48 protein-coding genes and 1 riboswitch (1 of these 49 running past the window's edge) are annotated in these 57,671 nt (G+C 41.4%); of the genes, 28 read left to right on the top strand and 20 right to left on the bottom strand.

Going from position 1 to position 57,671, the window contains the following annotated elements:
- A protein-coding gene (locus BMY70_RS06805) for a GWxTD domain-containing protein (protein ID WP_090334767.1) crosses the window boundary here: on the top strand, positions 1–787 show its 3' portion. It extends 425 nt beyond the left edge of the window; the window shows 787 of its 1,212 coding nt (coding positions 426–1,212); its start codon lies beyond the left edge, outside the window; its stop codon occupies positions 785–787.
- Positions 763–1,545 carry a 23S rRNA (guanosine(2251)-2'-O)-methyltransferase RlmB gene (gene rlmB / locus BMY70_RS06800; protein WP_090333748.1) on the top strand — a complete coding sequence of 261 codons (783 nt, stop codon included), beginning with the start codon at positions 763–765 and terminating at the stop codon, positions 1,543–1,545. The genes BMY70_RS06805 and rlmB overlap by 25 nt, the downstream gene beginning before the upstream one ends.
- Before the next feature lie 81 nt (positions 1,546–1,626).
- Here the strand turns inward: rlmB and mnmA are convergent, their stop codons facing one another.
- The 4 genes from mnmA to BMY70_RS06780 all read right to left on the bottom strand — a co-directional run bounded on the left by mnmA (position 1,627) and on the right by BMY70_RS06780 (position 5,640).
- Complete coding sequence (gene mnmA / locus BMY70_RS06795) at positions 1,627–2,748, bottom strand: tRNA 2-thiouridine(34) synthase MnmA (RefSeq protein ID WP_090333745.1); 1,122 nt, start codon at positions 2,746–2,748, stop codon at positions 1,627–1,629.
- A gap of 129 nt (positions 2,749–2,877) precedes the next feature.
- A complete protein-coding gene (locus tag BMY70_RS06790; protein WP_090333742.1) occupies positions 2,878–3,921 on the bottom strand; it encodes a hypothetical protein in 1,044 nt (347 codons plus the stop codon).
- Positions 3,922–4,022: 101 nt separating this feature from the next.
- The gene (gene fdhA / locus BMY70_RS06785; RefSeq protein ID WP_090333740.1) at positions 4,023–5,213 is read right to left on the bottom strand and encodes a formaldehyde dehydrogenase, glutathione-independent; all 1,191 of its coding nucleotides are present in this window, start codon (positions 5,211–5,213) and stop codon (positions 4,023–4,025) included.
- Positions 5,214–5,238: 25 nt separating this feature from the next.
- Positions 5,239–5,640 (bottom strand): GlcG/HbpS family heme-binding protein, encoded by a 402-nt coding sequence (locus BMY70_RS06780; protein WP_090333737.1) that lies wholly within the window; start codon positions 5,638–5,640, stop codon positions 5,239–5,241.
- A 230-nt stretch (positions 5,641–5,870) separates the two neighbouring features.
- Between BMY70_RS06780 and mobA the strand changes: the two genes are divergently transcribed.
- The 5 genes from mobA to BMY70_RS06755 all read left to right on the top strand — a co-directional run bounded on the left by mobA (position 5,871) and on the right by BMY70_RS06755 (position 10,921).
- The gene (mobA, locus tag BMY70_RS06775) at positions 5,871–6,473 is read left to right on the top strand and encodes a molybdenum cofactor guanylyltransferase (RefSeq protein WP_090333735.1); all 603 of its coding nucleotides are present in this window, start codon (positions 5,871–5,873) and stop codon (positions 6,471–6,473) included.
- An 11-nt stretch (positions 6,474–6,484) separates the two neighbouring features.
- Entirely contained in the window at positions 6,485–7,315 is an 831-nt protein-coding gene (gene fdhD / locus BMY70_RS06770) for a formate dehydrogenase accessory sulfurtransferase FdhD (RefSeq protein ID WP_090333731.1), read from the top strand.
- Positions 7,316–7,321: 6 nt separating this feature from the next.
- Positions 7,322–7,690 (top strand): DUF7009 family protein, encoded by a 369-nt coding sequence (locus BMY70_RS06765; protein WP_090333726.1) that lies wholly within the window; start codon positions 7,322–7,324, stop codon positions 7,688–7,690.
- A gap of 2 nt (positions 7,691–7,692) precedes the next feature.
- Positions 7,693–10,011 (top strand): FdhF/YdeP family oxidoreductase, encoded by a 2,319-nt coding sequence (locus BMY70_RS06760; RefSeq protein ID WP_090333724.1) that lies wholly within the window; start codon positions 7,693–7,695, stop codon positions 10,009–10,011.
- A gap of 139 nt (positions 10,012–10,150) precedes the next feature.
- Entirely contained in the window at positions 10,151–10,921 is a 771-nt protein-coding gene (locus tag BMY70_RS06755; protein ID WP_090333721.1) for a glycerophosphodiester phosphodiesterase, read from the top strand.
- Here BMY70_RS06755 and BMY70_RS06750 read toward each other — a convergent pair whose 3' ends face one another.
- The 3 genes from BMY70_RS06750 to BMY70_RS06740 all read right to left on the bottom strand — a co-directional run bounded on the left by BMY70_RS06750 (position 10,922) and on the right by BMY70_RS06740 (position 13,390).
- On the bottom strand, positions 10,922–11,398 hold the full coding sequence (locus tag BMY70_RS06750) for a hypothetical protein (protein WP_090333719.1): 477 nt from the start codon (positions 11,396–11,398) through the stop codon (positions 10,922–10,924). It abuts the gene before it with no gap.
- Between the two features lie 232 nt (positions 11,399–11,630).
- The gene (locus BMY70_RS06745; protein WP_090333716.1) at positions 11,631–12,395 is read right to left on the bottom strand and encodes an SDR family NAD(P)-dependent oxidoreductase; all 765 of its coding nucleotides are present in this window, start codon (positions 12,393–12,395) and stop codon (positions 11,631–11,633) included.
- Between the two features lie 92 nt (positions 12,396–12,487).
- Entirely contained in the window at positions 12,488–13,390 is a 903-nt protein-coding gene (locus BMY70_RS06740) for a helix-turn-helix domain-containing protein (protein WP_090333714.1), read from the bottom strand.
- 231 nt (positions 13,391–13,621) lie between these two features.
- Here BMY70_RS06740 and BMY70_RS06735 point away from each other — a divergent pair, with 231 nt between their 5' ends.
- Positions 13,622–14,602: an HD domain-containing protein gene (locus BMY70_RS06735; protein ID WP_090333712.1), complete on the top strand. Its 981-nt coding sequence runs from the start codon at positions 13,622–13,624 to the stop codon at positions 14,600–14,602.
- Positions 14,603–14,986: 384 nt separating this feature from the next.
- Here BMY70_RS06735 and BMY70_RS06730 read toward each other — a convergent pair whose 3' ends face one another.
- The 3 genes from BMY70_RS06730 to BMY70_RS06720 form a co-directional block, all read right to left on the bottom strand.
- Complete coding sequence (locus tag BMY70_RS06730; protein ID WP_090333709.1) at positions 14,987–15,712, bottom strand: M48 family metalloprotease; 726 nt, start codon at positions 15,710–15,712, stop codon at positions 14,987–14,989.
- A 113-nt stretch (positions 15,713–15,825) separates the two neighbouring features.
- Entirely contained in the window at positions 15,826–16,878 is a 1,053-nt protein-coding gene (locus tag BMY70_RS06725) for a homoserine O-acetyltransferase family protein (RefSeq protein ID WP_090333706.1), read from the bottom strand.
- 84 nt (positions 16,879–16,962) lie between these two features.
- Positions 16,963–18,267, bottom strand: coding sequence for an O-acetylhomoserine aminocarboxypropyltransferase/cysteine synthase family protein (locus BMY70_RS06720; protein ID WP_090333703.1), 1,305 nt, complete (start codon positions 18,265–18,267; stop codon positions 16,963–16,965).
- A 189-nt stretch (positions 18,268–18,456) separates the two neighbouring features.
- Positions 18,457–18,566: riboswitch (SAM riboswitch) on the bottom strand.
- Between the two features lie 201 nt (positions 18,567–18,767).
- Here BMY70_RS06720 and BMY70_RS06715 point away from each other — a divergent pair.
- The 4 genes from BMY70_RS06715 (at position 18,768) to BMY70_RS06700 (ending at position 21,691) form a co-directional block, all read left to right on the top strand.
- Complete coding sequence (locus BMY70_RS06715) at positions 18,768–19,088, top strand: DciA family protein (RefSeq protein ID WP_090334766.1); 321 nt, start codon at positions 18,768–18,770, stop codon at positions 19,086–19,088.
- A gap of 51 nt (positions 19,089–19,139) precedes the next feature.
- The gene (locus tag BMY70_RS06710; protein WP_090333700.1) at positions 19,140–20,075 is read left to right on the top strand and encodes a S66 peptidase family protein; all 936 of its coding nucleotides are present in this window, start codon (positions 19,140–19,142) and stop codon (positions 20,073–20,075) included.
- Between the two features lie 12 nt (positions 20,076–20,087).
- Positions 20,088–20,888: an SDR family oxidoreductase gene (locus BMY70_RS06705; RefSeq protein ID WP_090333695.1), complete on the top strand. Its 801-nt coding sequence runs from the start codon at positions 20,088–20,090 to the stop codon at positions 20,886–20,888.
- A gap of 395 nt (positions 20,889–21,283) precedes the next feature.
- A complete protein-coding gene (locus BMY70_RS06700) occupies positions 21,284–21,691 on the top strand; it encodes a VOC family protein (RefSeq protein ID WP_090333692.1) in 408 nt (135 codons plus the stop codon).
- A gap of 38 nt (positions 21,692–21,729) precedes the next feature.
- Here the strand turns inward: BMY70_RS06700 and BMY70_RS06695 are convergent, their stop codons facing one another.
- From BMY70_RS06695 to BMY70_RS06670, 6 genes are all read right to left on the bottom strand, one after another.
- Positions 21,730–22,269: a hypothetical protein gene (locus BMY70_RS06695; protein ID WP_090333689.1), complete on the bottom strand. Its 540-nt coding sequence runs from the start codon at positions 22,267–22,269 to the stop codon at positions 21,730–21,732.
- Between the two features lie 49 nt (positions 22,270–22,318).
- On the bottom strand, positions 22,319–23,626 hold the full coding sequence (locus tag BMY70_RS06690; RefSeq protein WP_090333687.1) for an amidohydrolase: 1,308 nt from the start codon (positions 23,624–23,626) through the stop codon (positions 22,319–22,321).
- Between the two features lie 180 nt (positions 23,627–23,806).
- Positions 23,807–24,289 (bottom strand): lipid-binding protein, encoded by a 483-nt coding sequence (locus BMY70_RS06685; RefSeq protein ID WP_090333685.1) that lies wholly within the window; start codon positions 24,287–24,289, stop codon positions 23,807–23,809.
- Positions 24,290–24,312: 23 nt separating this feature from the next.
- The gene (locus BMY70_RS06680; RefSeq protein WP_090333682.1) at positions 24,313–24,948 is read right to left on the bottom strand and encodes an immunoglobulin-like domain-containing protein; all 636 of its coding nucleotides are present in this window, start codon (positions 24,946–24,948) and stop codon (positions 24,313–24,315) included.
- A 22-nt stretch (positions 24,949–24,970) separates the two neighbouring features.
- A complete protein-coding gene (locus BMY70_RS06675) occupies positions 24,971–26,458 on the bottom strand; it encodes a SusD/RagB family nutrient-binding outer membrane lipoprotein (protein ID WP_090333678.1) in 1,488 nt (495 codons plus the stop codon).
- A gap of 12 nt (positions 26,459–26,470) precedes the next feature.
- Positions 26,471–29,671 carry a SusC/RagA family TonB-linked outer membrane protein gene (locus BMY70_RS06670; RefSeq protein WP_090333675.1) on the bottom strand — a complete coding sequence of 1,067 codons (3,201 nt, stop codon included), beginning with the start codon at positions 29,669–29,671 and terminating at the stop codon, positions 26,471–26,473.
- Positions 29,672–30,226: 555 nt separating this feature from the next.
- Here BMY70_RS06670 and BMY70_RS06665 point away from each other — a divergent pair.
- From BMY70_RS06665 to BMY70_RS06650, 4 genes are all read left to right on the top strand, one after another.
- Positions 30,227–33,520: a SusC/RagA family TonB-linked outer membrane protein gene (locus BMY70_RS06665; RefSeq protein WP_090333672.1), complete on the top strand. Its 3,294-nt coding sequence runs from the start codon at positions 30,227–30,229 to the stop codon at positions 33,518–33,520.
- An 11-nt stretch (positions 33,521–33,531) separates the two neighbouring features.
- A complete protein-coding gene (locus BMY70_RS06660) occupies positions 33,532–34,968 on the top strand; it encodes a SusD/RagB family nutrient-binding outer membrane lipoprotein (protein WP_090333669.1) in 1,437 nt (478 codons plus the stop codon).
- A gap of 678 nt (positions 34,969–35,646) precedes the next feature.
- Positions 35,647–38,784 carry a SusC/RagA family TonB-linked outer membrane protein gene (locus BMY70_RS06655; RefSeq protein ID WP_090333666.1) on the top strand — a complete coding sequence of 1,046 codons (3,138 nt, stop codon included), beginning with the start codon at positions 35,647–35,649 and terminating at the stop codon, positions 38,782–38,784.
- A gap of 20 nt (positions 38,785–38,804) precedes the next feature.
- Positions 38,805–40,406, top strand: coding sequence for a RagB/SusD family nutrient uptake outer membrane protein (locus BMY70_RS06650; RefSeq protein ID WP_229209507.1), 1,602 nt, complete (start codon positions 38,805–38,807; stop codon positions 40,404–40,406).
- 72 nt (positions 40,407–40,478) lie between these two features.
- On the opposite strand, the gene BMY70_RS06645 is transcribed toward BMY70_RS06650, so the two are convergent.
- Positions 40,479–40,889 (bottom strand): putative quinol monooxygenase, encoded by a 411-nt coding sequence (locus BMY70_RS06645; protein ID WP_090333663.1) that lies wholly within the window; start codon positions 40,887–40,889, stop codon positions 40,479–40,481.
- A gap of 252 nt (positions 40,890–41,141) precedes the next feature.
- Between BMY70_RS06645 and BMY70_RS06640 the strand changes: the two genes are divergently transcribed.
- On the top strand, positions 41,142–42,386 hold the full coding sequence (locus BMY70_RS06640; protein ID WP_090333660.1) for a pyridoxal phosphate-dependent aminotransferase: 1,245 nt from the start codon (positions 41,142–41,144) through the stop codon (positions 42,384–42,386).
- A 161-nt stretch (positions 42,387–42,547) separates the two neighbouring features.
- Positions 42,548–43,342: a queuosine precursor transporter gene (locus tag BMY70_RS06635; protein ID WP_090333657.1), complete on the top strand. Its 795-nt coding sequence runs from the start codon at positions 42,548–42,550 to the stop codon at positions 43,340–43,342.
- Positions 43,343–43,476: 134 nt separating this feature from the next.
- On the opposite strand, the gene BMY70_RS06630 is transcribed toward BMY70_RS06635, so the two are convergent.
- Entirely contained in the window at positions 43,477–44,232 is a 756-nt protein-coding gene (locus tag BMY70_RS06630; RefSeq protein ID WP_090333655.1) for a TrmH family RNA methyltransferase, read from the bottom strand.
- Here BMY70_RS06630 and tamL point away from each other — a divergent pair.
- The 7 genes from tamL to BMY70_RS06595 all read left to right on the top strand — a co-directional run bounded on the left by tamL (position 44,232) and on the right by BMY70_RS06595 (position 52,151).
- On the top strand, positions 44,232–46,697 hold the full coding sequence (gene tamL, locus BMY70_RS06625; protein ID WP_445438681.1) for a translocation and assembly module lipoprotein TamL: 2,466 nt from the start codon (positions 44,232–44,234) through the stop codon (positions 46,695–46,697). The two genes, BMY70_RS06630 and tamL, sit on opposite strands and share 1 nt — an antisense overlap.
- Before the next feature lie 162 nt (positions 46,698–46,859).
- Positions 46,860–48,317: a tRNA (N6-isopentenyl adenosine(37)-C2)-methylthiotransferase MiaB gene (gene miaB, locus BMY70_RS06620; protein WP_090333653.1), complete on the top strand. Its 1,458-nt coding sequence runs from the start codon at positions 46,860–46,862 to the stop codon at positions 48,315–48,317.
- Between the two features lie 69 nt (positions 48,318–48,386).
- Complete coding sequence (locus tag BMY70_RS06615; protein ID WP_090333650.1) at positions 48,387–49,682, top strand: sigma-54 interaction domain-containing protein; 1,296 nt, start codon at positions 48,387–48,389, stop codon at positions 49,680–49,682.
- Between the two features lie 29 nt (positions 49,683–49,711).
- Positions 49,712–50,272 carry an LptE family protein gene (locus BMY70_RS06610; RefSeq protein ID WP_090333648.1) on the top strand — a complete coding sequence of 187 codons (561 nt, stop codon included), beginning with the start codon at positions 49,712–49,714 and terminating at the stop codon, positions 50,270–50,272.
- Between the two features lie 60 nt (positions 50,273–50,332).
- Positions 50,333–51,010 (top strand): DUF8458 domain-containing protein, encoded by a 678-nt coding sequence (locus BMY70_RS06605; RefSeq protein WP_090333647.1) that lies wholly within the window; start codon positions 50,333–50,335, stop codon positions 51,008–51,010.
- 52 nt (positions 51,011–51,062) lie between these two features.
- Positions 51,063–51,473 carry a preprotein translocase subunit SecG gene (gene secG, locus BMY70_RS06600; protein WP_090333644.1) on the top strand — a complete coding sequence of 137 codons (411 nt, stop codon included), beginning with the start codon at positions 51,063–51,065 and terminating at the stop codon, positions 51,471–51,473.
- Between the two features lie 96 nt (positions 51,474–51,569).
- The gene (locus tag BMY70_RS06595) at positions 51,570–52,151 is read left to right on the top strand and encodes an LOG family protein (protein WP_090333641.1); all 582 of its coding nucleotides are present in this window, start codon (positions 51,570–51,572) and stop codon (positions 52,149–52,151) included.
- Between the two features lie 57 nt (positions 52,152–52,208).
- On the opposite strand, the gene BMY70_RS06590 is transcribed toward BMY70_RS06595, so the two are convergent.
- Entirely contained in the window at positions 52,209–52,916 is a 708-nt protein-coding gene (locus BMY70_RS06590) for a hypothetical protein (RefSeq protein ID WP_090334763.1), read from the bottom strand.
- 232 nt (positions 52,917–53,148) lie between these two features.
- Here BMY70_RS06590 and BMY70_RS06585 point away from each other — a divergent pair, with 232 nt between their 5' ends.
- Both BMY70_RS06585 and groL read left to right on the top strand, forming a co-directional pair.
- Positions 53,149–53,445 (top strand): co-chaperone GroES, encoded by a 297-nt coding sequence (locus tag BMY70_RS06585; RefSeq protein WP_090333639.1) that lies wholly within the window; start codon positions 53,149–53,151, stop codon positions 53,443–53,445.
- A gap of 53 nt (positions 53,446–53,498) precedes the next feature.
- Entirely contained in the window at positions 53,499–55,130 is a 1,632-nt protein-coding gene (groL, locus tag BMY70_RS06580; RefSeq protein ID WP_090333636.1) for a chaperonin GroEL, read from the top strand.
- A gap of 329 nt (positions 55,131–55,459) precedes the next feature.
- Here the strand turns inward: groL and BMY70_RS06575 are convergent, their stop codons facing one another.
- Positions 55,460–56,122, bottom strand: a complete 663-nt coding sequence (locus BMY70_RS06575) for an ABC transporter ATP-binding protein (RefSeq protein WP_090333633.1) — start codon at positions 56,120–56,122, stop codon at positions 55,460–55,462.
- Positions 56,123–56,210: 88 nt separating this feature from the next.
- Between BMY70_RS06575 and sucC the strand changes: the two genes are divergently transcribed.
- Entirely contained in the window at positions 56,211–57,434 is a 1,224-nt protein-coding gene (gene sucC / locus BMY70_RS06570; RefSeq protein ID WP_090333631.1) for an ADP-forming succinate--CoA ligase subunit beta, read from the top strand.
- The last annotated feature ends 237 nt before the right edge of the window (positions 57,435–57,671 follow it).

The following is a 57,671-nucleotide window of genomic DNA, read 5'->3' as shown; positions in this document are numbered from 1 at the left end:
TGAATTGTATGGAATTTATACGGATGCCAGCGCTGAACCTCTGCAAAAACACTACATTAACGTCGCTACGCCTTTTACGGTTAAGAGACTAACGCAGGAACCAGGAAAACTGCACGTGTTTTATTACGGACATAGTTTCGAGCCGGCTGGTTCACCAATGAACACAGCACCGAAAAGCGGGGTTTCTAAATCGTTAACTATTGATAGTACTTTTACTATTAATACAAACGAAAAAATTCAATTTACAAAAGAAGGTTTATACAACATTTTCGCAGATACCACACAGTCGGAAGGACTCGGACTGCTAGTAGTAAACGAAAGATTTCCAAAGCTGACCAAACCTGAACTGTTGCTCGAACCATTAGTTTACATGAGCACCAATACGGAAATCAGCGAAATCAAAAAAACAGAAGAATTCAAAAAATCGCTTGATAAATACTGGTTGACATTAATGAACGGAAATGCACCGTTGGCCCAACAGTCCATCCGTTCTTTTTATAACCGTGTTGAAGAAGCGAACCAATTGTTCACCAGCTACAAAGAAGGCTGGAAAACAGATAAAGGAATGATCTTCATCGTTCTCGGCCCGCCGGACAAAGTGCAGCGCAGCAAAGACCGGGAGGTATGGACTTATGATCAACGTGCTAATGCACAGAATGTTAATTTTACTTTTAATCGCAGAACAAATCAATTTGTAGATGACCATTATGAGCTTGTTCGCTACGCCGAATATCAGCCAATCTGGTACCCTATAGTAGAAGCATGGAGAAACGGAACTATACGCTAAGAAAGCCCGCCCCTCGTCCGTCACAAGCCGACATGGTTTTTGGTACACAGTCTGTACTGGAAACATTACGTTCAGGCAAAGAGATCGAACGTTTATTTATTCAAAGAGAGTTAGGTCTTAATGAAATTGAAAAAACAGCTAAGGAGCTAGGAATTCCTTATCAGCGTGTTCCAATAGAAAAATTAAACCGCGTTACCAGAAAAAATCATCAGGGCGTGATTGCCTTCGTATCGCCTATTCAGTATATGCCTTTGCATAATGTGCTGACTCAGGTGTATGAAGATGGAAAAACACCTTTATTATTGTTGCTTGACCGCGTAACAGACGTTCGTAATTTTGGAGCAATTGCACGTACTGCCGAATGCGCAGGAGTTCAGGCGCTGATCGTACCGACAAAAGGCGGTGCACAAATCAATGCCGATGCAATGAAAACTTCGTCAGGAGCTTTGAATTTCCTGCCTGTCTGTCGCGAACCAAATCTTTACGAAACATTATTATATCTGCGTAACAGCGGTCTGCAAATCGTTGCCTGTACAGAAAAAACAGACAAATCGCTTTACGATATTGACTTTTCGATTCCGACCGTTATTATTATGGGATCAGAAGAAGATGGAATTTCCAAGGAGTTTATTCAACTGGCCGATAGCGGAGCAAGAATTCCATTAAATGGACAAGTTGAATCTCTAAACGTTTCTGTGGCAAGCTCGGTTGTCTTATATGAAGCTGTAAGACAAAGAGTTACTGCGAAAGTTTCGTAATAATATTAATTAATGAACCCATAAAAAAGACGTCAATCTCTGAAGATGACGTCTTTTTTTTTATAAACAGCGATTAATGTTTCACTGGAATAATTCTTTATCCTGACGGAAGTTTTTCATAATCCAGCCACCACCCACGACGTCATCACCTTCGTAAAAAACAGCTGCCTGTCCTGGAGCAATACCATTTACGCCATCGTGGAAATGAACTTTTACTTTCCCTGGCTCATCAGGAAGTAATAAAGCCGGTGTTCCTTCATGTTTGTAACGCACTTTGGTAATAGTTTCCAATGGCTTTGTAATCCCGTCATATTTTTGCCAGTTCAATTTACCGACATACATTCCGTCACGGAACAAGTCTGGCAAATCTCCCAAAACCACTTCGTTCGTATCTTTTCTAACTTCGGTAACAAAAACAGGGCGACCTAATGCTATCCCTAAACCTTTACGCTGACCAACAGTATAAAATGGATAACCTTCATGTTTTCCGACGACCGTACCGTCTTCATATACGAAATTACCACCGGCAACTTCCGCTTCTAACCCTGGAATACGGCGTTTCAGAAACCCGCGGTAATCGTTATCAGGCACAAAACAGATCTCATAGCTTTCTGCTTTATTGACCAAATCAATAAACCCACGTTCACGAGCCATTTCACGAATTTCTGATTTATGTAAATATCCAAGCGGAAGTTTTGTCCGGCTCAGACTTTCCTGAGAAACGCCCCAAAGAACGTAACTCTGATCCTTCCAGCTATCAATTCCTTTTGAAACATAGTGACGGCCATCGTTAAACTGCATATTTGCATAGTGTCCTGTGGCAATAAATTCACAATCCAGACGGTCCGCTCGTTTTAAAAGTGCGTCCCATTTTATATGCGTATTGCACAAAACACATGGATTTGGCGTACGGCCTTCCAGATATTCTCCTGTGAAATGGTCGATCACATAATCGCCAAATTCTGCACGGATATCTAATATATAATGCGGAAATCCTAGTTCGACAGCGATACTTCTTGCGTCATTGATAGAGTCCAGCGAACAGCAGCCTGTCTCCTTTTTGGTTCCCCCGCTGCTTGCGTAGTCCCAGGTTTTCATGGTCATTCCGATGACCTCATAACCTTGTTCATGTAACATGACTGCTGCCAGAGAGCTGTCGATGCCGCCACTCATGGCGACTAAAATTCGTCCGTGTTTACTCATTGCGGGAATCTGCGAAGGTTGAACGCCTTCCGATTTTGATTAGTTTGAAAATTTCAAACAGAGAAAATTATCTGATTGGTTCCGCAAAGATAGGGAAATAAAGTTTAACGATTAACCCTGGACAATTAATCAAAGCCTAACCTGCCGAATCACATTTTTTACATTCAGCTCGATAATATCTGTCATTGTCAAACATTTGTAATAATCCGGATTGTTATGATACTGGGCAAGTCCTGCACGCAATTCCAGAATTTTATCGGATGTGGAAATATTATCTTTCTTAGAAACATCACGTAGTGCAGCAAGTCGATGGCGCTCGCTTCTCACCTGGTGAACGATGGAAGATTGTTCCTCTTGCTGATATTGCAGCACTGTTTTATCCGTCAAATGTTCCATAGCCAATTTCACATACGGAAGGTTTTCTTTGAAATACTGAGGCATATACACTTTCAGATTGCCTTCATAGAATTGCTGATCAAAATCAATCGCCCTCAAACGGAACTGAAAATCGTCAAAATCCGGCGTGATTTGCATGACGAAATTATATGCACGCATATCCCCCAAAAGTGTGATCATGCAGCGTTCGTTAAACTTCACAAATTCTTTGGCAATACGTTTCGGATTATAATCAGTGTGATCTAAACGTGTTTTTGAAAAAACATCGCCTGGAATTCCTGCGATATGCTCTTCTATTAAAGAATTGCCATCAACAAGATAATTCACCTGGTTCGGCGAAAAAATTTCTTCCAGCTCCAATCCATAGATTCTGGACGCATCAGCCCGTTTTACATAAAAATAATCATAAATGTCATTCAATCTATTTACGATTTTGATACGAAACGGATTCGAATTACCGAACGTGCAATATTCGATTTTGTCAATATATTTATGTTCAACAATTCTAAGATTCCCGGAAGCTTTCAGCATCGCATATGCCCTCTTTAAGCCATTATGCAACCTTTCGATATCATGTGGCGGATAGAGCGGACTTTGCCAAAGTGTATCTTTTCCGTTTTTATCAATCACCGGAAAAGATTCGTAGAAATTTAAAAGGTCATTATAACCCACCGGAAGGCGGGCTTCGCGCTGATAGGAACGCAAATATTTCCTTAATTCAACACTGACCGGATAAATCGGCTTTTTCCTCGAAATCTTTACGTCGCTCTTCTCCATAGATGCAATTTAGAAAATATCGTACGGTTTTTAGAATAAAGCCAAAACAAGAAAAGCCTCCGGACTGGAAGCTTTTCTTGTTTTAGCGCAACGGTTTACTATCAGTTCATGATCATTCCATGCGGATCGATCACAAATTTCTTAGCCGCACCTTTATCAAAATCGCGATAACCTCTCGGGGCATCCTGCAATGTGATCACCTCCACATTCACCGCCTTTGCAATTTTAATTTTATCATATAAAATCGCGTTCATCAGCTGTCTGTGATATTTCATAACCGGACATTGTCCTGTATAAAAAGAGTGAGATTTGGCCCATCCCAGGCCAATCCGGATACTCAAACTACCTTCCTGAGCCGCTTTGTCTTTCGCTCCCGGGTCTCCTGTTACATACAAACCGGGAATCCCGATTGCTCCTCCGGCTCTTGTAACCGCCATGGCTGTATTCAAAACCGTCGCCGGACGTTCCTCAACCGCGTGTGAACCGTGGCCACGTGCTTCAAATCCCACACAGTCTACAAAACAATCAACCTCCGGAACACCAACAATGGCCTCAATTGCCTGTTCCAAGGGCGTGTCTTTTGATAAATCAATGATCTCACAGCCAAAACTTTTAGCCTGATCAAGTCTTTCCTGAATCATATCTCCGACGATCACTACAGCCGCTCCCAGCAAATGACATGAAGCCGCACAAGCCAACCCTACAGGTCCGGCACCGGCCACATATACGATAGAACCGGGGCCAACTCCGGCTGTAACCGCTCCGTGAAATCCCGTTGGGAAAATATCTGACAATAAAGTTAGGTCTTTGATATATGCCATTCCCTGATCTTTGTCCGGAAATTTTAACAGATTAAAGTCGGCATACGGAACCATCACATATTCTGCCTGTCCGCCTACCCAACCGCCCATATCTACATATCCATAGGCAGCCCCCGGACGTGATGGGTTTACGTTAAGACAGATTCCCGTTTGTCCGACTTTGCAATTGCGGCATCTGCCGCAGGCAATATTAAACGGTACCGAAACCAGATCCCCGACCTTTATAAATTCAACATCACGGCCAGCTTCAAGTACAATTCCTGTTATTTCATGCCCAAGTACCAATCCGGCGGGAGCAGTCGTTCGTCCCCGGACCATATGTTGATCGCTACCGCAAATATTTGTTGAAACAATTTTCAGAATTACACCATGTTCACATTTCCTGTCGCCCAGAGCCAGTTTCGGATATTCAATTTCCTGAACTTCCACTTCGCCCGGTTTGATATAAGCCACTCCATGATTTTGACACATAAGAATCGGTTTAAAGGTTAAGAAATTATTTTACGGATTCGGCTCCGCTTTGAGCAACGAGATGGTCATTTTCAACAGTGCTGCCCGAAACACCAATGGCACCAATTATGTTTCCGCTCGCATCTTCGATACAAACGCCTCCGGGAAATGTGATTAATCCTCCGTTTGAATGTTCAATATTGTAGAGAGAACCGCCAGGCTGGGACAGTTTCCCAATTTCTCCCGTGTTCATGTTGAAATAGCGGGCCGTTTTAGCTTTTCTTTGCGCTATATCGATGGATCCAAGCCAGGCCTCATCCATATGGACAAAAGCGATAAGATTAGCTCCGGCATCGACCACAGCGATATTCATTAACGTGTTAATTTCTTTTGCTTTGGTTTTTGCCGCATTTATTGCAGTTTCCGCCTGTTCAAGTGTAATGTTCATAATCTTTGTTATTTATAAAGTTATCTAATAATTATTAAACTTAACGTCATGCCTGTTAATTAATTTTGAATTATATATTTATAAAATATAATTAAAACAAAATCGACTCAAAAAGTCGTATCTGTGGCATATCGTTAGTATGACCTAATCTGTTAACTATATAATAATCTGCGAATGAGGTAAATTTTCATTTTGCAGACCTTTCACTCCTGTAAAAAATTGAATAAAACATGAAGAAGGAACTGTATGGACTTGTCGTTTGCGGGGGCAATAGTTCCCGGATGGGAACTGACAAAAGCCTCATCAATTATCACGGAAAACCGCAGCGCTATTATGTTTATGAAATGCTGGAATGGGTTTGCGACAAAGTTTTCATTTCGTGTAACCGCGGACAAGCGACGAGCATAATTGCACCATACCAAATGCTGGCAGACCAGCCCGAGCTTGAAAATGTCGGCCCGATGGCAGCACTGCTTACTGCTTTTTCAACTTATCCGGATAAGGATTTTCTGGTTGTAGGTTGTGACTATCCTCTGGTTACAACAAAAGATCTGAAAGAATTTGAAAAAGGTTTAGACCGTGAGCAGATAGCATCTGCTTTTTATAATGAGGAGAATAATATGTACGAACCGCTGCTGGCTTATTATTCGGAAAAATCCGGAATTGAAATTCAGCGTATGTATCGTGAGAACCAATATTCTCTGCAGCACTTTTTAAAGGAAAATAATGCACAAAAACATAATCCGGCGAGGCCAAAAAATGTGATCAGTATTGATACGCCGGAAGACTTTGAAATTGCCAAAGAAAAAATCAGATTAAAAAATCAGTTATAAGTATCCGTTTCATGCAAAAAAGTGCAGCCAGAGAGATCAGAATAAAAAAAATAAGTAACGCAAACGTGTCCGATGAAGATGATCTGATCGCGGTTGAAGAACCATTGGAAATTCAGGTTCAGTACCAATCCGATGAGAAGCAGATTAGGAAAAGCATATCCGTTACCATGAGAACTCCGGGTAATGATGAGGAGCTGGCAACTGGCTTTTTATTCACGGAAGGTATTCTTCATGACCGAAATCAGATCAGTAAAGTTGGTACCGATATTTTCGACGAAAATAAAGTTCTGGTCACGTTGACCGAACATGAAGTTCCAAAATTACAAACGTCTGAGCGAAATTTCTATACAACTTCCAGCTGTGGTGTTTGTGGAAAATCCAGCATCGATGCGATCAAAACGGTATCTCCTTTTGCGAATCTGCCTGACGATCTTTTGGTACCTGCCGGCTTATTTTACAACTTACAAAACGAGTTAAAAAAACAACAGGAAGTATTTCAAAACACGGGAGGGCTTCACGCTTCGGGCTTATTTGACCTGCATGGAAATATCATTTTATTAAGAGAAGATGTTGGCCGGCATAATGCTTTGGATAAGGCAATCGGTGCTTCATTTTTACAAGATCAGTTACCTTTGAACCAAATAATCCTGCTGCTTAGCGGAAGGGCAAGTTTCGAGCTGATCCAAAAAGCGAGTATGGCCGGAATTAAAATTGTTGCCGCAATCGGTGCGCCCTCTAGCCTTGCATTACAGCTTGCAGAAGAATTTAATATAACCCTAATTGGTTTTTTGGGCAAAGAAAGATTTAATATTTATTCTGGAAGCCACCGGATCAAGATTTGATTAATTATGAAAATACGAATTCAAGGAAATTCCATACGTATCAGACTTTCAAAATCTGAGGTCAATCAGTTAGTAAAGGAAGGTGTTGTAGAAGAAAAAACATCGTTTCTTAATTCGTCCTTTGGTTACTGCCTGAAAAGTATCGCCGGTATCACCGAACTGTCTGCGTCTTACGAAGCGGACCAAATTATCATGTTTGTACCGGAAGAATTACTGGAAAGCTGGCCGACAAATAGCGTCGTTGGTTTCGAAGCGCATATGCCGATCAGCGAAACAGATTCGTTATATCTTCTACTGGAAAAAGATTTTAAATGCCTAGATAATACTTCCGAAGACCAGTCGGACAACTTCGAAAATCCGAATAAAACCTGTTAGTTATGAGCAACGAAAATTCATCAAAACCAGAAGCCGAAAATCCGGAAGAATTTACCGGATTGAAACGCGGAAAGATCAAAACCATAGCAGCAGGGATTCCGGCGGTCGTTTCCAGCATGGAAAAAGTAGTTGGCGAAGCCGGTTTTGCGAGGGGAATGAAAGCGCTTTGGAGCCTCAACAAAAAAGGCGGATTCGATTGTCCGAGCTGCGCCTGGCCGGATCCGGACGATGAGCGTTCCGGCGTAGCGGAATATTGTGAGAACGGCGCAAGGGCGGTCGCAGAAGAAGCTACGGCAAAAAAATTAACGGCCGCGTTTTTCACAGAAAATTCCGTTCAGGATTTAGCCAGGCTTTCAGATTATGAAATCGGGAGTAAAGGCCGGGTTGCACAGCCCATGTATTTGCCAAAAGGAGCAACGCATTATCAGGAAATCTCATGGGATGATGCCTTTGAAAAAATTGCAGCAACCTTAAAAAGTCTGCCCTCGCCAGACGAAGCGATTTTTTACACTTCCGGCCGGACCAGTAATGAAGCGGCTTTTCTATATCAGCTTTTAGTCAGACAATACGGAACCAACAACCTGCCTGATTGCAGCAATATGTGTCATGAAAGCAGTGGCGTTGCATTGGGAGAATCCTTAGGAATTGGTAAAGGTTCGGTAACATTGGCTGATTTTTATGAGGCCGAGGCCATTATCATTTTAGGACAGAATCCTGGCACGAACCACCCCAGAATGCTTACCGCGCTGCAAAAAGCAAAAAGGAACGGTGCGAAAATTATTTCTGCAAATCCGTTGCCTGAGACCGGACTGATGGGTTTCAGCAATCCGCAAACAGTTAAGGGAGTTCTAGATATTGATACCGATCTGACTGATCTTTTTTTACATATCAGGATCAACGGCGACATGGCTTTGCTGAAGGCGATACAGATTTTATTAATTCAGGAAGACGATAAAAATCCGGGATCAGTTCTAGACCTGGATTTTATAGAAAAAAATACGCTCGGAGTTTCGGAGTTTAAACAGCATTTGCAACAACAAAATCTGGATGAGCTTGTCAAAATCTCGGGGATTCCGCTTGAAGAAATTCAGAAAACAGTTGAGATTTTAAAACATAAAAAAAGGATCATTGTTTGCTGGGCCATGGGTCTGACGCAGCACAAAAATGCGGTTGATACAATAAAGGAAGTTGTCAACCTGCTGTTATTGAAAGGCAGTATCGGAAAGCCGGGTGCAGGAACTTGCCCTGTCAGAGGCCATAGTAATGTTCAGGGCGACAGAACAATGGGAATTTTCGAAAAACCTCCAGTCGCTTTACTGGAAAAAATCGAAGCGAATTTCCTTTTTTCTCCACCAAAAGAACACGGATTTGATGTGGTCAACAGTATCAAAGCCATGCACGCCGGCAAGGCAAAGGTATTTTTTGCTATGGGAGGAAATTTCCTGTCCGCGACACCAGATACAAATTACACGGCTGAAGCATTGAGACAATGCAGATTGACTGTTCATGTTTCTACAAAATTAAATCGTAGTCATTTGGTTCATGGCGAAGAAGCCATCATTCTGCCTTGTCTTGGAAGAAGCGATATGGATATGGTCAAAGGTGAAAACCAGTTTGTTTCCTGCGAAAATTCGATGGGCGTGATTCAGTCTTCCAAAGGAGTTTTACAGCCAATTTCCGATGATTTACTAAGCGAACCGCTGATAGTCTGCAAGCTTGCGAAAGCACTTTTCGGCGAAAGTAGCGTGGTTGACTGGAATAAATTCACCGAACATTATGATTTTATTCGTGACGCGATAGAGAAAACCATTCCCGGATTTGATGATTATAACATCAGAGTAAGAATTCCGGGCGGTTTTTATCTGCCAAATTGTAATCGAGAAGGTAGCTTTAATACGGAATCAAAAAAAGCCCATTTTAACATAGCGGAAGTCACAACGATGCCTATGGAAAAGGATGAACTGATGATGATGACAATTCGCAGTCACGATCAGTTTAACACGACCGTTTATGGTTTAAATGATCGATACCGAGGAATTTATAATGAAAGACGGGTTATTTTAATGAATGAAAAAGATATAGCAGACCGCGGATTACAGGATGGAGACGTAGTGGATCTGATTAATAATCATGATGGAATTGAGCGCGTCGCAAATAAATTTATCGTCATAAAATACCCAGTCCCACAAGGTTGCTCTGCCACTTATTTTCCGGAAACGAATGTATTGGTTCCCGTAACAAGCGTTGCAGATAAAAGTAACACGCCAACTTCGAAACAAGTTATTCTGAAAGTAAAAAAGCATGAAGTAGCTTCCGTTTAGGTATTAAAAAACCATAATTCTTAACACAGGCCTAACATGCCGGATTAATAAATACAGTACTTTCGCCGCTTGCTTTATCTGACAACAAGATAGATGAACGAAAAAACAGTTTTGTATTAAAAATGTAATCTTCTTTGTAATGAAAAAAAATATTCTTGTTTTTACGGCGCTGGTTCTTTGCCTGATTTCCTTTCAAGGTATGTCTCAAAATAAATCAAAAGTTATCGCACACAGAGGTGCGTGGAAAAATACTGGTGCTACTGAAAATTCAATTGCAGCGATGGAGCACGCTATCAAGTTAGGCTGTTATGGAAGTGAATTTGATGTACATATGTCTGCCGATTCAGTTCTTTTCGTAAATCACGATCACACGATCAAAGGAACCGATATTGAAAAAGCGACTTCACAGGAATTGTCGCAGATTAAACTCGAAAATGGAGAAACCTTGCCGACACTTGAAGCGTATCTGAAAGCGGGCGCTAAACAGAAAAAAACACGCCTGATTCTTGAAATCAAAACTTCACGTATCAGCAAGGAACGCTCTCTGGCTCTGGCAGCAAAATGTGTTGAAATGGTGAAAGCGCTGAAAGTTGAGAAAATCACAGATTACATCGCTTTCGATTTTGACGTTTGTTTAAAAGTTAAAGAAATAGCTCCTAAGACGCACGTTGAATACCTGAATGGAGATAAAACACCAGCGGAAATTCTTGCGGCAGGTCTGTCAGGAATCGATTATCACTATTCGGTTTACAAAAAGAATGAGACTTACATTGATGATATGCACAAGGAAAAACTGACCACCAACGTTTGGACGGTTAACGACAAATCCACAATGCAGTGGTTCATTGACAAAAAAGTCGATTTTATCACCACCAACGAACCTGAACAATTGTTTGAGCTTTTGAAATAATTAATACTGTGTTGAACGGGTATAATAAAAATGAGCAATCAGTGCAATGGGAAGTCCCACACCGATAATAATAATGCTCATTCCGATCATTGTCGCACCTGGGTCCATAGGCAGCATACCTGAAAAAGCGATCGGAAGTACGATCAGGTTCATGACCATCCAGATAAAAATGCCGTAAACAATACCACTAATTACGCCGTGCGCCCGCAAAAATTCCAGCCGCGGGTAAACAAGGAAATAAAAAAGGGTGAAGAGCAGTGAAATAAGAAAGTGAAACACGATACCAAGTGCGGCCATTTTAATTCCTCCGGCATAAGCAGCTTCTCCAAAAGCGCCGCTGGCAACAGACTGAAGGATTTGAACAGCTGTAATTTTATCCAGTAAAACTGAATAAACGATGATGGCTAAAACCAGGTCCAGGAGGCCCGCCAGAAAAGCCGCCAGAACAATTGTGGGAAATGGTGAACGGTCATACATAACGCTGGAAATGTTACTGATATTTGCTTTTAAGATACACAGTATTTCGCTCTTTTAAAAATAAATATTTTCAATTTTATATTGATTTAATCACATATATCGATTGTGATATAATTAAGCATAAAAAAATAATAACAAACATAAGTATCTGATATATAATAAACTAAAACAGGTCTGAACGAAATCTACAAGAGATTCTGTTCAGACCTGTTTTAGTTTTAGAGCTTTCTACTTACAGGTTCATCCCACCTGACGCCTCAATGCGCTGAGCGGTGATCCAGCTAGCTTCTTTACTGCATAAAAATGCGACGATTCCTCCGATATCTTCCGGCAGACCAACACGTCCCAGGGCTGTGATCGAATTGATATGATCTTCCATTCCTTCATGTGAAGCAAAAGCACGTTTTGTAAAATCGGTGTGAATGATACCGGGTGCCACCACGTTCGCCGTGATTCCACGACCACCCAATTCTTTTGCCAGATATCTTGTAAATATTTCAATAGCACCTTTCATGGATGCATAGGCCGCATAACCTGGCGTTGAGAACCGGGCCAGACCAGTCGAGAGATTAATTATTCTTCCTCCGTCCGCCAGAAACGGAAGCGCCTTTTGGGTTAGAAAATAAACGCCTTTAAAATGTATATTAAATAACTCATCGAAATCTTCTTCGCTTGTATCTTTAAAGGCAGAATATCGGTCAATCCCTGCATTGTTTACAAGAAAATCGAAGTTACCACGATTCCATTTTTCTTTTAACAAAGTGGCAATGATTTTAAAGAATTCATCGAAAGACTTAGTATCTGCGACGTCAAGTTGAATAGCCGCAGCCTTTTGCCCAAGTTTTTCAATTTCTGAAACGACTTCTTTCGCTTCGCTTTCGTTGCTTCGATATACCACGATTACGTCGTTTCCTTTTTGCGCCAGGCTCAATGCCATGTTTCTTCCCAGACCGCGGCTTCCACCTGTTACCAATGCAATTTTATTCGTTGATTCCATTTTGTTTCTATTTTTGATTTTGATGAAACAAAGGTACCGCAGATTAAAAACAGCTCTTTACGGATTTCAAATCAGGAATTGCAAAATTCAAATCAACCTCTGAAAGTTTTTGGGGTGAGGCTTGTATGCTTTTTAAATAGGTTATTAAAATGCGCAGGTTCTTCAAATCCGAGGCAGTAAGCAATTTCCGAAATATTCCAGTCTGTATGTTTAAGAAGGATTTTGGCTTCCTGCACAATTCTCTCCAGAATAAGTGCCGTGGTAGTTTTTCCGGTCAGTTCTTTCAGTACTTTATTGAGATAGTTCACATGTATCGATAACTGATCCGCATAGTCTTTAGCTGACCGTAATCTCAATTTCTGGTGTGGTGGTTCCAGAGGAAATTGTCTTTCCAGCAGTTCCATAAACAACGAAGAAACGCGCCGGGTCGCGTTTGTCTCAATGTGAAGCCCGGATACTGGCTGCAACTTTTGTCCGGTATGGATCAGCTCTATGATATAATTTCGAATCAGGTCATACTTAAAAGCGTAGTCCGACTCTAACTCTTTCATCATTTTGCCAAATATCATTTTCACCTCCTCGATCTTTTCTGAATTTAAAAAAAAGATCGGATTGCCACCAGGTTGAAATACGGGAAAATCTGAAATGGGCAAACCAGTATAACTTTGTCTAAAAAAATCTTCTGAGAAAATGCAGAAAATACCAGCCTGCTTGTCTGTCAGCGGATGGTAATTGTAAGGAATTTGAGGAGTAGCGAACAACAGGGCATTATCTTCAATTTCAATAACTTTGTCAGCATATTCTGCTCTGCTTTTACCAATTATCAAACTGATCTTATAGTATGATCTTCGGTTATAGGGCATTTTACCTTTGGATATTTTAACGATTTCCTCCGTTCTAAAAATGTTAAAATGCCCTATTTCTTTCTGTATTCTTTCCGGAATCAGTAAAGAAGCATCTTTATAAAAATCCTGTACGGTAATAATTTCTGACATGATTAAACTAATACGCAACTTCCCAAATTCAATAAGACTGTGCCCGCAGATTCATGAAATTCCTCTCTGGCATACTCTCAAAGATAGAAAGTCCCGCTAAGCCATCCAAGTTCCCTGACGGCTTCAAAAACTAAATCTTAATAAGTTTAATTTATTTGGTCTTTCAATAATGTCACAAATCAGTTTTTATCTTTATCGCGCTTATTTGGAATTTCAATTTGTATTTACTGTATGTATTATCAAGATACTGTGTACGGCCAAATTAATATTGGCGATCCTGTGTTAATTGAGCTGATGGAGACAAAGGCTATGAGGCGGCTTCATAATATTTTGCAACATGGCATAACAGGCTTCCTGGGAATTACCCATCCGGTCACCCGTTTTGAACATTCGGTGGGAACAATGATTCTGGCACGGCACTTCAAAGCATCCCTTCAGGAGCAGATTGCGGCCCTACTTCATGATGTAAGCCATACGGCTTTTTCGCATGTCACCGACCATGTATTTGGCACACCTACCGGAGAAAGTTACCATGAAGTGATGAAAGAAAGTTATCTAAAAAACTCTGATATCCCAAAAACGCTGGCTAATCATGGATTCGACTGGCGTGACTTTATTGACGATACAAAATATCCCATATTGGAACAGTCTGCACCCGCATTATGTGCAGATCGTATCGACTATTTTTTTCGTGACAGTCTTTCATTGGGTATACTATCGCATGAAGAAGTTGAATACATTCTATCTCATCTACTGATAGTTAATAACCAAATTGTTGCAGACGACATCATTGCTGCCCGGGTTCTTGCCGACAGGTACATGTCGGCAGATGAAAAGAGCTGGTCTGATCTGCAGGCAATAGGGTTATACGAACTAATGGCCCGAATAATTCGGAGAGGTGTGGATATCAATTTAATAAGCGAAATGGATGTGTGGCAAACGGATATTGAACTATGGAATCAATTAAACAAAACAACCGATAGTTATCTAAAGCGGCAGATTTCGAAATTATCAGCTGCGCTTCGTTTTGAAGAAAACCTGATAGATCCATTGTTTGAAGTTACACCAAGGATCCGGACTATTGACCCTATGGTTTTGGTACATGGCCAGTTAATTCCCTTATCTTCATCGGATCCCGCCTACAAAAGTCTGCGAGATGATTATCTTAGAAGAAAACAAAAAACGCTATCCTTGCGGATTGTTCGTTGTTGATTTGCATGAACGTGTAATATCAAGAAATCAAAACTGGAAAGTTTAGCGACACCCTTTGAACGTTTTTCTATCGGGCTGACTTAAAGTTGTCAACTAATTTTGTTTTAAGTTAACAAGACACAAAAACATGCCAACACAAAGATATTCACGATCTTTCGCAAATAATCGTGAGGAAAAATTCATATCAAAAAGTGACCAGATCAGCGGTCAGTTAAACTAACAAACAGTTTGTATGGGACTCGCTGGTGAAAATCAGTCCCCTCGACTGTCCTTGGAAAATCCGCAGAACACTGAGTGCTTTGCAGTAACAGTACCGATCTACTATTTTGTGGCAGCCGCCGCATTTCCTTTTTATGGAGAAATGAATTTTAATTTCTCTTTTTTTTAAAGTCCTGAATGTTTTTCGAGAAACAATTTTAACTCTTTGTCAGTATCTTCTTCAATAAAAAATTTCTTTGAAAAAGAACCCTGGTTAAATCCGGCTTGGGTTGCATAACCAATGCCAAGATGATTCGCCTCATTTTCTTCCTGACCATCATAATGCAGTTTAATAAAATCAGACAAATATTTTGAAATTAATCTGGGCGGAAGCTCACTAATTACAATAGTATCCGGATTTACGATGCCAACGAAAATGCTGGTTTTAAACAACTTCTCCGAAGCATGTCGACCAATAACATGTCCTATCTGGTGACTTAAAATTGCGGCGATCTCGTCATTTGTTTTGAGTTTTTTATACAGACCTGATGTCAAAAATATTTGTCCGCCTGGAAGTGCAAAAGCATCAACGGTATGAGAATCGGCCAGAACGTGAAAATCAAACTGATATGGAGACCTGGCAATAGCAGAAGATGAAACAAGTTTTTTGCCTATTGTTTTGACTTTCTTATCCGCATCACCGTTCTGATATATCCCACCAAACCGGATCGCCAGTTCTGGTGCCCATTCAATCCCCAGTGATACTTCCTGATCTGGCGTCATGATAATGTGCTGCATTTCACCAGTAACCGGATTAGGCTGCGCCTTTCTTGAAGAGAGCAAATACGTCACCACGGCAGTCAACATTACGACACTTATAATCAATGCTTTATGAATGCGTTTGAAAGTCATTTTAAATCTATTTTTTCATAAAACTTGCTGACCTTCGGCAGTCTAATTTATCTTTAAAGTAAAAAGTCCTGCGTGATGAACACAGGACTTTTCGAAAGTTTAAATGTTATTAGCTAGCCAATTTTAGCAATTTGCAATTGACCATTTGTCTCCTGCCAGGCGCGGATAACCTGTGTCAACTGTTTGTATTCGATCAGAAACCCATCATGGCCATACAGGGAATCAATTTCCTGAAAAACTGCGTCAGGGATATGTCTTGCCAAAAATTGCTGTTCGGTAAGCGGAAACAGTAAATCAGACTTTATGCCTAAAACCAGCGTTTTTGCTTTAACCAAACCAAGCGCATGTACAATTCCTCCGCGGTTTCTTCCGACGTTATGCGAATCCATAATCTTGGAAAGAATCCAGTAAGAATATGCGTTAAATCTTTTTACAAATTTATCGCCCTGGTACTGCTGATAAGACGACGCACGGAAATCGTCGATCTGGTCAGGATTGTCACGGGCCTGTGTAAAATTGTAGGTATCGTAGTTTCGGTAAGAAAGCAGAGCCATCGAACGTGCCGCGCGCATGCCCATTTTCCCGGAATCTTCGGTATTATCACCCCAGGTCTGATCTGCCTCAATCGCCATCCGCTGTGATTCATTGAAAGCTACGCCCCATGGAGAATGCAACGCATTCGAAGCGATCAGAATAAGTTCCTGGAAAAGATCAGGCACTTCAACAGCCCACTCCAACGCTTGCTGCCCCCCCAGAGACCCTCCGATACAAAGCTTGATCTTGCTGATATTTAACTCCTGACGAAGAATTTCCAAAGTGCCGACAACGTCTTTTACAGTAATTGTCGGAAAATCACGAAAATAAGGTTTCTGTGTTATGGGATTAGTAGAAAGCGGTCCTGTTGAACCATACGCCGATCCCAGAACGTTCACACAGATAATAAAATCTTTCTCTGAATTTAAATATTTACCCTCTCCTACCAAGCCATCCCACCATTCAGCAGCGTTGGAGTTTCCGGTTAATGCATGACATATCCAGACAATATTATCATCTTCCGGATTTCGGGTACCGTAGGTGGTGTACGATAATTCGAAACCAGGCAGTTCACGTCCCAACTCTAATGGATAAGCGTAGGGATATCTAAAAATCTTTTGTTCCGCTTGCATACGTGCCAGAGCACAAAGTTTAAATTCTACAACTATTTAAAAGTTATGAAATGAATTTTGACCACTCACTTCATAACAGATTCACTACTTCACAGCTTCAAAAGCCTGTTGAAGGTCTGCTTTAATATCATCAATATGTTCAATTCCGACGGACAACCGGAGTAAGCCCGGCGCTACGCCAGCACTTACCTGCGCCGCTTCCGAAAGCTGCGAATGGGTAGTACTTGCCGGATGGATTATCAAAGTTTTTGAGTCCCCGACGTTTGCCAGGTGACTCGTCAGTTTCAATGAATTTACAAAACGGTCTGCCGCTTCTTTTCCTGCTTTTAATTTAAAAGAGAGAACAGAGCCAGCGCCTCTTGTCAGATATTTGTCGGCAAGCGTCTTGTATTTATTACTAGCCAGACCAGGATAATTTACGTATTCCACATCATCATGCGCTTCCAGCCAGCTTGCAACAGCCAGTGCATTTTCACTCTGACGCTCGACCCGTAAAGTCAGCGTTTCCAGTCCCTGCAACAACAGGAAGGAGTTGAATGGACTTTGAGACGGGCCCCAGTCGCGCAAACCTTCGACACGCGCACGAATGATAAACTGGATATTTCCAAACGGACCATTTTTACCAAAAACATCATTGAAAACCAATCCGTGATAACTTCCCGACGGTTCTGTAAACTGAGGATATTTGCCATTTCCCCAGTCAAAAGTTCCTGCATCGATAATCACGCCGCCCATGGTCGTACCGTGGCCGCCAATCCATTTTGTCGCTGATTCAACGATGACATGCGCACCCCATTTGATTGGCTGGCAAATGGCTCCGCCTGCACCAAAAGTATTATCGACAATAAATGGCAGGTCATATTTTGCTGCCAAGGCTGAAAAAGCTTCAAAATCCGGAATGCTGTAACTTGGATTACCTATTGTTTCCAGATAAATCGCTTTTGTTTTATCATCAATTAATTTTTCAAAACTTGAAACATCATCGCCGTCTGCAAAACGCGCTTCAACCCCTATCCCTTTGAACGAGTTTTTGAACTGGTTATAACTACCTCCATATAGAAACGAGGTAGTAACAAAATTGTCACCGACTGTGGTAATATTATTTATGGCAAGAAACTGCGCTGCATGGCCGGATGCAACACCCAAAGCTGCCACACCGCCTTCCAGTGCAGCAAGTCTCTTTTCGAAAACATCCGTCGTCGGATTCATGATCCGGGTATAGATGTTTCCAAATTCCTTCAGAGCAAAAAGATTTGCTCCGTGTTCAGAGCTATCGAAAGTATACGAAGTCGTTTGATAAATGGGAACAGCACGCGAATGTGTTACCGGATCAGGCTCCTGACCTGCGTGAAGCTGTAGTGTTTCGAACTGATAAGCTGTGTTTGACATAACTGTTTGTAAGGTTTATTTGTGCGGCAAATATTTAGTAATGGCAATATTCAGTAGAAACCGACATCGTTCTGGTGGTAAAACGGCATACGGAAATTGTGTTGAAAAGCTTTTGCTAATCAAAACCAGATATGAGGATAAAGCCCTCCGGCTAGCGGAATTTTCTTGTAGTAAGTTCATGCGCGTTTGATTTTATATCTCCTAAAACAGCTTAGGTGGGAATTAGCACCTTTCTCCGACGCAGGAGTAGGTTGCCAGAGGTTCGTAGAGCCCATTCTCTCGCCTCTTCTTTATAAATCAACCGCTGAAAAGTGAAAGCGAATTGACTTGATGCTGCAATAATAAGCCCGGAAGCCCGGAAAAGCAAATATCGACTCTAAAATTTACTGGGAACAAAAAATCAAATTAAGACATTCCGGCTCTTTTTGCGGTTTCCAAAATTTTAACTTCCGGCGTTCGCCCCTTTGTTCTATCTTTGTGGAAAGTATCTTTTTATGGCCATACATTATCGTTTCGACAAAGAAAAATCTTCCAGAAAACCTGGGATTACTCCGCTGAAAGAAGCGATTGACCAGATGCTCGACCGTTATAAGCTCAGAAGCCGATTTGACCAGTCGTATGTTGTGGCGCATTGGGATAAAATTATGGGATCGGCCATCGCTTCCAGAACAAAAAATATTTACATTAAGGACCGGATCCTGTTTCTACAGATCGAATCTGCGCCTTTAAGAAACGAACTTGTTCGTGCAAAATCCAAGATTATCGAACTGATTAACAGGGAAATGAAATCTGATCTTGTCGAAGATGTTGTGTTTATTTAGTAACAAATCAGCAAAACTGCTTCTGCCCATCGTCACTGCTTTAAATATTTTATGCCCACCATTCAAATTCCGCCCTTTTTACAGCCAGGTGATAAAATAGGGATTGTTGCTCCAGCAAGTTGTATCCGTTACGATGATTTACTGCCTGGAATCAGCCTGCTGCAAGATCAATGGAAATTAAAAGTCGTTGAAGGAAAAACGCTGAAATCTTCTTTCAATCAGTTTTCAGCAAGTGACGCAGACCGGCTTGAAGACATGCAAATGATGCTTGACGATCCGTCCATCAAGGCAGTTATTGCGGCGCGTGGCGGCTATGGCTGTTCACGGATTATTGATAAAATCGATTTTACCAATTTCCTGAAATCTCCGAAATGGATTGTTGGTTTTAGTGATCTGACTGTCGTCCTTTCACAATTATATCAACTGGGTTATGCCGGAATTCATGCGCCTATGGTGAAATCCATGACATTGGAAGGCGCCGAAAAAGCAGCGGAATCTTTGCGGCAAATACTATTCGGCGAACTTCCGGGCTATTCAGTCGCTCCTCACGGATTTAATACAACCGGGAGTGCCGTAGCAGAAATGGTCGGCGGTAATCTTTGTTTACTTGCGCATATGCTTGGCTCGCAAACGGAAATTGATACCGAAGGGAAGATTTTGTTTATTGAAGATGTAAATGAATATCTCTACAATCTGGACCGGCTGATGATCCAGATGAAACGGGCCGGGAAGCTGAGTCATTTGGCGGGACTGATCGTTGGGCAGTTTACCGATATGCGGGATAATTCTAGTCCATCATTTGGAAAAACGGCTTATGAAATTATTAAGGACCACGTTGCAGAATATGATTATCCTGTTTCCTTCGACTTTCCGGTTGGTCATGTGGCTGACAACCGCGCGATTGGTATTGGATTCAATGCTTATCTCGATGTAAATAAAGATGGTGTGGAGCTACACTTTTTATCCTCCGCTCCCACGATTATATAAACAATATTCAGAATGGATACTTTCCAAAATAAAGTAGTTTGGATCACCGGCGCCTCTTCCGGAATCGGAGAAGCGATTGCAATGGCTTTTGCGAAGGAAGGCGCGAAACTGGTTTTAACCGCAAGAAGAAAAGAGGAACTGGAACGTGTGAAACAACGTACCGGCCTGCCGGATTCTTCGGTTATGATAGTTCCTCTGGATGTGACTGAATTTGATAAGGCAAACGATGCTGCAGCGCAAATTATCGCAAAGTTCCAGCGTATCGATATCATGGTTCACAATGCAGGTGTAAGTCAGCGTTCATATATAAAAGATACCGATCTGGATGTTTACAGAAAATTGATGGATATCAATTTTTACAGTACTGTTGCTCTGACAAAGGCAGTTCTGCCTTATATGACCAAGCAGAAAAGTGGTCATTTTATTATTATCAGCAGTGTAGCGGGCAAAATAGGAACCATTATGCGTTCGGGTTATAACGCTTCAAAACATGCCTTGCATGGTTTCTACGATTCTTTGCGCGCGGAAACTTATAACGACAATATTAAAGTAACGACTGTATGTCCCGGTTATATCAAAACCAATGTTTCCTTAAATGCGCTCGATGAAAAAGGCGGAAAATTTGGCAAAATGGATAGCAACCAGGAAAATGGTATCGCTCCCGAAGAATGCGCCAGACAAATTCTGAATGCTGTAAAAAAAGATAAGAAGGAAATTTATATTGGTGGTTTTAAAGAAGTTGCAGCGATTTACCTGAAAAGATTTTTGCCGGATTTGTTGTTTGATCAGGTACGGAAGAATATTCCGGAATGACGATTGAAGTTTATTGAAGGGGAATCCATAGCACAAGGATACTCATTTTCCAACCCTTGTCTGTTTCTGTAAAGCTTTCATTATTGATTGTTTGCAGGGAACAAGCGAGGGTTATTTTATTCGACGCAACGACAAGCATATACTAATTACCAGACATTTAAACCAAGGTATCATTGTTGTCGATATATCAAAGATCGAATTTTGAAAGCAAATCACAATGAAGTTAGTGCTTATGTATCAGGAGCGTCGGTTTTTTCAATAGCAAAGATCGAATTTTGAAACTGGATTTAATCTAATAAATCTTTTTTTCTTCATAAAATTCTGCTACGGAAACTTGAAATTTCAGTAGTAATGTCCGACATTAGAATTGTTGAACAATCTAAATATTGATAAAGATGGCAAAACAAATTTTCATTAATCTGGCTGTAACAGACCTCAACCGCTCCATGGAATTTTATACCAAAATGGGTTTTGGCAATAATCCGCAATTTTCAGATGAAACAGGAAAATGTATGGTCTGGAGTGACCAGATTTTCCTGATGTTACTAACGCATGAGAAATTCACATCTTTTACTACCAAGCCGATTGCAGATACAAAATCTGGTGTTGCCGGACTATTTTCACTGTCACTGGATAGCGTAGATGAGGTAAACAAAATCACAGAAGCGGCACTGGCTGCTGGCGGCATAGAGCCTGTGGAAATAAGAGATTACGGTTTTATGCAGCAGCGAACCGTAGAGGATTTTGACGGACATACCTGGGAATTGTTTTATATGGATCTATCCAAGTTCCCGACAGAGTAAAAAGGTTTTGAGATCGTTTAACATAACAGTCAATCACATTATTCCTCGGCCACTTCGATTAAGCGCTTGCCTGAAATCGAATTAAAATACCATTTCTCGTCATATATAGACGAAAACAATATTCTGTACTCAATATTTCCTTTATCAATTTCATTCCGGAGCGACTGAGCTCCCGGGCCGGAAAGTTTGATCCAGTTAAATTGTTCACCGGGCGAAATCACGCGCCCTTTCCATAAACTGGAAAAAACGCGTGACGTCGTCGTGTCATTTGTAATTAATGCCCTGATCAGGGCATTTTCATTTTCTACTTTTTTCTTCTTATACCAGATGTCCAGTTTCTCAATTTTTGCCAGTCCAACACCTTTATTACTCACTTCCAATGTGTATTCAGGTGTTGAATCTTCCGAAAAATTAGTTATTGAAACCATCAGATAGGGTAATGCAGCCGCATAATGTTCTATTCTTTGCAGATAAACCTGGTAAAGAGTAATACCTATGGCGCAAAAGCTGGAAACGACAGCCAGAATGCTGAGAGAAGTTTCCAGACTGAGAGGAAATTTTCGGTTTCGGGAAGCCATGTTCGTGAATTGCGGACAAAATCAAGATTTAACCTAATCTTACAATAATTTACTTCTTTGTTTTCTTCTCCATATAATCAACCGTTAACCGGCTCAGCGAACGAACGCCGAGAACCATTCCGCTGTCATCAATAAAGAAATCAGGTGTGTGATGCGCAGAGGCAGTTAATGGGTCTTTTCCTTTTGGCATCCCACCAAGGAAGAAGAAAAATCCAGGTACTTTTTGCTGGTAATAGGAGAAGTCTTCGGCACCGGTTACGGCCGCTATTAACTGAACATTTTCCTTTCCCGCCACATTTTGCAGCGTTCCGATCATTTCTTCGGTTAACGGAACATCGTTAAAAGTTACCGGGTATAACGTGTTGATATTCACATCTGCTTTCGCGCCTGCACTTTCAGCAATATTTGTCGCGATTTCCGTCACACGCTTGTGTACCTGCGCGTGCATATCCTCATCAAAAGTCCTTATTGTCCCGATCATCTTTACTTGCTCAGGAATAATATTCTGGCGAATCCCTCCATTAATTGCGCCAATTGTCACAACTGCCGGTGCTTTGGTGATATCAAGATTTCGGGCGACAATCGTTTGTAAACCCATAACGATCTGGGAAGATGTAACTATCGGATCAACTCCCGACCATGGATATGCGCCATGCGTTTGTTTCCCTTTTACATCAATACTGAAAAAGTCGACCGCAGCCATTGTAGCGCCCGGTTTATAAGATATTTTACCAACCTCGGTTTGCGAATTGATATGCAGACCAAAAATGGCATCTACTTTCGGATTTTCCAGCACGCCTTCTTTCACCATTAATTTTGCGCCACCCTCCTCGCCTTCCGGCGCTCCTTCTTCCGCTGGCTGGAAAATAAATTTCACAGTACCTATAAGATCCCCTTTGATAGATGACAAAACTTCTGCAACGCCCATCAAAATCGAGATATGCGTATCATGACCGCAGGCATGCATCACCCCCACTTTTTGTCCGTTATAGTCCGTTGTTACTGTTGATTTGAAAGGCACCTCCACTCTTTCCGTTACAGGCAAGCCGTCCATATCAGCCCGAAGTGCAACAACCGGACCTGGTTTTCCACCTTTCAGTATCCCGACAACACCGGTTTTTGCGACACCTGTCTGCACTTCTATTCCCAAACTTTTCAAATGTTTCGCAATTTTTTCAGCCGTCTTGAATTCACGGTTTCCAAGCTCAGGATTCTGATGAAAATCACGTCTCCATTCGACAATTTTGGGTTCCAAAGACTGTGCTTTCTGATCTATTTTAACAGAAACAGCAGATTGAGCAAAGACAAAGACAGGCGAAAATCCAAGAGACAGTAACAGTAAAAGTCGTTTCTTCATGAGGCGATTGACGTAAGGTTTTAAAAAACTTTACCAAAATAGTGAAATAAACTGCTTGTTAGCTGTTTTAAAAACAGTCTTCGCACAATTTACCACAACAAAAAAGAGGCAACATCTAGCGATGTGCCCCTTTTAGAATTATTCAAATATTTAGTGAGCCTTTGACATCATCAATTAAAATCAATGCTCATCTTCACGGAAACCTGTTCGACGGTAACCAGCATATTCGTATTGAGTACCGGCATCATCAGAGAATTCAAATTTTACATAAATGGAATCCGTCTTGTTGCCGCCAGTAGTCGTCGCCGCACCTTTTAATATCTTACCTTCAATAACTGATACTTTAATATCCGGGTCATAGGAGTTAGCAAGATTGGGTGCCGCTGTGAAAGTCATCGAGCCAAGGTTTACTTTTGTCACAACTTTTGCCGGCCAGAACCCGTGATCATCAAATAGGAGGTCGGTATCATTGTTTGCAGCAGTATTTGAAGTAGTTACAAGATTAAATCCTTGGCCCTGATCTTTACCGTCCACAAGTAAATTGATCCACCATTCACCGGCCATAGCCTGCAATTTTGTTCCTTCGATATCAGGTTCACTACCGGCATCGCACGAGAGCAATCCAAACACCAGAAAAATCGATATATATTTAAAGTATTTCATATTCAAAAGATATGTAGTTGATGTTACTGTTTAATAAATGTACGAACGGCAGTACCGTAACCTGGATTGATTACTACCCAGCTATACTGAGTGCCCTCAACGATAGTTCCATTCGTTGCTGAGAAGGAATTGCCGGGCGTTAATTGAAAAGGAACGCCTAATTTACCTTTTGCATAGTGGTAGAAATAAACCCCCAAGCCTGGATTAGTTGTAGCAACACCACCAATATTATCCGTGTAATACAGATTACCGGAAACTTTTGACACATTTGAAATACCATTTTCACCGGCATTTCTTCTGTAAGCCCCGGAAATATCAGTTCCTGCAACAGCTGGATCGATAACCCCAACATATCGGTAATCCGTAGAGGCATAACCGTCTTTATTGACAGCATCATACTGAATTACATATACACCTGCTTTCGTTTCGTCAACAGCCCCCGTCACTTTTGTCGTAATTACCTCGCCATTTTCTTTTGACTCTACACCAGGATCTGTAAACTTTGTACCGACAGGAACCTGAGTCCACTGATCTCCTTTCAAAGTAATTACCGGATAATAAGTAATATCCGATAGCCCTTCGGTAACCTTATCAGGTTCACAAGCAAAAAGCAATCCCGTCAGGACTGATATTGCTATATATTTTATTCCTTTTATCATGATCTTTTTTAAAATTTAATGATTACTTCATCCACCAGATTTTGTCAGTAACTTTTGCAAGAGCCGGCGTATTTCCAGGGTTAACATCACGGGAAGCCGAAGTGTAAAGAATTCTTTTCGGGAAGACTTTTCCTGTAACACCATTGATCGCATAAGTCCATTGTCCTGGCACATAGTCTTCATCTGTTGTAGCAACTGGCGAGTTCTCAGGGTAACCCGTACGAGCCTGATCCCAGAATGACTCATATCCCTGTTTGTACATCGCTACCCATTTCTGGATCATAATGGCTTTTAATTTTGCTTCTGTATTTCCTGCCGTAGGGAAGGCGTAAACCCCACCGGCGGCGATTTTAGAAGCATCAAAGGTTACATTGAATTTGGCATATGCATCAGCAACTCCTTTATCATAAAAAGCTTTTGCCTGTGCGTCGTTACCTGAACGCAAATGCGCTTCTGCAAGCATGAAATCGACTTCATCAAGACTGAAAAAGAAGAACGGGTCCGTAGCAGATAATTTCGTAACACTCGGAACGTTAGGTCCAACTACGGATGTACTTACGTCATAATTTCCCTGCGCAAGTCCAAATTGTCCGGAGCTTCCTGGCGTAAAATAAGCATTCAAACGAGCCTGATCATTGTTCGCTTCAAGATACGACTGCAAAGTTTTGCTTAAACGAAGGTTTGTGCCAGTGTTCAGCTGACGTACGTTGCTTTCATACAATGGATTACTACGGCTTGGTTCATCAACAAATGATGTTACCGAAGCAGGCGTTGTAAGAAATTCTGTATTCGCAGCTAACATAGCTTTAATTGCAGCCAAAGCGGCAGCTGAATTAGGACTGCTTGTCTGACGCAGATACAATTTTAATTTCAGCGTATTGGCAAAACGTTTCCATTGAGCAATCTGCTCAGCTCCACTCAATTTACCAAAAACAAGATCTGAAGAAACCTGTGTTGAAGTTCCATTATTAAAGTCAAGTGCCAGAGCTGCATCCAGTCTTTTGATAAGTTCTGCATAAACCGCAGGACCATCATCATACTTTGGAGTTTTGGTCACTTCGATCTGCAAAGCTTCACTCAAAGGTATTTTATCAAACCAGTCGGCCAGAATTTGAAAACCATAAGTTTGCCCTGCCACAGCCTGAAGGACCATATTGTTGTTCCCCGCTTCGGCTGCTTTACGTTTTACATCTTCAAAGTCATTCAAACCGCCTGCATACATTTCTGTCCAGGCGTTGTTATAATCCGCCGGCTGCAAATCGTAGGAATCGATCGTTTTATACTGCGTGCTCACGTTTGCCTGTGTCCAGTGCTGCGACCACATACCGCCGATGATTGCAAAACTTCCTCCTGTAACAGCCATCACCGATGCCTGGGCTACAGGCAATACATACTGAGGAGCAACATTGGTCGGATTATTCGGATCTTCGTTTACATCCAGCCAGTTCTCGCAAGAACCGAGTGAAAGCGCACTAAGTAGTAATAAACTATTTTTTAATATACTTTTCATTTTCGGATCTAATTAGAATGATAAGTTTAACTGAACACCGTAGCTCGCAGTTGAAGGGCCGGCAGCAAATTCACCATAAAGGTTTTTCAGGTTTGTACCAAATGTGTTTGCCTCAGGATCCACATAATGGTTTTTCTTAGGCGTCCACATAACCAGGTTACGACCGAATATCCCAAGAGAAGCCACTCGGATCGGCATTTTTGCCAGGAAGCTTTTTGGTACAGTATAGTTCAGTGCTACATTTCTCAGTTTAAAGAAAGTTTTCGGCAACACGTGGTTGTACTGGTAAGCATTGTTTACGCCATAATAAGTTGCCATATCTGATCTTGAAATCGGCGTAGTGTTTTCAGCAAGACTTCCATCAGCTGCCTGAACAACAGATCCAGGAATGATGAAAGGCTCCCTGTCGTTATACTGCGATTCGTAAGCGTTACCATTGAAATAATTCAAACGCGCTGTGTAAGAATAGAACACGCCACCTTTACGATAATCCGCATTCGCGCTTAATCTGAATCCTTTATAAGTCACGTAGGTACCGATACCCATTGTAAAGTCAGGGTTGATAGATCCTCTGTAATGTTCATTTGGATCAACAAGCGGCAAACCGGTTTCAGGGTTTACAATTGTCGCCCCCGTTTCTTTGTCACGCAAAACATCAGGAGAATATATCGCGCCAAGAGGTTTGTTAACAACAGCTCTTAGTTTCACATCATAACTGCTATTCAACAAAATGTTGGTACTATCTGAAAGACCAAGTGCCTCCACTTTGTTATTGATCTTGTTATAATTGAATGTTACACCCCACTCTACTTTATCCGTGCGAACCGGAACAAGTGTTAACATTGCCTCGATACCTTTATTACGAACTTGACCAAGGTTTACAGTCTGGTTCTGATAACCTGTTGCTGGTTCAAGGTTCAGGTTGATGATCTGGTTTTTAGTAACCTTGTCATAATAACTCGCTTCAATGCCGACACGTCTTCCGAAGAATCCAAGTTCAACCCCAGCTTCATATTCGTTTGAAATTTCAGGTTTCAGATCAAGGTTTCCGGGATTGTTAGCTACTTCGTAGGCATTGATACCGCCAAATGGGAAATCAATTGTTCCAAAACTTCCCGTGCTCACACTTCCCGAAGCATATACAGGAAGAATCTGATAAGGATCCGCATCGTTACCGGCAGAAGCGGCAGCAAACCGAACTTTGACGAATGGAATTTGAGCTGGCATTTTAAATACATCCGAAAGTACCGCACTGATACTTGCACTTGGATAGAAGTAAGAATTCTTTCCTTTTGGCAAAGTACTGGTCCAGTCATTTCTTGCACCAACGGTCAGGTATAACCAGTTGTCAAAACCAAAAGTCGCGGTTCCGTAAAGACCAACCAGTCTGCGTGTACTTTCTGTTGTGAAGGTTGTTGGTGTTACAGAACTGTTTTTCAGGTTATAAAATCCGGGCAAGTCAAGATTTGTTACGCTTGCGTATTGTGTAAATGCCGTACGCTGGTTGATGTTATGACCAATAAATGCCTGAACATCAATACGGCTTCCAAGGTTGCTGTTGAAATTCAAAAGAAGATCACTGTTAAACTGGCGATTTCCTCTCGCGATCTGTGAAACACTACCGAACACGTCGTTTGCGCTGCTGTTAGGAGAACCAGGCGTAATTTTACCAACATTACCCCAGTCTTTCTGGAATGCGTCAGAATAGTCACCACCCACTCTCCATAAAACGTTCAGATTTTTCAGAAGATCATATTTGAACTCCAGGTTACCGAAAATACGGTCCTCAGCGTAATCATTTCCCTGATTGTAAAGCGTCCAGTACGGATTTTGTGCATAAGGTGTAAAATAGTTATCCAGACTATAAAATTTATTGAAAGGATTATTCGGGTCGTTATATCCTTTTGAATCCACGATCGAGTGATCTCTTGGAATCTGAATAATTTCCTGCCAGAGTACTTTACCTGCACCGGCATCATTTCCCTGTCCTGTTGCAACTGCTTTCTGATCTTTATGAACATAGTTCATATTCGCATTTGCAGAGAATTTTTTAAGTTTTAAACCACCGTTCAAACCAACCGTATGTCTTTGGTAAGAGTCTGCATTGGTTGGAATAACTCCGTCTGCATCTGCATAAGAATAAGAAATACGATAATTCGCGGCATCCGTTCCACCGGCAACGGCTAAACTGCTGTTCCACTCGTACCCACGATCAAGAAAATCTCTCAGGTTGTCTTTTTGCGCAGAGAAAGGTTTCAGCAACTGGGAATTGTCAACAACGTTCCCCCAAAGCCTTGTCTGTCCATCCATTTTTGGTCCCCATGAACCGTTTTCGATCGGATCAAATAATCCGCTCCATCCTTGTCCGTAAGTGTTTTGCAAATGCGGCACACGCAAAACCTGAGATTGAGCGAATGAGCTTGAAAAGTCAACAGTTGTCTGCCCTGATTTTCCCTTTTTCGTCGTAATCAGGATCGCTCCGTTGGCAGCACGGCTACCGTATAATGCCGAAGCCGAGATACCTTTTAGCACGGTTATACTCTCAATTTCATTCGGGTTAATATCATTCATCTGGTTCCCGAAGTCCATAGACCGGTTGAAGTCGTCATTTCCGTTGGCAGCATTTGACGAAGATGTATTTCCACGGTTATTCATCGGAACACCATCGACAACATACAAAGGCTGATTGTTTCCCGTTACCGAGTTGAACCCGCGAATGTTCAAAACCGTTGACGCACCCGGCGCGCCGGAGGCAGTAGAAACCGAAAGACCTGGTACCCGTGCATTCAAGGCGTCCAGCGCACTTGTATTTCTTCCCTCTGTAATAGAAAGGTTAGAAACGGTCGCTGTGCTATATCCGATGGATTTTCTTTCTCTTGAAATCCCCAGTGCAGTAACCACAACTTCTCCAAGCTGCTGAGAATCCGAGACAAGCTTGATATCAATATTGGTTTGATTTCCCAGAACAATATTTTGGGTAACATATCCTACAAAAGAATACACAAGCGTAGCTCCCTGGTCAGCTGCAATTGAGTATTTCCCATCCAGACTGGTTGTAACTCCTCTGGTTGTTCCTTTAATGGAAATGTTGACACCGGGTAATGTTGAACCGTCATCCGCAGTGACGGTACCCGTCACTTCACGATCCTGAGCATAAACCTGCACGCTCAAAAGCAGCAAGCTCCCCAGAAATGATAGTAAAAACTTTCTCATAAAATGATTTAAAGTTTGATTATAAGTATAACAATTGTAGTAGATGTTACAAAACTAATAGTTGTTTTAATAATAACAATGGCTTTTCTTCTACAAACCAGAATATAATTTGGCACATGGTAGATAACAAGACAATGATTGTAGGTAAAATGGATGATATAGAGACAAAAATAAACCTGTAAACGTAGATTATATAAGTTTTACGTTTTGTATCAAATACAAACGAAAATTGTAACGATTAAGGCAGATCGTTTGATAAATGGTAATGATTAACCGAAAACACTCAATTACGTACAATGTAAAACGTGTTAGAATTTTATTAGAAATTTATTAATAAAATAGTAACATAGAAGGTCAAAAAATGTCAATCGGTGACATTTTATCGATTATAAATAATTCTGGATTATACTTAACTTTTATAATAATATTTACCGATTTTCCACTTAATACCAAACTTTATTTTGATAATTAGCAAATAGACGTTGCAATCATTAAAACAATAATTACTTTTGCAACATTAAATTTTCTTAATAAACCTAACTTAATTATTAACGTATGAGGAAGATTCTATCGTCACTATTGGGATGCTTGTTGCTATTAGGTACGCAAGTTTATGCCCAAGATCGTTCCCTGACTGGTAAGGTCACAGCAGAAGATGGATCCGTTCTACCTGGGGTAAATATCGCTGTTAAAGGTACCAACAGAGGATCAACAACGGATGCCAAAGGGGAATATTCCCTATCTGTCTCGCAAGGCTCTACACTTGTATTCAGTTTCATCGGCTTCCAGACTCAGGAAGCAGTAGTAGGATCACAATCTGTATTAAATGTTTCTCTTAAAAATGATGTCAGCCAGCTTCAGGAGGTGGTAGTTACTGCACTTGGCCAGGAGAAAAAAAGAAATGAACTTGTTTATGCTGCACAACAGGTATCCGCTGAACAGCTTACTCAGACCCGTAATCCTAACTTGATGAATGCACTGTCCGGTAAATTGGCCGGGGTGGATATTAAGGTTAGTAACACGATGGGTGGATCGACGAACGTGGTTATACGCGGTTTCAAATCGATCACTGGTAACAACCAGGCTCTTTGGGTAATTGACGGCGTACCGGTTTCTAACGCAAACAACAACACAACCACTCAGCAGACAGGCGGAGCAGGTGTCGATTATGGTAATGCTGCATCGGATATTAACCCGGACAACATTGCATCGATCAACGTACTTAAAGGTGCTGCTGCCTCTGCACTTTACGGTTCACGCGCCTCAAATGGTGTGATCATGGTTACAACGAAAAAAGGAAGAAAAAACAGTTTCGACGTAACGGTGAACAGCGGTGTTACCTGGGGAAAAATTGACAAGTCAACTTTCGCAAGATATCAGACTGAATATGGTCAAGGATATGTAAGCACTTTCAAACAGGCTAACCTTGGTGCTGGTTTAGGAGATGTGGCTCCTTATGACGTTGATGCTTCTTTCGGACCGAAATTTGACGGACGTCCTGTTTATCAGTGGGACGCTATCGATAAGTTCTCTCCTAACTTTGGAAAACAAACTCCCTGGGTTAAGGCAGAAAACGGTCCTGCAAGTTTTTATGAAACAGCGGTCACTTCAAACCAAAGCATTGCTTTGAGCGGTGGCGGTGATGCTTCTACTTTTAAAATCGGTTACACAAGAAGCGACGAAACTGGTGTTCTGCCAAACAGTTCATTGAAAAAGAACCTTTTCAACTTCGGTGGTTCATATGACCTGAACAAAAAACTGACTGTTGCTGCTACGGTTAACTTTTCTAATATTAAAGGTAACGGAAGAAATAACACAGGTTACAACGGTAAAAACCCAAACCAGGGTTTCAGACAATGGTGGCCGCTAAGTGTTGACATTGCTCAGCAAAAAGAAGCTTATTTCAGAAATCAGCAAAACGTAACATGGAACTGGGCTAACATTCAGGGAACTAACCCGATTTTTGCTGATAACCCATATTACACACGTTACAAAAACTTCTCAAACGATACACGTGATCACTACCAGGGAAGTGCATCTGCGACTTATAAAATCGCGAGCTGGGTTGATTTCACAGGTAGATTCTCATACGATGGAACAATTGATGCTCAGGAAGAACGTATTTCTGTAGGTAGTGCTGCCGTTCCTTCATATATAAGATTTGACCGTAATTTCCACGAAACAAACCTTGACCTTTTATTTAATTTCCGCAAAGAAATTACAAAAGGTATCAGCTTTACAGGTTTATTAGGTAGCAACATGCGTAGATCTTACGAATCTTCAATGAGAGCTTCTACAAATGGTGGTTTGGCTGTTCCTAACCTTTACTCTCTGTCAAACTCTGTCAGCGCTATTGAGGCTCCGACTGAGATCGTTAGAAAAATCGGTGTGGATGGTATTTTTGCAAATGCATCTTTCGACTACAAAGGACTTGTTAACCTTGACCTTGCTGCAAGACAGGATAAGTCTACGACGCTTCCAAAAAGTTCAAACACATATTTCTACCCATCGGTTGGAGCAAACTTCGTATTCTCTGAACTGCCAATGTTAAAAAACAACTGGTTAACACTTGGTAAATTGAGAGCTAACTATGCAGAAGTGGGTAATGATGCTCCATGGGGAAGTATTTATGATGTTTACGACAAGCCAACAGGTATTGGAACAGTTCCTTATTTCTCTCTTCCTAATACTAAAAACAACGCAAACCTTAAATCTGAAAGAACAAAGAGTTACGAAATTGGTATCGAAGCCGCATTCCTTAACGACCGTTTAGGATTCGATGTTACCGGATATAAAACAAGTACATTGGATCAAATTCTTCCGGTGTCTGTAACTTCTGCAACTGGTTTCACTGCACGTTATGTAAACTCTGGTGAAATGCAGAATAAAGGTATCGAGGTATCTGCTTACATCACTCCGATAAAAACAGAAGATTTCTCATGGACAATGAACGTTAACTATACCCGCAACCGCAACAAAGTTGTGAGCCTTTACGGTGATGTGACGAACGTTCAGATTGCGTCTCTTCAAGGTGGTGTAACGATTAACGCTGCTCTCGAAACAAATGCAGATGGAAAAGTAATCGGCGGTCTTCCTTTTGGTGTGATCAGAGGTACGAACTTCACATACATGAACGGTCAGAAAGTGGTTGGTACAAATGGTATCTACAAACCGTCTGCAAGCTCAGGTGAAATTATCGGTAACCCAAACCCGGATTGGTTAGGTGGTGTGACAAACACATTGAAATATAAATCGATCGCACTTAGCTTCCTTGTTGACATTCGTCAGGGTGGAAATATCTTCTCACTTGATCAATGGTATGGTGAAGGATCAGGTCTGTACCCGATCACAGCAGGTTTGAATGAACTTGGAATTCCTAAGAGAGATGATGTTTACCAAAGAGGTTCTGACGGAAAGTATTTGCTTGATGCTGCCGGTAAAAAAATCCAGGCTGCTAACCCGGGTGGAGTTTTATTCCCAGGTGTTCAGGCTGACGGATCTCCAAACACAGTAAGAGCCGAAAACATTGACGGTAACAGTTTATCGGCATATGGTTATACATCGAATGCTCCCCGCGCAATGTATGTATATGATGCGAGCTATGTAAAATTGAGAGAAGCTTCTATTTCTTATTCTTTACCACAAGCACTTGTTAACAAAACACGCGCCTTCAAAGAAATCAGCGTATCAGTAATCGGCCGTAACCTTTGGATCATTCACAAAAACATGAAGTATTCAGATCCAGAAGATGGTTTGAGCTCTGGTACTTCAAATGGTGCAGGTGGATACCAAAGTGGTGCATATCCAACGGTAAGAAGTTATGGTTTCAATGTTAAATTCCGTTTCTAGAAAATATAAATATGAAAAAGTCACTAATTGTTTTTCTATCATTCCTGCTGCTGACCGGATGCGTTGACAGCCTGGACGATTACAACGTTGATACAAAGAAAGCCCCGACTGTTACGGCTGTTACGTTGTTTTCTAATTCACTAAAAGGTCTTATCGATGCATTGGTAACGCCTAACGTAAACAATAATAACTATCGATTGTATGTTCAGCAATGGGCTGAAACGACATATCTTGATGAACAGCGCTATAACCTTACGGCTCGCGCAATTCCTCAGGCTTTATGGCAGAGTCTTTACCGTGACGTAATTTCAGATCTTACGGAAGCTAAAAAGATTTTGAACGCAAACACACTTTTGTCTGCGGAATCGAAAAATAACCAGCTTGCACAAATTGAAATTGTTGAAGTATTGGCTTGGTCTGTTTTGGTGAACACTTTTGGTGACATTCCTTATACTCAGGCAATGGATCCATTAAATCCGCTTCCAAAATTTGACGATGCAAAAACGGTTTATTATTCTCTTTTAGATCGTCTTGATGCCGCACTCTTACTTCTTAACACAACAGGTACAGGATTTGGTGCAGGCGATTTGATCTACAAAGGCGACATCGCCAAATGGAGAAAATTCGGTAACTCTTTGAAATTGAGACTTGCACTTGTTATTGCTGACAGTGATGCCGCAAAAGCAAAAACATTGATTGCAGCAGCAGCACCAAACGTATTTACTGCAAATGCTGACAAAGCGGCTTTCCCTTATGTTGCAACACCACCAAACTATAACCCGGTTGCTCAAAATCTTAACCCTACGTATTCTACACGCCAGGATTATGTGATCACAAGCGTATTTATTGACCCAATGAATGAGCTGAATGACCCAAGAAGACAGCAGTGGTTTACGACAGTAGGCGGTGTTTATAAAGGCGGTGCTTACGGATTCGCCAACACCTATGCAGATTTTTCAAAAGTTGGAACAAAAATCGTAGATCCAACACTGGAAGGTATTTTCATGGATTATTCAGAAGTTGAATTCAGCCTTGCAGAAGCTATTGAAAGAGGTTTAATCACAGGAGATGCAGCAGACCACTACAACAAAGCAATCACGGCGTCTATTACTTATTGGGGAGGTTCTGCTACGGACGCTGCAACTTACATCGCTCAGCCAAAAGTAGCTTATGCAACAGCGACTGGCGATTACAAACAAAAAATCGGTTTCCAAAAATGGTTCGCTCTTTACAACAGAGGATGGGAATCTTGGGTTGAATGGAGAAGATTGGATTATCCAAAACTTCTTCCTCCAACCGGTGGAAGTGCACCGGCTGGCTTACAGATTCCAGTTCGTATTATCTACCCGATCGTGGAACAAACACTTAATCCAACAAATTTGAAAACAGCTTCTGCTGCTATCGGCGGAGACTTGGCTTCTACCAAACTTTGGTGGGATAAATTTTAGCCAGTAACATTCTTATTGAAAATTCAAGCGGGCAAACCTTGGTTTGCCCGCTTTTTTTATTGGGTATTTTTCACTCTCACATGCTAATTCCAGATTCGAACTATCGTTTCGATGATTGGAAATTTTTAAAAATGTCTGTCGTATTTCACATTTTTTAAAAAAAATTCAGAATTTTTTCTAACCAAAGTTTTTTGATACAAATAACCTAACATCCTAAAATATCTAATTAGAAAATCATTAGTACAAAGAGAGAGTATTATTAATTGTTACACTAAAAATATTCAATACAAGTATAAACGCACGTTGCATAATTTACAGATATTACCCAAAAACCTCCGACTTTTTACAAATATTGCGCACATTTTTTAGGTAAATTCTAAAAATTGTGGTCTTCACTGAAATTACGTACAATACTATACCGTTAGTACGTAACTATTAAAATGAGATTAAAAGATTTAAGATTTGTAACCCAAATATTACCAAAGCATCAAACAGATAAATATTGTGATCACATGAATTATTAAAAATAAATCTGTACTTTTTTAATAATAATTCAGGTATAATGCCATTAAACCAAACTTTATTTTGGCATTCACCAAAAACACGTTGTTTTAATTAAAACAATAATTACTTTTGCAACATTAAATTTCTATTAAAAACCTAACTATTTATTTCTTGATGAAGAAATCAATACTCTCAATTATGATGGTATTTTGGGCTGGTATTATACTGGCTCAGAGTAAAGTCGTTACCGGAAAGGTAACTGCCGAAGAAGATGGATCAACCATCCCCGGCGCCAGCGTTTTAGTGAAGGGAACCTCTGTAGGAACACAGACTTCTGTGGACGGAACCTATCAGATTGAAGTTCCTAATGGCAGCACTACCCTAATCTTCAGCTTCGTAGGATTGCTTTCACAAGAAGTTACGATCGGAAATCAAAGTGTTGTCGACATCCGAATGAAGTCTGATGTAAAAGCACTTGGCGAGGTTGTTGTGACAGGTTATGGTACTCAGCAAAGAAGAGACGTGACAGGTTCTGTTGGAACAATTAAGGGAGACGGACTTAAAAACATCGCCGTTCCAAGTTTCGACCGTTTCTTGCAAGGACAGGTTGCAGGTGTGCAGGCTTCGGTTCCAAGCGGTATCCTTGGCCAGGCTGCTAAAATCAGAATTCGTGGTGTAAACTCGATCTCAAACAATTCCGACCCTCTTTATGTAGTGGACGGATTGCCTTATATCACAGGAGATCAGGGAGCAAACACGGTCAATAACCCGCTTGGAGATATTAACCCGAACGATATTGAAAGTGTTGAAGTGCTGAAAGATGGTTCAGCGACTGCGATTTATGGTTCAAGAGCAGCAAACGGTGTGGTTTTGATCACAACAAAAAGAGGGAAACTGGGAAGCGCCCGTATCACCTATGATGGCTGGCTTGCGTCTTCAAAACCATCGAAGAAATTTGATCTTTTGAATGCTGACGAATTCATTGCAATCACCAATGAAAAACTCACCAATGCTGCTTTGCCAACCGCTGCATTCCCTACATTGAATCCGGATACGCAACAGCCATATAACACAGACTGGCAGGATGTAATTCTTAGAAGCGGATTTCAGCAAAACCATGCTTTGTCGTTCAGCGGAGCAACGCCGCAGACAAACTACTATTTCTCATTAGGTTATGCTGACCTGGAAGGAAATATCGTTGGTAACAACCAGACGAAATATAATTTCCGTGCAAAACTTGATCAGAAAGCATTTAATGACAAGGTAACGTTCGGAATGAATACATTTGTTACGCATACGACAAACACTGGTTTGAACACCGGAACAAACGCTTTGTCAGGAAACGTAGCCGGCGCGATTTACGCATTCCCGAACGTTCCTTCAAAATGGCCTGATGGAAGTTATAACCTTAGTGCGGATGGCGCAAGCTTGGGACAAGGATCAAACCTGCGTCCTCTTTACGGTAACTACACCAACCAGGCATATGTTTTAGATAAAAACATTTATAAAAACCAACAGCTTAACCTTACTGGTAACGCTTTTGTAGATGTTGAAATCGTTAAAGGACTGAACGCAAAATCTTTTATCGGTATCAACTACCTGAACGGTGAAGATTATTTGTACTACGATCCTGGACATGGAGATGGTAAAAACGTTAATGGTAGAATTTATCAGTATAACCTTCCATCTTTCCGTTACAACTGGCAGAATACGATCAGCTATAACAATACATTCGGAGCCCATAAAATTGGTTTCGTAGGAGGTCATGAAATTCAGAAAACAAGATCAAGATATTTCTTTGCACATGGTACGAACTTGTCGAACTCGTATTTTGGTAGCAATGAAAATATCATCAGCAATACCTTGACCAACCAGTTCATTGGTGGTACTGCGTCTGAAAGAGCATTCCAGTCTTTCTTCGCAAGGGCGAACTACTCGTTACTTGATCGTTACTTAATCAGTGCAACAGTTCGTCATGACTTGATTTCTTCTCTGCCGCATAACAATCAGGGAGCAACGCTTCCGGGTGTTTCTTTGGGATGGAGAATTTCGGAAGAAGGTTTCTTCAAAAACAGCCCGGCGCTAGGTTTCGTAAGTGAACTTAAACTTCGTGGGGGATGGGCAAAAGTTGGTAACGTAGAAATTGGAAACTATCCATATGCAGGTACTTTCGGCGCAGCACAATATGGTGATTTGAGCGGTATCCGCTTTAATCAGGCAGGAAATGGTCTTCTTGGTTTTGAAACAAGTAAAAAATTAAACTTCGGTCTGGACCTTTCGCTTTGGGCTAACAAACTTAGCTTCTCCGCGGAATACTTCCGTAACGACATCGATAACCTGATTCTTCAATCTCCTACGCCTCCTTCATTGGGTGTGCCGGGTAACACGATTGCACAGAACATCGGTAAAATGTACAACAAAGGATGGGAATTCAGCATCAACAGCACAAATATCCAGACTGATAATTTCTCATGGAGAACCAGTGCAAACGTTTCTTTCGTACAAAACAAGGTACAAAGACTTGTGGCAAACACGCCAATCAACAGTACTTACAACACAACAAGAGAAGGTGAATCTATCGGATCTTTCTTTGGATATGAATACTATGGTGTAAACGCTGCAAACGGTAATCCGATCTATGAAAAAGCAAACGGAACCTACGTTCAGCAAGTAACGGCTGCAAACCGTTGGGCAGTATATGACCCTGCCAACCCATCGAACGATTCTGAAGCCGGCGAGGCTTTGACTTTTGCAGACAAGAGAATTTTGGGTAGATCCAACCCGACTTGGTATGGTGGTTTGAACAACCAGGTGTCTTTCAGAAACTTTGATTTCACGTTGTTCTTAACATTCTCAGGAGGAAATAAAATCTATAACGTAACGAGACAAGAGCAATTGAACAACCAGCTGTTTGCCAACGCCGGTCGCGAATTGCTTGACCGCTGGACAACTCCGGGACAGGTTACTGAGGTTCCAAGACTATATTTTAACTCCGATGCACGCGCAAATCAGATCGGTAACGCTACATCAAGATTCCTTGAAAACGGTAATTTCATACGTGCTCAGAATATCAGCCTTGGTTACACAATCCCTTCTTTCCTGAAGGATAAAATCAAAGCGACGAATTTGAGAATCTATGCACAGGTTCAGAACGCGTTCCTTATCACAAAATACAAAGGGTTAGATCCTGAGCTAAGTTTTGTGTCTGCTTCCGCAACAGCAAACGCAGACAATAACAACCAAACAGGTCTTGATAACCGTACAAACCCGGTTCCACGCGTGTTCACTGTTGGTCTTAACCTTGGTTTTTAATAAAAACATTCAATACAGCAATGAGAAAAAACGATAAATTACAATATAAAATAACGAGGAGATCTGCGATCGCCATGTTGGGGATGATGGCAATTCTTCCTGCCTGCAGCGATTTCACCAAACTTGAACCACTGGCTGCTTTGTCGGAAACAGCTGCGTTTACAACACCGGCAACAATAGAACTTGCTACAAATGGTGTATACTGGGCTGCTTCGGTAGGACAGTATGAAGGAGCAGCGGGTCGCGGGTACCCTTTTGGGGCGGCAGCGATCGAACAAGGCGAAATGCGCGGCGAAGATATGTTGAACATTCAGGCGTTCTACGATATCACATACCGTGGACTTTACAGTCCGACAACTGCTAACAATAAGAATCACTGGGAGCAGCTTTATGCATTGATCAATCAGGCAAATATTCTTATCGATGGTGTAAAAACTGCGGGAGCAAACGGGATCGTAAGCGCAGAGCTGGCAGCACAATATGAAGCGGAAGGCCGTTTCTTACGTGCGCTTGCACATCATGAATTGCTGATTCATTTTTGCCGTCCTTTTGCCGACGGAGCTGGATCTCAGCCTGGCGTTCCTTACAGAGAGAAACCAATTATTTCAACAGGAGCGGTTCAGGAAGGACTGGCTCAAGGAAGAGGAACCGTTGCAGAAGCTTACACGAAAGTTCTTGCTGACCTTGATTTTGCAGAACAAAGTTTACCTGCAACACGTGCTGCCAATGCTATTTCACGTGCAACAAAAGGTGCTGCAATTGCTTTGAAAACGAGAATCAAACTGCATCAGCAAGATTGGAAAGGTGTAATAGCAGAAGGAGCCAAATTAGGAACTGACGGAACAGGCGCAACATTTACAAGCCCAATCGGAGCTTATGTTCTCGAAGCTGCACCTGAAACTCCCTTCGTAAACTACAAAGCAAACAAAGAATCTATTTTCTCGATTGCTAACAGCGCTCAGTCGAATGGTGGTGTCAACGGTGCTTTGGCAAGTATGTTTGGACCAACTTCTCTTGCAGGACGTGATCTTGTTGCAACAAGCCCTAATCTATACAATGCACCTTTCTGGGTTGACGGTGATTTGAGAAGAACAAGACTCCAGACAAAACAAGCAACCGGGAGTTATCCATTTGCATATAACTACAAATACCGCGAGTATGGCGTTTTCGGAGACTGGGCACCTGTTTTACGTTATGCAGAAGTTTTGTTAAATGTTGCTGAAGCGTCTTCAAGAGATGGAAACCCAACAAAAGCTTTGGCTCTTCTGAACGCAGTCCGTAACAGGTCTGTACCAGCGGCGGCACAATTTACAGCCGCACCGGCTGACCTCACGCTGGCAATTCTTCAGGAACGCCGAATTGAGCTGGCTGGTGAAGGACGCAGATGGCCGGATATCCACCGTTTATCGCAGGACCCTGTTTATAAAGTTTCAAATGGTATCCCAGCGAAAGTGGAGGTGACACAAGTAAAAACAACAAGTTACGATATCGCGACACGTCCGATAATCGCTGGCTCAGTTGCTGAAATCCCGTATTCCGATTTCCGCTTCCTATGGCCAATTCCATTCTCTGAAATTTCTGCAAATGAAACGTTGAGAACGCAGCAAAATCCTGGTTATTAACCTAACTAAGTATATAAATTAGAAAAGGCTATCTTTCAATTTTGAAGGGCAGCCTTTCTTGTTAAATATTAATTATTTTATTTTCATTCCGGGTAAAAGCGGCACAGAATCAACTAGTTCAAGAGATTTTACCATATCTTTTGTGCCATTTTTGTATTTCAGAAATTGTTTGGTTTGGATATGCGACTTGTAAGCAGCCGAATCTGCATAAATTTCCAATATTGTGATATGATTTGGCTTGGCTCTTTCAGAGACCGCATATAAAGTCAACACCCCGGGTTCAAGACGGACCGACTCTTCGATCTCCTCTTTAAGAAACCCATTGTAATCCTCTAACTGAACCGGATCAACGATGATTTTGGCAATTCTCACCATCTGGTTTTTAGTTTGACTGAAAGCTTGTTCAGTTGACAACATCATTAAAATGCCACTCGCCAGTAACCCTATCTGCCGAAAGCCTTTATTTAAATTTTTCACTTTCATTATACTTAGTTGATCATGTTCGTAAATATTTACCTGGTTTTAACAAATCAATATACATATTTTTCCAGGTCTCCTGGGTGAAAAATTGCTTTTTTAAATTGCTGTCTACCTCTTTAAAAACACCGAAAAAATTATCTTACACAAGGGAAAAAGTTTGACTAGAAAATAATTGTAATTGATCAATGAAAGAAGAATTGATGATAAAAGCTGATTTTTCTTAACTTTGGTTTATAATATGATCTTATTAAACGCATGGAATTCTTAAAAAGTCAGCGCCTCAACAATCTCAAATACGAAATTCGTGGGGCTACTTACCAGAAAGCGTTAGAATTGGAAAGCCAGGGCTTCAAAATTCATAACCTTAATATTGGTAATCCTGCACCATTCGGCTTCGATTCGCCGGATGAAATTGTTCACGATATCATTATGAATATCCGCAATGCGCAGGGGTATGCTGACTCCCGAGGTTTATTTTCCGCGCGTAAAGCCGTCATGCATTACACGCAAACGATTGGCATACAAGATGTTGAGATCAATGATATTTTTATCGGTAACGGCGTCAGTGAACTGATTCTCTTGTCCATGCAGGCACTGCTGAATCCTGGCGACGAAATTCTTGTTCCATCTCCTGACTATCCGCTCTGGACAGCCTCGATCGCTTTGAGCGGTGGCAAACCGGTGCATTATGTATGCGACGAAGAATCTGACTGGAACCCGGACCTGGAAGATATGGAGAGCAAAATCACTTCCCGTACCAAAGGAATTGTTTTGATCAATCCGAATAACCCAACAGGTGCTGTATATGAAAAAGATGTTTTGAAAAGGATCGCTAAAATGGCAGAGGAACATGGTCTGATCATTTTTGCCGATGAGATTTACGACAAGATATTATATGATGGCGCTGTGCACCATCCGATGGGAACAATGGTTTCAGAAACCTTGTGTGTTTCTTACGGCGGGCTTTCTAAAAATTACCGTTCGGCAGGTTTCCGAGGCGGATGGATGATTTTGAGCGGTGCGAAGCAAAAAGCAAAATCCTATGTTGAGGGTTTATTGCTGCTTGCAAGCATGCGTCTTTGTGCCAATGTCCCGACCCAATATGCAATTCAGACTGCCCTGGGCGGATATCAAAGTATCAAAGAATTAGTCCTTCCGACAGGCCGTTTGCATAAACAGATGAATCTTGTTTACGATCGCCTGACTTCGATACCGGGGATTACCTGTGTAAAACCCAAAGGTTCTTTATACGTTTTCCCGAAAATTGACATGAAGAAATTCGGTTTGAAGGACGACGAAACCTTTGTTTACGATCTGTTAAGTGAACAAAAAGTACTAGTTGTAGCCGGAACCGGATTCAATTATATCACCGACGACCACTTCAGGATTGTATTTTTGCCAACCAATGACGAATTAAATCAGGCGATGGATAAGCTTGAATATTTCCTTGAAACGAGACGTGTTCTTTCCACGCGCACCGTCGAAGACGTTATAGCCTGATTGTTAGCTTTTGGCGATTAGGTTTAGCTATTAGCTTCTTGAAGCTAATAGCTAATTTTTTGCCTTTTATTTAGAATTTCAATTAACAAATACTCTATTTTTCAGTCAGCTCAGCTATCAACTAATCGCCAACAGCTTTTCTCCAAATCACTCCCTTTATCATGGAACAACCTTTACTAGCAGAACAAAAACGGCAGCGGCTTTTTCTTCTACTTTGCGGTATATTTCTAACCAATGCGCTGATCGCGGAAATTATCGGTATGAAAATATTTTCAGTTGAAGCATTGCTTGGTTTGCCACCGGCGCAATTACCCATCGGCGGTGAAAAATTGGATTTTAATATGACTGCTGGCGTGCTCAACTGGCCGGTTGTCTTCATTACTTCGGATATTATCAACGAATATTTTGGGACAAAAGGTGTAAAAAGGATTTCCTACCTGACAGCAGGATTTATCGTTTATACCTTCATCACAATTTATTTTGCTACACAATTACCACCTGCAAAATTCTGGCTGGATGTTAATAATACCGACAGTACCGGAAATCCGTTTAATATCAACGATGCCTTTTACAGAATTTTTAATCAGGGGCTTGGTATCATGATCGGCTCGATTGTGGCTTTTCTTTTGGGACAAATTCTGGACGTTTCCGTTTTCTCTTGGCTTCGCAGAAGAACAGGCAGCAAATATATCTGGCTCCGGGCAACAGGCTCAACAATGTTTTCGCAGCTTGTCGACAGCTTCGTTGTCCTAACGATTGCCTTTTATGTTTTTGGAAATTGGGATATGAAACAGATATTTTCTGTCGGAAGTATCAATTATTTATACAAAGGTTCGGTCGCGATTTTATTGACGCCGGTCTTATATGTCGCCCATTATTTTATCGATCGCTATCTGGGGAAAGAATATGCAGAGCAGCTGGCGCATCATGCTGCGCATGATGGAGAGGTTTTGTAGGTTTTTTTAGTTATTAGCTGGTTTGTTAACTGTCCGACGGTAAAAAAAACGTCGGACTGTCGCGTTCCGGTCGGATGGCTTTTTCTGCCATCCGACCGGTAATAAAACATTCCGTGATACGAGCTCAAAAAAATTTACCCGATAACCCGCCTCATATTATCCAGCATAACAGCCGTCGCGATACCAACATTTAAAGACTCAGCCTCTCCTACTCTTGGAATTGTTATCCGGTGCGTAATAAAAGCTTCTGCCTCTGCGCCAATTCCATTTGATTCATTTCCCATCACAACATAACCGCCTTCGTCAGAAAACGGGTGGTCGTAAATAGATTTTCCATCCAGGAATGCGCCAAGCAGATTTCTGTTCTTTGCATGCTGTGCCAAAAATTCCGGCAAGTTGGTATAGAATAAATTTACTCTTGTAAAAGAGCCTTTACTTGCCGCAATTACCTTGGGATTATACACATCAGTCGTATCCGACGAACAGATTATTTTTTTGATACCATACCAGTCGGCAATCCGGATAATGGTTCCCAGATTTCCCGGATCACGAATATCATCCAAAATCAATGCGTATTCCCGCATATCTGCGCTCAAAAAAACGTTATCTTTCGTCTTTGCAACAGCCAGACAAGAATCATTTGTTTGAAATAATCCCAAACCTTCGAGTTCCTTAGCCGTAACAGTTTCGACAAGAGTTTTATTGTCGGATAAAATACTTGAGTATTTTTGCTGAAAATCCGGGGTGGTTAATACAAATTCAGTTTCAAACTCTGATTCCAGCAATTCAAGAACGCTTTTAGCACCTTCAACTATAAAAGCCTCATGAAGTTGTCTGTACTTCTTGATTTTCAGGGAATTAATATATTTTATACGATTTTTAGACAGCATTGAATATTAGGTGTAGGGTTACATATTTCGGATATTTCTTCCTTTTTTTTCTGGGAGTGACAGGTTGCGCCCGCAAAACCAGCACGGAGTCCGGCAATTATTTTCTTGGTAATTCTACTTTCAAAGGTAATAAAGTCATTAGCGACAGTGATCTGGATGCCTTAATTCCCCAAAGACCAAACAGCCGTTTTCTAAGTTTACCAATTTTTCCAAAAGTTGGTATCTACCAATTTGGTCAGCTTTTCTATAAAAAAGAAGAAAAGCAGCGCAAGGTTATTGAGGTGACGCAAAATTATCAGAAAGAATCGCGTTTACACGAAAATAATGTCAGACAATTAGAAAAGATTCAAAGGCGATATGCAAAAAGACTTGCCCGGGCACAAAAACGTGTAGATGAGGGAAATTTCTGGATGCGTGTTTTAGGTGAAGCACCCGTTTATTACAATCAGAATGACGTTGCGAAAAACGCGGAGAAGATGCAGAAGTACCTTTACAATAACGGCTTCTTCCAGAATACTGTAAGTTTTAAATCGGATACTACCTTCAAAAGAATCAGAGTAAAATATCTGATCGCAGAAAACCGTCCGGCTATACTTGATCAAATTAATTATCAGGTCCGGAACCAGATGATCGACAGTTTGCTCGAATCATCCAAAAAAGACGCAACGCTGATCAGTAAAAAACGGTATGACGGAGATGCCTTTGAAGAGGAACGCATAAGAATTGAAACTTTGCTTCGGGATCAGGGATATTTCGGATTCTCCCGACAGAATGTTTCCTTCCTGATCAATGACACGATTTCGAAACCCAAAACAGACAGTTTGTTCAAAAGTGTCGATGTGAACGTCAGGGTAAATTTGCCGGCAAAAGACGCAAACCCAATCCCTTATACAATTGAATCCGTTCGTTTTGAAGTTTTACCACCAGCTGGCCTACCGGATTCTTTATTTAAAAAAGATACTGTTTATTCACAAGGCATTCAGTACATTTTCGCAGACAAAAAATTTGCTCCGAGAATCCTTGACACAAAAATACGTATGCGGCCGGGTGAACTTTACAGCCAGAAAAACGAACGCGATACCCAGCGTCAGCTTTCTTTGACCGATCAGTTCCGTTTTGTAAATTATAATTTTGATTCCACCGGTCATAAAATAAAGGTTCATTATCAAGCCATTCCGCTTGAAAAATATCAGGTTTCAGCCGATGTAGGGTTGAACGTAATCCAGCTTCAGGGGGCTCCAGGTCCTTTTGCAAATTTGTCTTACAAGATCAGAAATGTCTTTAACGGACTTGAAAATTTTGAGGCAAACTTACGTGGCGGTATTGAACTTGTTCCCGGTTTTGTTGAAAATAATGGCATTTATCGCAGCCAGGAAATTGGCTTAAATACTTCCCTGACTTTTCCGCGTCTCTTAATTCCGTTCCGTCGTTTCCAGAATACATCGGCTTTATACAATCCCCGAACACAAATCGGTTTAGGATACAACTATGTTGAAAGACCGGAATACACGCGTACAAATGTTAAAGTAGCCATGAGTTATTCCTGGCAGCCAACAGTTAAAACGCTTTGGACGTTATCATTCATTGATTTAAATATTCTGAATACCACTAAAATACAGCCGGCTTTTCAAAACCTTCTTGAAGAATTGTTTCTCCAGGGAAATAATCTAAAATACAGTTTCAACCGATCTTTTGTCTCAGACGTAAACCTGACGTTTGTGCATAATACCAACTCGATTATCGGTCCGCAGAAAAATGCTCATTATTTCCGTGCGTCACTTGAATCCGGAGGAACGACACTAAATATTTTGCCTTCACAGGAGAAATGGATTAATAATATATTCGGTAGAAGTAGGGATACTTTGCAATTTTATAAATATTTACGAGGCAATATTGACTTTCGTAAGTACTGGCCTACGGGACGACGTTCGTCTTTTATCGCCAGAATCAACACCGGCGCGATTTATAGTTACGGGGATAATAAAGTACCGCCTTACGAGAAATATTTTTTCGCAGGCGGTTCAAATAGTTTAAGGGCGTGGCTCCCACGCCGTCTGGGCCCTGGGTCTGCAGCGCCAAGAATCACGGACGCCAATTTATCCATCGAAGCGCCGGGAGAATTTCTATTGGAAGGTAACCTGGAATGGAGGGGACATTTGGCCAAGTTTTTCGGAGACATTAATTATGCCCTTTTTGTTGATATGGGAAATGTATGGAGTTTTAATGCTCAAAATAATTCTTCAAATCTTAAAGCAAGTTCTTTTCCGAAAGAAATTGCCGTCGGAACTGGTTTCGGTATTCGTTACGACCTTTCCTTTTTCATTCTGCGTTTTGACTTCGGAACAAAGGTTTACGATCCTTATTCCCAAAAATTCGTTTTGGATAAACTTAAACTTAATCGCCTTTTCAACCGCCGGGAGGAAAATTTCCTTAACATCAACCTGGGCGTAGGTTATCCGTTCTAGCCGATTTAACTAATCTTAACATCCAAGTTCTCTGCCAGTTTGTCAGTTTTCATGGTTTTATTCGTACCTTTGCAGTTCGTTCCTGGAACAAAACGGGATTAAAAACGATTCTAGGCAGTATACAGGAACAAAGAAATTCAAACCGTTCAATATCACGGATAAATGGAGAACAGAATAGCGGAGACCCTAAAAATATTAACCGAAACAGATAAGGAAGCTTGTGAAACTGTGCGTGTTTCGGAAAATGAGCCGATATCAAATAAAAAACGCTTGTTTATAGAAAGTTACGGATGCCAGATGAATTTCGCAGATAGTGAAATTGTGGCCTCTGTGATGCGTGAGGCAGGTTTTGCTACGACATCAGACGCGGAAAATGCGGACCTGGTTTTTCTCAATACCTGTGCGATCCGCGACAACGCGGAGCAGCGTGTAAGAACACGCCTTAAACAGCTGAACGTTTATAAGAAAAAAAGACCGGGCATGCTGATCGGCGTTTTAGGATGCATGGCAGAACGATTGAAAGCTAAATTTCTTGAAGAAGAAAAAATGGTTGATATTGTGACCGGCCCGGATGCATACCGCGATCTTCCAAGATTGGTCGAAGAAGCAGAAACAGGTCAGAAAGGCGTCAATGTTTTTCTTTCAAGAGAAGAAACTTACGCTGATATTTCCCCGGTCCGTCTGAATTCTAACGGTATCACAGCATTGATCTCGATCATGCGCGGTTGTGATAATATGTGCAGTTTCTGCGTTGTTCCGTATACACGCGGACGCGAGCGCAGCCGTGACCCTGAATCAATTTTGAAAGAAGCGCAAGATCTTTTTGACAATGGTTATAAAGAAGTAACACTGCTTGGCCAGAATGTGGATAGCTATAAATACGCCAATCCGAATGATAAAAATGAGATTGTTTCTTTCGCCAAGCTTTTGGAAAAAGTTGCGCTGATCAGTCCGGAGCTTAGGGTTCGTTTCAGTACCTCACATCCGAAAGACATCACGGATGAAGTTCTTTATACGATCAAAAAGTACGATAATATTTGCAAGTATATCCATTTGCCTGCTCAAAGCGGGAACACTCGTGTTCTGGAAATTATGAACCGGACGTACACCCGTGAATGGTATCTGGAAAGAATTGACAGTATCCGCAGAATTCTCGGAGAAGAGTGCGGGATTTCACATGATATGATTGCCGGATTCTGTACAGAAACGGAAGAAGAGCATCAGGATTCACTTTCGTTGCTTGAATATGTACGCTTTGATTTTGGTTATATGTTCTCGTACTCGGAACGCCCGGGAACGCCGGCGGCGAAGAAATTCAAAGACGATATTCCGGCCGATGTAAAACAAAGACGCCTGGCTGAAATCATCGAAGTGCAGCAGCGGATTTCAACAGAACGTAATAAAAAACTGATCGGAACGGTTCAGAAAGTTTTGGTTGAAGGCACATCAAAACGTTCAGTGGATGACTTTTCAGGCCGGAGTGACCAGAATAAAGTCGTTATTTTCCCGAGAGAAAATTTCAAAAAGGGTGATTATGTTAATGTCCTGATTACAGAAACTACGTCGGCTACCTTACGGGGCAGAGCTGTTGTGGAAGAAGAAATTGCGCAGTTAGCCTAATTTAAAGCAGTCCGTTGCATTAACCAACAAAAGGCTAACCGCTAAAAGCTGACGGCCAATCGCTATTTAATGGATTCAACAGAAATACAAGCAATAAAAAACCGGTTCGGGATTATTGGTACATCGCCAGCGCTTAACCATGCAATCAATGTGGCAGTGCAGGTGGCGGCGACGGATCTGACGGTTTTGATAACAGGAGAAAGCGGAAGTGGAAAGGAATCTTTTTCAAAAATCATCCACAGTATCAGTTCCAGAAAACATGGTCCTTTTATAGCGATCAACTGTGGCGCCATACCGGAAGGAACGATCGATTCGGAACTTTTCGGGCATGAAAAAGGTGCATTTACCGGAGCGCTGGATTCAAGAAAAGGTTATTTTGAAACAACCAACGGCGGAACGATTTTCTTGGATGAGGTAGGCGAAATGCCGCTGGGTACACAGGCGCGTTTGCTTCGTGTTCTTGAAAATGGAGAATATATCCGAGTAGGTTCGTCAAAAGTTCTGAAGACAAATGTCCGCGTAGTGGCAGCAACAAACGTTAATTTGCTTGACGCTGTAAACAATGGAAGATTTCGCGAAGATTTGTATTACAGATTAAATACGGTTCCGATCTATGTTCCGCCCCTGCGTGAACGCGGAGAGGATGTATTATTGCTTTTCAGAAAATTCACTAATGATTTTTCTGAAAGATACCGGACGAAAGCAGTTCGTCTGGATGCTGATGCGCGCGAATTGTTGATGCGTTATGAATTCCCGGGAAACATTCGTCAGCTTAAAAATATTGCGGAACAGATCACAATCCTGGAAACAGATAAAGATTTGCCAATCAATGCAATAACTTTAAATAACTACCTGAATCCTGTTCAGCCGTCAAGCCGGAAGGCACTTGTACCACTTCGTCAGGGCGAAGACTCTGCAACTTCTTTTTCAGAAAGAGAGCTTCTTTACAAGGTTTTGTTTGATATGCGCAGGGATATGACTGAGCTTAAAAAGCTGGTCAGAAACGTCCTGGAAAATGAAAAATATGGCGGTGATATTTTAAAGGATCATCAGGAATTATTCAGTTCTATTAATAGCCCTGAGCCTGTTATCAATGCACCAACTACCGAACCGACGCGGTTATTAACGCCACCACAATCAAGAACTGTTGATCTTGACAGGTATTCCGATGAAAGAGGTGAAATCGAAGACGTTTTGCACGTCACAGCAGAAGAAGAATCGCTTTCTCTGGAAGACAAGGAGAAAGAAATGATCATCAAAGCGCTGCGGAAAAATAATAATAAACGAAAGTATGCAGCCAGCGCATTAGGAATTTCGGAACGTACGTTATATCGCAAGATCAAGCAATACGATATTGAGGAGTAAGCATATAGAATGACAAATAACAGTCTAAAATGAGTTTTAACATAATAAATATCTTGAAAAAATCCATCGTGTTACCTCCTGCGGCCAGGAGATTTCTTTTGGTATTTTTCATTCTTAATTCGTCTCTTCTGATTTCCAGCTGTGGTATTTATTCGTTCACAGGAACGAGTTTATCCCCTGATATAAAGACCTTTACTATTGTAAATTTTAATATGGCAACTGCGGGTGGGCCTTCTGATCTTCCCCAGCGACTTACAGAACAGCTTAAAGAATACTTCCAGAAAAACACAAGCCTTACCTTACAGCAAAACGGCGGTGATTTACTTTTGGAGGGAACGATCACGGGTTATGACGTTCTGGCAGCGGCACCAACCGCGAATGACCAGGCGGGTCTTAACCGTTTGAATGTTACTGTTCAGGTGAGGTTTACGAATGCGCAGGATGAAACCAAAAATTTTGACCAGTCATTTACCTACTATGCCGATTTTCCTCAGGACCAAACGCTTAATCAAAATGAATCGCGTTTGTTACCGACAATACAGGAGAATTTAGTACAGCAGATCTTTAATAAATCAGCAGCCGACTGGTAAGACAATGGCATTTGTCTTACATTCAATAATTATTTCAAAAAATTAAAACTGAGCGATTTAATGACAATCGTTGATAAGGAAACGTTTAGTCGTTTGGTAAAAGATCCGAATGATCTGGATATAACGGTGATCCCAAAACTTGAAGCTACGATCAAGGCTTTTCCGTATTGTCAGATCTCATACTCATTATTGGCAAAAGCATCACAGTTGAGCGATACTGATCAATTAAATGACAGCACGCCGAAAGCGGCGGCATATGCCCTGAGCCGTATTGCTCTTCAGCAACTTGTTGAAGGAAAATATAAAGCCTACGAAACTCCTGTTGAACACGAAATTGCAACGATTGCAGAAGAGCCGGTTCCGAAATCTGAAGATATTCTTGAAATAATCGAAGCCAAAGAGGTTAAGCCCTCGCAAGCTTCCCTGATTTCTGAATTGCAGAAAAAACAGCAGCAGATCATTCAGGGTTTCATAAAAAATAATCCGAGAATGGGGCCTATCAGGCAAGATGCAAACGCTGAACCGGTATCACTTGATTTGACCGGACGCGTGGCTCAATCCAATTCTTCCGAACCTTTCGGAGGAGGAATTGAAACAGAAGCATTTGCCAAAATTCTGCTCCGGCAGGGCAAAAGAGACAAGGCCATCGACATATATCAAAAATTGATTTTGAAAAAACCAGAAAAAAAGGATTACTTTGCGAAAAAATTAAGTGAATTAATCCATAATCAATCTTAATTTCGCTTACTTATTAATTGCGTATTCATTCATTCTATTTTATATACAAGGCATGTATTTGGGTTTGATTATTCTGGTTGCGATCATCGCAGTATTGTTGATTCTGGTAGTATTGGTGCAAAATTCAAAAGGAGGAGGTCTTTCGAGCGAATTTAGCGGAGCAGGTACTGCACAAATGTTCGGTGTTAAGAAAACCACAGATTTGCTGGAACAAATCACCTGGGGACTTGCAGCTGGTATTATCTTGATCTCCTTGGCGTCTTATGTGATTGCCAGCGGAGGTGCCTCTGATGCAGGCGGTATCAATAGCGTGAACATTGAAAAAGCACAAAACACAGTTATCCCTGGCGCTAAATTGCCAGCGGCTCCTGCACCTGGCGCAACAGCTCCGGGAGCAACAGCTCCGGGAGCCGCAGCTCCGGCAGAAACAGCACCTGCAGCTCCTGCGGATACTACAAAATAATAAAAACGTCGCGTTTTTACCGGCAGCTAATAAGGGCAATTTAATTTGTCTTTATTAGCTGTTTTCATTTCTAAGTATCTCATAAAAGAAAAACGAATGAAAAGGATAACAGTTTTCTGCGGTTCAAGTTTTGGGACTGAGGATATTTACAAGTCACAGGCGACAGCTCTTGGCAAAGCCCTGGCGCAAAAAGAAATTGAGTTGGTTTATGGCGGCGCAAATGTTGGACTTATGGGCGCTGTTGCAGATGGGGTTTTGAGTGAAGGCGGAAAAGTGACGGGTGTTTTACCATACTTCCTTCAATCAAAAGAAATCGCACACGAAGGATTGACAGAGTTGATTCTGGTTGACAGCATGCATGAACGCAAAACAAAAATGAGTGACTTGTGCGACGGCGTCATTGCTCTTCCGGGAGGTTTCGGAACGTTGGAGGAACTTTTCGAGATGCTTACTTGGGCCCAACTTGGTCTTCATAAAAAACCAATTGCTATATTAAATATTGACGGTTTCTATGATGCACTGAATGTTTTAATTCAGTGCATGGTTGACAAAGGTTTTTTAAAAGCTGTGAATCAGGAAATGCTTTTGGTAAGTAATAATATCGACGAACTACTCACCAAAATGAGTGAATATGTGGCACCCGAAGTTGGAAAATGGATTAGCAAGAAAACGGCTTAATAATATTTCCAAAAAAAGACGAGATTGGCGAAAGGCGAAAGCCGGCAGCTATTTTCGTCAGGCCACATTCATTTGTCTTACCATAAGCCTTTGTACTACTGGCAACAGCGTTTCCTGCAATGGATAGTCGTACTTTGACTCAACGACATAGGTGGCAGGATTAGGCCAGGCCTGAAATTTTCTTGTAAGGTCAATTTTTATCTGCTCTATGGTCGTCCCGATCGAGGTACGGACTGAATCGATCAGCACTGTTTTTAAATATCTTTCACGCATTTCATTATAAAGCGCCAGCTGATATCTGAAAATCGTGACGATTCTTTCATAACTGTTCAGAAAAAATAAATACCCTTCCTCCGTCCTTAGAGGAACAATTCCTACAGGTGAAATTTTGATATTTTCTCCCACTTCCGAAAATCGGTCCACTCCCTCTTCCATTGTTTTGGAAAATCTCGGTATGGCAAAATCAAGAATATAATTTAGTTCAGAGAGATATAGATCATCATGAAGTGTGTCCTCGTAAACAAGTTTTGCCGAAGATATATCAATTCCTTTCAAAGTTTTCGGGAAAGAGCTGCGGATTGCATTTTTATTTGCCTGCAAATTTTGACAGGCGTCAAGGTGTAATTTTAATTCTTGCAGGTATGGATAGAGGCGATTAGAGGTAAACTCACCATTGATGTGCTGTAAATAATCCAGCACGATATATTTTTTGTATTCAAAATCAAAAATTCCTTCTGTCAACCAATCATTATGAAGCTTCGCCATCGTATTCAGTTGTTTTGATCCTGCTAAAAATTTAGTCAATTCCGTCGACATCTCAAACGATTGTATTTACCTGACACATAATTTACTATAAAAATCATATTGCAGCTCGTTTACATACAAAATTGTCATAACATCCTGAAAAAATGTCAGACGAAATACGCTGGCATAGATTGTGCTTTATGGTTGCAAGTCATATCAATACTGACAACTTAAAAATAAACGTTTAATATCTATGTCAACTTTAGCAGAAATACAAGTGAACGTACAACCTCTGGCTGATCGTGTTCTTGTAGAACCAGCCCCAGCCGAAGAAAAAACAGCATTTGGTATCATTATTCCTGATACTGCAAAAGAAAAACCACAACGCGGTACAGTAGTAGCAGTTGGACCAGGCAAAAAAGATGAGCCTATGACTGTTAAAGTAGGAGACACCGTATTATACGGAAAATATTCAGGTACTGAATTGGCATATGAAGGAAAAGATATCCTTATCATGCGTGAATCAGATATCTACGCTATCATTGGCTAGTCATCTGACACCATCGGTATTTAAAATCTTAAAAATTAAAATCTAAAATTAGAATGGCTAAGAAAATATTTTTTGACATTGAAGCCCGCGATAAGATTAAAAAGGGTGTTGACACTTTGGCTGACGCCGTTAAGGTAACATTGGGACCTCGTGGTCGTAACGTTGTTATCGACAAAAAATTCGGATCACCTAGCATCACGAAAGATGGTGTTACTGTTGCGAAAGAGATCGATTTGAAAGATCCTATCGAAAACATGGGTGCTCAATTGGTTAAAGAAGTAGCTTCTAAAACTGCTGATTCAGCTGGTGATGGTACTACAACTGCAACAGTACTGGCTCAGGCTATCTACTCTATCGGAGTGAAAAACGTAGCTGCTGGCGCTAACCCAATGGATTTGAAACGCGGAATCGAAAAAGCGGTTGCTGCTGTTGTTAAAAATCTTGAGTCTCAGAAAAAAGACATCTCTACTTCAAAAGAAATCGCTCAGGTTGCTACTATTTCAGCGAACCATGACGAAGAAATCGGTAATATGATTGCCGAAGCGATGGAAAAAGTAGGGAAAGAAGGTGTTATCACTGTTGAAGAAGCTCGCGGTACTGAAACAGAAGTTAAAACTGTTGAAGGTATGCAGTTTGACCGTGGATACCTTTCTCCATATTTCGTAACAAATACTGAGAAAATGGAAGCTGATCTTGAGCGTCCATTCATCCTGATCTCTGAGAAGAAAGTTTCTTCAATGAAAGAACTTCTTCCAGTTCTTGAAGCAGTTGCTCAGACTGGCCGTCCTTTGCTTATTCTGGCAGAAGACGTTGACGGAGAAGCTTTGGCTACTTTGGTAGTGAACAAAATCCGTGGTGCTTTGAAAGTTGCTGCTGTTAAAGCTCCTGGTTTTGGTGACCGTCGTAAAGCTATGCTTGAAGACATCGCAATTATCACTGGTGGAACTGTAATTTCAGAAGAACGTGGTTTCAAATTGGAAAACGTTACTTTGGATTACCTTGGTACTTGTGAAAAAGCGATTATCGATAAAGACAACACAACTTTGGTTAATGGTTCAGGCAACTCTGAGGATATCCAGGGACGTGTTAACCAGATCAAGGCTCAGATCGAAAATACAACTTCTGATTACGATCGTGAAAAACTTCAGGAACGTCTTGCTAAATTGTCAGGTGGTGTTGCCATCCTGTACATTGGTGCAGTGACAGAAGTTGAAATGAAAGAGAAAAAAGACCGTGTTGACGATGCATTACATGCAACTCGTGCTGCTGTTGAAGAAGGTATCGTTGCAGGTGGTGGTGTTGCTTACATCCGTGCAACTTCTGCTCTTGAAGGCTTGGTTGGAAACAACGAAGACGAAAACACAGGTATCAATATCATCCGTGTTGCTTTGGAAGCTCCACTTAGAACGATCGTTTCTAACTCAGGTCAGGAACCATCTGTTGTTGTGGCAAAAGTGAAAGAAGGAACAGGCGCTTACGGTTACAACGCGAAGGATAATGTTTACACAGACCTTTTGGAAGCTGGTATCATTGACCCTAAGAAAGTTTCTCGTCTGGCTTTGGAAAACGCAGCATCTATCGCAGGTTTGTTGTTGACAACAGAATGTGTTATTGCTGACGAACCAGAAGAAAACGCTGGTCCTGCTATGGGCGGACACGGTGGCGGAATGGGTGGAATGATGTAATTCATCCCCTGGTCATATAGATTAAGGCAAAAAATAGCCGTCCGGAAAATCCGGACGGCTATTTGCTTTACTCAACGTTATGAAAATCTCCAACCCTTAGGAAATTTACTTTTAGACTCTGGTTTTACAAGCAAGTCACATATCTTCAAAAAAAAATCTTTTTATTTTTTCATTACCAAGTGAGCTAAAAAAAAATGACCGCCCGGAAGCTCCGGACGGCTATTTACTTTACTCAACGTTATGAAAAACTTCTCTATTATGACGATGTCATAGAAGGGAAGTCACATATAAAACAAAATATATTAACAAATTGTTTATTTTATATCATCTTATTGCAACATTCTTCCATCCTGCATCACTAACCGTCTGTCTGCCATTGTCGCAAGGTCTTCATTATGTGTGACAATTATGAACGTATGTCCAAGCTCATCTCTGAGTTTAAAAAATAACTGATGTAGATCGAGTGCATTCTGTGAGTCCAGGTTTCCACTTGGCTCATCAGCCAGAACGATTGCAGGTTTATTCAACAGCGCCCTCGCCACAGCGACGCGCTGCTGCTCTCCACCAGATAGCTGAGAGGGCAAATGATTCATCCTGTCAGAAAGCCCCAGCAATCCCAAAAGCTCCTCTCCTCTTCTTTTTATCTCTTTTTCGTTAAGCCCGGCATTGATATAACCCGGCATGCAGGCATTCTCCAAAGCTGTAAATTCTGCCAAAAGATTATGAAACTGGAAAATAAAACCAATCTCCTCATTTCTGAATTTAGCCAGTTCTTTATCTCCCAAACCCGAAACTTTGGTATTTCCGATAAATACTTCTCCCTCATCCGGCCTGTCCAACGTCCCAAGAATATGCAATAACGTACTTTTCCCAGCGCCCGACGCGCCAACAATGGCAACCACCTCGCCACTATTCACCTCTATATCTATTCCTTTCAAAACTTGTAAGGCACCATATGTACGCTTTATTCCTCTGGCTTGAAGTAAATTCATATTATGAAAAGATAATTAGGTAAAAAGCTACCCCCGTTTTGATTAATTCCTTAATTTGCCGTGAAAATACCAATTTACTTTTATACTCATGAATATTCACGAATATCAAGGCAAAAGTGTCCTGAAAAAATACGGCGTACGTATTCAGGAAGGACTCGTAGCCGACACCCCCGACAAGGCGGTGGAAGTCGCCCGTGAGATTAGCCAGCAGACAGGTACCAAGTGGTATGTGGTTAAATCACAAATTCACGCGGGTGGGCGTGGTAAAGGCAGAATTGTAGGCAGCGAACAACGCGGTGTTGCCCTGGCAAAATCTGTTGAGGATGTGCGTACAATATCAAACAACATTCTGGGAAAAGTACTTGTTACGCACCAAACTGGCCCAGAAGGCAAGCGCGTAAACAAAGTCCTTATTGCAGAGGATGTTTACTACCCAGGTCCTAGTGAGCCAAAAGAGTACTATCTGTCCATTCTGCTTGACAGAGGCAGAAACTGTAATGTCATCATGGCAAGTACAGAAGGTGGTATGGATATCGAGGAGGTTGCTGAGCATACTCCTGAAAAAATCATGAAAGAGTGGATTGATCCAAAAGTTGGATTACAACCTTTCCAGGCTCGCAAAGTTGCATTTGCCCTTGGTTTGGAAGGCGACGCTTTCAAAGAAATGGTTAAATTTATCACTTCTCTTTACAGAGCTTACATTGAGAGTGATTCAGCGATGTTTGAAATCAACCCGGTTTTAAAAACATCAGATAATAAAATTCTTGCAGTTGATGCAAAAGTTGATTTGGATGACAACGCATTATACCGTCACCCAGATCTTGCAGATATGCGCGATACCAACGAAGAAGATCCTTTGGAAGTAGAAGCAGGAGCGAACAACCTGAACTATGTAAAATTGGATGGAAACGTAGGCTGTATGGTAAACGGTGCCGGATTAGCAATGGCTACAATGGACCTTATCAAGCTTTCAGGCGGCGAGCCGGCTAACTTCCTTGATGTTGGGGGTGGAGCAAACGCACGTACCGTAGAAGCAGGTTTCCGTATCATCCTTAAAGATCCAAACGTTAAGGCTATCTTAATTAATATCTTTGGTGGTATTGTTCGTTGCGACCGTGTTGCAGCAGGTGTTGTTGAAGCTTATAAAGCGATCGGCGAAATTCCTGTTCCAATCATCGTTCGTTTGCAAGGAACAAATGCTGAAGAAGGAGCACGTATCATTAACGAATCAGGTTTGAAAGTTCAGTCTGCGATTGAATTTAAAGAAGCTGCTGCGAAAGTTTCTGAAACACTTGCGCAATTGGGAGTTTAATTTTTCGGAAAATTTATGGAAGAGGACGATCATTTGGTCGTCCTCTTTTTTTGTCACATAGCATCGTACGAATAATTCACATTTCGGTGCGCTGCACCTTATGGCTTTTGTTTCGACATTCTTGCTCTACAAATATTTTGGTGCTCTGCACCGTTTGAGGATTGCAATTTTATTAAGATACAAAGCGCCACAATATTTGCAGAATCCATAAAATAGCAAACACCGATCACCGGTTGC

The sequence above is a fragment of the Dyadobacter koreensis genome (assembly GCF_900108855.1).
GTDB lineage: Bacteria > Bacteroidota > Bacteroidia > Cytophagales > Spirosomataceae > Dyadobacter > Dyadobacter koreensis.
This window is presented reverse-complemented; position numbering and strand designations above follow the sequence as displayed.

Excerpts from the sequence above, each read along its gene's own strand:
- rlmB (WP_090333748.1), top strand. The coding sequence starts at position 763 with ATGGAGAAACGGAACTATACGCTAAGAAAGCCCGCCCCTCGTCCGTCA.
- BMY70_RS06665 (WP_090333672.1), top strand. The coding sequence starts at position 30,227 with ATGAGGAAGATTCTATCGTCACTATTGGGATGCTTGTTGCTATTAGGT.
- BMY70_RS06670 (WP_090333675.1), bottom strand. The coding sequence starts at position 29,671 with ATGAGAAAGTTTTTACTATCATTTCTGGGGAGCTTGCTGCTTTTGAGC.
- BMY70_RS06725 (WP_090333706.1), bottom strand. The coding sequence starts at position 16,878 with ATGCAAGCGGAACAAAAGATTTTTAGATATCCCTACGCTTATCCATTA.
- BMY70_RS06655 (WP_090333666.1), top strand. The coding sequence starts at position 35,647 with ATGAAGAAATCAATACTCTCAATTATGATGGTATTTTGGGCTGGTATT.
- mnmA (WP_090333745.1), bottom strand. The coding sequence starts at position 2,748 with ATGAGTAAACACGGACGAATTTTAGTCGCCATGAGTGGCGGCATCGAC.
- BMY70_RS06750 (WP_090333719.1), bottom strand. The coding sequence starts at position 11,398 with ATGTATGACCGTTCACCATTTCCCACAATTGTTCTGGCGGCTTTTCTG.
- groL (WP_090333636.1), top strand. The coding sequence starts at position 53,499 with ATGGCTAAGAAAATATTTTTTGACATTGAAGCCCGCGATAAGATTAAA.
- sucC (WP_090333631.1), top strand. The coding sequence starts at position 56,211 with ATGAATATTCACGAATATCAAGGCAAAAGTGTCCTGAAAAAATACGGC.
- BMY70_RS06695 (WP_090333689.1), bottom strand. The coding sequence starts at position 22,269 with ATGGCTTCCCGAAACCGAAAATTTCCTCTCAGTCTGGAAACTTCTCTC.
- BMY70_RS06740 (WP_090333714.1), bottom strand. The coding sequence starts at position 13,390 with ATGTCAGAAATTATTACCGTACAGGATTTTTATAAAGATGCTTCTTTA.
- BMY70_RS06635 (WP_090333657.1), top strand. The coding sequence starts at position 42,548 with ATGGAACAACCTTTACTAGCAGAACAAAAACGGCAGCGGCTTTTTCTT.
- BMY70_RS06700 (WP_090333692.1), top strand. The coding sequence starts at position 21,284 with ATGGCAAAACAAATTTTCATTAATCTGGCTGTAACAGACCTCAACCGC.
- BMY70_RS06640 (WP_090333660.1), top strand. The coding sequence starts at position 41,142 with ATGGAATTCTTAAAAAGTCAGCGCCTCAACAATCTCAAATACGAAATT.
- fdhD (WP_090333731.1), top strand. The coding sequence starts at position 6,485 with ATGCAAAAAAGTGCAGCCAGAGAGATCAGAATAAAAAAAATAAGTAAC.
- BMY70_RS06720 (WP_090333703.1), bottom strand. The coding sequence starts at position 18,267 with ATGTCAAACACAGCTTATCAGTTCGAAACACTACAGCTTCACGCAGGT.
- BMY70_RS06745 (WP_090333716.1), bottom strand. The coding sequence starts at position 12,395 with ATGGAATCAACGAATAAAATTGCATTGGTAACAGGTGGAAGCCGCGGT.
- BMY70_RS06675 (WP_090333678.1), bottom strand. The coding sequence starts at position 26,458 with ATGAAAAGTATATTAAAAAATAGTTTATTACTACTTAGTGCGCTTTCA.
- BMY70_RS06630 (WP_090333655.1), bottom strand. The coding sequence starts at position 44,232 with ATGCTGTCTAAAAATCGTATAAAATATATTAATTCCCTGAAAATCAAG.
- fdhA (WP_090333740.1), bottom strand. The coding sequence starts at position 5,213 with ATGTGTCAAAATCATGGAGTGGCTTATATCAAACCGGGCGAAGTGGAA.
- BMY70_RS06765 (WP_090333726.1), top strand. The coding sequence starts at position 7,322 with ATGAAAATACGAATTCAAGGAAATTCCATACGTATCAGACTTTCAAAA.
- BMY70_RS06610 (WP_090333648.1), top strand. The coding sequence starts at position 49,712 with ATGAGTTTTAACATAATAAATATCTTGAAAAAATCCATCGTGTTACCT.
- BMY70_RS06605 (WP_090333647.1), top strand. The coding sequence starts at position 50,333 with ATGACAATCGTTGATAAGGAAACGTTTAGTCGTTTGGTAAAAGATCCG.
- secG (WP_090333644.1), top strand. The coding sequence starts at position 51,063 with ATGTATTTGGGTTTGATTATTCTGGTTGCGATCATCGCAGTATTGTTG.
- BMY70_RS06660 (WP_090333669.1), top strand. The coding sequence starts at position 33,532 with ATGAAAAAGTCACTAATTGTTTTTCTATCATTCCTGCTGCTGACCGGA.
- BMY70_RS06710 (WP_090333700.1), top strand. The coding sequence starts at position 19,140 with ATGCCCACCATTCAAATTCCGCCCTTTTTACAGCCAGGTGATAAAATA.
- BMY70_RS06735 (WP_090333712.1), top strand. The coding sequence starts at position 13,622 with ATGTATTATCAAGATACTGTGTACGGCCAAATTAATATTGGCGATCCT.
- BMY70_RS06760 (WP_090333724.1), top strand. The coding sequence starts at position 7,693 with ATGAGCAACGAAAATTCATCAAAACCAGAAGCCGAAAATCCGGAAGAA.
- miaB (WP_090333653.1), top strand. The coding sequence starts at position 46,860 with ATGGAGAACAGAATAGCGGAGACCCTAAAAATATTAACCGAAACAGAT.
- BMY70_RS06595 (WP_090333641.1), top strand. The coding sequence starts at position 51,570 with ATGAAAAGGATAACAGTTTTCTGCGGTTCAAGTTTTGGGACTGAGGAT.
- BMY70_RS06730 (WP_090333709.1), bottom strand. The coding sequence starts at position 15,712 with ATGACTTTCAAACGCATTCATAAAGCATTGATTATAAGTGTCGTAATG.
- BMY70_RS06755 (WP_090333721.1), top strand. The coding sequence starts at position 10,151 with ATGAAAAAAAATATTCTTGTTTTTACGGCGCTGGTTCTTTGCCTGATT.
- BMY70_RS06690 (WP_090333687.1), bottom strand. The coding sequence starts at position 23,626 with ATGAAGAAACGACTTTTACTGTTACTGTCTCTTGGATTTTCGCCTGTC.
- BMY70_RS06685 (WP_090333685.1), bottom strand. The coding sequence starts at position 24,289 with ATGAAATACTTTAAATATATATCGATTTTTCTGGTGTTTGGATTGCTC.
- mobA (WP_090333735.1), top strand. The coding sequence starts at position 5,871 with ATGAAGAAGGAACTGTATGGACTTGTCGTTTGCGGGGGCAATAGTTCC.
- BMY70_RS06705 (WP_090333695.1), top strand. The coding sequence starts at position 20,088 with ATGGATACTTTCCAAAATAAAGTAGTTTGGATCACCGGCGCCTCTTCC.
- BMY70_RS06790 (WP_090333742.1), bottom strand. The coding sequence starts at position 3,921 with ATGGAGAAGAGCGACGTAAAGATTTCGAGGAAAAAGCCGATTTATCCG.
- BMY70_RS06575 (WP_090333633.1), bottom strand. The coding sequence starts at position 56,122 with ATGAATTTACTTCAAGCCAGAGGAATAAAGCGTACATATGGTGCCTTA.
- BMY70_RS06645 (WP_090333663.1), bottom strand. The coding sequence starts at position 40,889 with ATGAAAGTGAAAAATTTAAATAAAGGCTTTCGGCAGATAGGGTTACTG.
- BMY70_RS06585 (WP_090333639.1), top strand. The coding sequence starts at position 53,149 with ATGTCAACTTTAGCAGAAATACAAGTGAACGTACAACCTCTGGCTGAT.
- BMY70_RS06650 (WP_229209507.1), top strand. The coding sequence starts at position 38,805 with ATGAGAAAAAACGATAAATTACAATATAAAATAACGAGGAGATCTGCG.
- BMY70_RS06615 (WP_090333650.1), top strand. The coding sequence starts at position 48,387 with ATGGATTCAACAGAAATACAAGCAATAAAAAACCGGTTCGGGATTATT.
- BMY70_RS06680 (WP_090333682.1), bottom strand. The coding sequence starts at position 24,948 with ATGATAAAAGGAATAAAATATATAGCAATATCAGTCCTGACGGGATTG.
- BMY70_RS06780 (WP_090333737.1), bottom strand. The coding sequence starts at position 5,640 with ATGAACATTACACTTGAACAGGCGGAAACTGCAATAAATGCGGCAAAA.
- BMY70_RS06590 (WP_090334763.1), bottom strand. The coding sequence starts at position 52,916 with ATGGCGAAGCTTCATAATGATTGGTTGACAGAAGGAATTTTTGATTTT.